This window comes from Dokdonella sp. (assembly GCF_019634815.1).
Taxonomy (GTDB): Bacteria; Pseudomonadota; Gammaproteobacteria; order Xanthomonadales; family Rhodanobacteraceae; genus Dokdonella_A.
This window is the reverse complement of record NZ_JAHCAP010000006.1, coordinates 1-57,671: the sequence shown is the minus strand read 5'-3', so window position 1 is coordinate 57,671 and position 57,671 is coordinate 1. Positions and strand designations below refer to the sequence as shown.

Below are 57,671 nucleotides of genomic sequence, written 5' to 3'. Positions count from 1 at the left end.
TGGTCCCGTCATGTCGCTGGCCGTGCATGAAGACGGCTCGGTACTGGTGGGCGGCCCGTTCACCAAGGCCGGGCCCGGCCTGCGCAACGCCACGCCGCGCCACGGTCTGGCGCGCCTCAACGCGGATGGCAGCGTCGATACCGCGCGGTTTTCCGATCCCCAGATCCTCGGTGGCAGCGGGCTCTACGATTCCGTGATGGCCGTGGCAGAGCGGCCGGACGGCTTGATCGTGGTCGGCGGTGGCTTCGATACCGTGGGCGGACAAGCCCGCAAGGGCCTGGCGATACTCAATCCGAATGGTTCGCTTTCCGACCGCTCGTTGGATCTGCAGCTTGACGGCATGGTCACCTCGCTCGCGGTGCAGGCCGACGGCAAGGTCATTTTCAGCGGCACCTTCACTACAGTTCACGGACAGCCCCGCAAGGGCATCGCTCGCCTCGACGCGACTGGCAGTCTCGACATGAGCTTTGGCGATGTCAACGCGGACGGCCCGGTTTACGCACTGGCGCTGCAGGACGATGGCAAATTGCTCGTCGGCGGCGGCTTTGTCGTGATCGCCGGCCAACCGCGCACCCAGCTTGCGCGACTGGCCCTGCCGGAAGCCGCCCTGCAATCGATCGAGGCGAGCGAAGGCACGCTGACGTGGTGGCGCGACGGCACCGCACCGGATCTGTCGATGCCGCCTTCTGTAGAAATCTCCGGTTATACAAGGGGCTGGATGACCCGCATCCAGGGCGGTTGGCAGCTTGGCAACTTGCCGCTGGTTTACGACCATCGAATCGAGGTGCAATTGACCAGTGGGGTCGCGGGCGGTGCGCACAACGCTTCGGGCAGCTTGGCCGTAGCCAATGCTGAGGTCTGGATTGCCGACCGCATTTTCGACAGCGGCTTCGAGTGACTGACAGCCCCCGCATCGCACGGAGATTTCCATGAAGATTCGACTGACCTGCCACCCTGAGCATCTTGTTGCGTCCACAGCTTCGGCGAACGGGAGCGCACGCGATTCAATGTGCCTCAAGCCCCTGGTCATCGCGCTGGCACTGGTTGCCGGAGCGAACGCGGCCGGAATGGCAGCGGCATCGCCCTCACACGCAATCCCCGTCGCTGGCACCTCGGTATCACGCCCGGATGGCTCGATCCTGTGGGTGGTGGAGAACTGCAACGACGCAGGTCCGGGCAGCCTGCGTTATGCCGCGCAACATGCGAACCATGGCGACGGGATCGATCTGTCTTCATTGTCCTGCAGCACGATTTCGGTGACCTCGGGCGCAATCAACCTGCGCGATGTTGAGCTCATGGGTCCCGGAGCCGATCAGCTCACCATCGAAGGTACGGATAACCAGTTCAAGCGCATCTTCAACCACAACGGCAATGGCGGCACCCTCACGATCCACGACGTCACCATCCGTGGCGCCAAGTACCAGTCCAATGCGGGGCAAGGCGGAGGCTGCCTGCGCTCGGTCGGCGCCAATCTCGACATTCGTGACGCGGTGTTCGACACCTGCATCGCCTTCGCGCCAAGCGGCTCGAATGTCTCCGTGCGTGGCGGCGCGATCGCCGCCTACGGCAACGACGTACATCTGGCCCGGGTCACGCTGTCGAACAATCAGGCGAGCACAGCCGCTGGAGTCGCGCTCGGCGGCGCGCTGTACGTGGGCGGCGACAAGCTCCTGCTCGCAAGAAGCACGATCTCGAACAACGCCGCAACCTCGTCCGATCCCTCGGCCGTCGTTCTGGGTGGCGGAGTCTTCGCGCATGGCGAGGCGATGATTGCGGGCAGCACCATCGACGGCAATGTCTCGGAAGGCCGCGGCGGTGGCGCCGTGATCGAAGGTCACGGCTCGCTCATGTTCTCGACCGTATCGAACAACGCGTCGGTCGGCGGCGGCTCCGGGATCGCGTTTCTTGGTACCCGCGGCTTGAACGACTCGGCTGCCTATATTTTCGCCAGCACGATTTCCGGCAACGAGGCGCAGGCATCGACGATTTCGGACAACGGCGCGCTGTACGTGAACACCGCGTTCACCTCGATCCTCGCCAGCACCATCGCCGGCAACGTCGAGTACAACACACCAGGTGTCGGGTTTGGCGCGGGCATCCTGTTTGGACCCTCCGCATGGACTTCATCTTCCCCGACCATGGTCAGCACGATCGTGCACGGCAACCACATCCGCGATTCCACGCATGGCGCGGATATCGCCGGTCCGCTCGGCTCCCACGTCATCGGCGATCACAATCTGGTTGGACTTTCCTACGTGTACTTGCCTGCCGACACGATTCGGTCCAGCGATCCGCTACTGGGTCCCTTGCAGGACAACGGCGGCCCGACCTGGACGCACATGCCCGCCGCGAACAGCCCCGTGGTCGACCACGGCAACGCGCAGGGACAGGTATTCGACCAGCGCGAATATCCGCGGGTTTCGGGCGTCGCGGCCGACATCGGCGCGGTCGAGGTGCAGCGGGACGTGATCTTCACCGACGGCTTCGACTGAGCCAGGATGCCGGTGACTATGGCCATGCTCGCCAAGTCGACGCGCCATCGCCCGCTGCTCGCGCAGCGGGCAACGGTGGCCACTGCCGTGGTTTGCGCTGCTGCCGATTCCGCGCCATCCTCGCTTCGGGGTGCGGCGCTGCGTGCCGCGACGGGCCGGGGAGAGCAGATGCAAGACGCAGGATCGAGCGCGGCGCAGGACGGCTCGCCACGCTCTACCGATGCGATGTTCAGTGCGGTGTACACACGCCTGAAGGCGATGGCCGGCAACCAGCTCGCGCGTGGGCGGCGGGGCGCGACGCTGGACACCACCATGCTGGTGCATGAGCTGTACCTGCGTCTGCAGGCAAATCGTGAACTGGAGTTCGCCCACGATGCACAGTTCTTCGCCTACGCGGCGCTGGCCATGCGACACCTGCTGCGTGATCGTGCGCGCGACCATATGCGCCTGCGTGCCGGCGGCCAATGGCAAGCGGTAACCCTGACTGAAGGCGACGATGCGCTCACGCTCGAGGCCGCCGACCAGGCTCTCGCGCTCGATGCCGCGCTCGACCGCCTCGCCGAAAGCGACGCGCGGGCAGCGCGCGTGGTCGAGCTGCGCTACTTCGCGGGGCTGACCGGAGACCAGACTGCGCAGGTGCTGGGCATTGCCCGGCGCACGATCGACCGCGACTGGCTTTTTGCACGCGCCTACCTCAAGAGCGAAATCGAATAGCCGGCAACCCGCGCCACCTGCGCCGCAAGCCTCGCGCCAAACAGGAACCACGGACGCACGCCATGACCAACGCAATGACCTTGCGCGAATGGTTCGACCAGGCCCTGCAGCATGCGGTGCCGGAGCGCGACGCATTTGTTGCCACCTGCGCCGACGCGCACATGCGCCAGCAGCTCGAACGCATGCTCGCCGCACATGCCCGTGACGGTGGCCTGCCGGTGCCGAGCGCGCCCGAGCTCGCCAATCGACTCACCGGCAAGGACGTGCTGCACGGCCTTGCAGCGGGCACCCACATCGGTCCGTTCGAGCTGCTGGCAGTGTTGGGCGAAGGTGGCTCGGCCACCGTCTTCCACGCCGTGCGCCAGCTCGAGGGCGTGCGCCAGGACGTCGCGCTCAAATTGCTGCGCCGCGGGCTCTACACCGCGGACGCGCAGCGCCAGTTCCGCCGCGAGCGTCTCGCCCTGGCCCAGCTGCAGCACCCGGGCATCGCGCACCTGATCGAAGGCGGCGTGACCGAGGCGGGCCTGGCCTACATCGCACTGGAACTGGTGGACGGTCAGCCGCTGACCGAGTTCGCACGCGAACGCCGGCTCGGCATCTCGGCCCGACTCGCCTTGTTCCTGCAAGTGTGCCGAGCCGTCGAGGCAGCGCACCGCGCGTTGATCGTGCACCGCGACCTCAAGCCTTCGAACGTGCTGGTCACGGCCGACGGCAGGGTCAAGCTGCTCGACTTCGGCATCGCCAAGCTGCTCGAAGGCGAAGACGAAACACAGACACGCCTACCCGCGTTCACACCCGCCTACGCGGCGCCGGAACAGAAGGTCGGTGGCCCGATCACCACCGCAACCGATGTCTATGCACTGGGCGTGCTGCTGGGCGAGCTGCTGACCGGCGCGCGCCTGCGCGGCGGGCATACGCCCTCGCGCGAAGTCGGCGACGATCTCGAAGCCGGTGTGTTGCCGGCTCCGCCGCACAGCACGCGGCGCCTGTTGCGTGGCGACCTCGACACCATCGTGACCAAGGCGCTGGAGGAGGACCCCGCGCGGCGCTACGCCTCGGCCGGCGCCTTTGCCGACGACATCGAGCGGCTGCTCGACGGTCGTCCGGTGATGGCACATCCACCCTCCCGCTGGTACCGCGCGCGCAAGTTCATGGTCCGTCACAAGGGCGGCGTGGCCACCACCTGCGCGTTCCTGCTCGCGGTGCTGGCCGCGCTCGGCGCGGCGCTGTGGCAGGCGCAAGTTGCCCGCGAACAGGCAAGGATCGCGCGCAACGAATCCATGCGCTCGAACGCCACGCGGACCTTTCTGGTCGACTTGCTGCGTACGGCAAGCGCCGATCTGCCAAAGGACGAGAGACCTACACCCGAAGCCCTTGTTGCGAACGCGGCGCAGCAGGCGCGCGACGATCCCGATCTCGACCCGCTCGTCCGCGCGCAATTGCTGGTGACCTTCAGCGAGATCGCACACAGCAACGGCGACAACGATGGCGCCGAACGCTTCGTCGACGAAGCGATCGAGCGCGAGCGTGCGCTTGGCATCGACGTGACCGCGCCCGAATGGATCGCTGCGCTCGTCGCAAAGGGCAATCTCCTGCACAGCACGAACCGCAGCAAGGAAGCGGACGAACTGATGCGCGATTTGCTGCCGAGCATTGAAGCAGTCGACACGGAAGGAGCCGTTTCGGCACTGATGTTGTACGGCGCCACACGCGCCTACGCCAACGACGCACCGGGTGCGGTCGACACCGCCATGCGTGCGCTGGCCAAGGCCAAGCGCGTGTTTGGCGCGGACTCGACCAATGGCATCGAAACCGCGACCTATCTGGGCCAGATCTGTTCGACCGTGCACCATTATCGCGAGAGTGTCACGATTCTCGACGAAGCCATGGCGCGCTGGCGTAGCCAGGGGCGGCCACTCAACGAACAGTATGCGCGCAGCCTCTTCCACCTTGCCAATGCGCGCCATCGACTGGGCCAGCGCGAAGCTGCCGAATCGGCCTATCGTGAAGGCATCGCCTTGATGCGCCGCGTGCACGCGGCGCCGTTCCATCGCGTTGCGCAGGGATTGCGTGGTTACGCGGAGTTTCTCATCGATGGCGACCGCTTCGACGAGGCGCAGTCGGCGCTCGACGAAGCCCTGTCCATCGACCGCGCCGTGTTTGGCTCACAGGACGTGCGCACGGCCACGATGTTGGATGTGCAGGCTCAGCTGTTCGCGGCCCGTCTGCGTTTCACTGAAGCTGAAGCAGCGGCCCGTGATGCGCATGAGGTGATGCTTCCACTGGCGCGCAACGCCGGATACGAGCTTGAACTCGCGCGCGCCGGCGTGCATCGAGCCAATGCGCTGCTGGCTCTGGGGCGCCCGGCGGAAGCGGCGGCGATGCAGGCCCAATCCATGCCGATACTGGAACAGCAATTGGGAGGAAAAAGCCTCGAGTTGGTCGAGGGAATCTGTGTTGGCGGACGGATCCGCCTTGCCGAAGATGCCGCTGGCGCGCTTGTCCTGGCCGAACGCGCGCTGACCATGCTGGAGCAATTGCGCGTCACCGCCATGTCCGAGGAAACCGCATGCCGAAGCTTGCGCGCCGAAGCCTTGCTCAGCCTTTCACGCAGCGTTGAAGCTCGAGCCGAAGTCGAGCGCGCCCTGCAGCGCGTGCGTCAGCAAGATGCCGGCGCCCACTTCAAGCAGGGCCAACTGCTCTTGTTGCGGGCACGCATCGAGCGCATCGACGGTGACGAGCGCGCCCGCGCGGCGACTCTCGAGGAGATCCGTTCACTGCGGCTCGATCCGGTCTGGCTGGCTGCGGCGGAAAAGGCTGCCATGGATCCACCATCGCGGTAACGGCGTGGAGACAGCACTTGTCGTAGTTGCGCACGAAACGGCGTTACTCGCCTTTGCCCGATCCCGGGCGGCAGACGCCGATGGCGAATTGAGCGCGCATGAGCAAGCGACCGGAACTTGGAATCGCTAGAACCGAGGCAGGTGCCAGACCCGCGCGCAGCGATGCGCCAGTTGCGCCGCGGCCGCTGGCCCTGGCACTCGCGGCCGCGCTTGGCCTCGCCAGCGGGAGCGCTCCGGCGATGCCGGTGGCTCAGGCCCGTGCCGTGCTGAGCGCGGCCACGCCCGCGGCCCCTCTGCCGACGCGACCGCAAGGCGCCATCCTGTGGGTGGTGGAGAACTGCAATGACGCAGGCCCGGGCAGCCTGCGCAATGCCGCGCAGCATGCGAACGATGGCGATGGGATCGACCTCTCCGCGCTCACGTGCAGCACCATTTCGGTGACCTCGGGCGCAATCAACCTGCCTGATGTCATCCTTACCGGTCCCGGCGCCGATGTGCTTTCGATCGATGGCATCAACAACGAGAACCACCGCATTTTCAACCACTCAAGTTCCGGTGGGACTCTCACGATCAAGGACCTCACCATCAGTCGCGGCAAGTACACCTCCAATCAAGGGCTGGGCGGCGGCTGCCTGCGCTCGAGCGGCGGCAACGTCGTGCTTGAGAACACCAAATTCTCGAGCTGCGGGGTCGTCACGCCGCTGGGTGCGAACGGCAACGCGCGCGGTGGCGCGATCGCAGCCTATGGCTCCGGCTATCTGGAAATGCACGAGGTGATGATCACGGGCAGCTTTGCACGCACCGACCACGGCGTTGCCTATGGTGGCGCCGTGTACGCCCAAGGTCATTTGCAAATCCTGGCCAGCACGATCAGCAACAACAACACCTCGGCCAGCGGCGTCGGCGCCACCGTCGCCGGTGGCGGCCTCTTCACCCGCAGCTCGGCCTGGATCGACTCGAGCACAATCGACGGCAATACATCCGCAGGCGCGGGCGGCGGCGGTGTATTCGAGCATGGTGGCCACCTGACGAATTCGACCGTGTCGAACAACGACGCCATCGACGGCGCATCCGCGATTGCCTTTCTTGGCGGCGCGAGCGCAACGACCACGATCGCCAACAGTACGATCTCCGGCAACACCACGGAAAGATCGGCGCAAGGGGCCAGCGGCGCCTTGTTCGTGAACACCTACGAAGCGGCCATCTACGACAGCACGATCACTGCGAACGACGAAACCAACGGCCTCGGCACGCGCTATGGCGCAGGCATCGTGATCGGCTCCGGGATAGGCAACTTCGCCCTGCACAATTCGATCGTGTCGGGAAATTATTTTCACGATGATGTGACGCCATCGCTTGCGGCCGACATCGTCGGACCTTCCTTCCTGGATGTGTCCGCCTCGACCAATCTGATCGGCTGGAGTTCGATCACGATACCGCCTCCAACGATTTGGACAACGGACCCTCTGCTGGGTCCACTGCAGGACAACGGTGGTTGGACGCCCACGCACATGCCCTTGCCCGGCAGTCCGGCGATCGATCACGGCTTCAGCCTGCCGCGAAGATGGGACCAGCGCAGCCAACGGCGCGAGGCGGGCACGGCAGCAGACATCGGCGCGGTGGAAACGGGTACCACCGTGATTTTCAGGGATGACTTCGACATGGGGTCCTGATCCCGATAACCCGGCCTTTCCTCCCTTTTGCGAGGTGCGTCATGTCACTCAATCCATGGATCCTTCGCGTTGCGATCCTCACCGCCATCGGCCTTCCGTTTGCCGACCCCGCCGACGCGCAAACCTGCAATACGCCAATTCCCCTGATTGGCGAACCCATCGTGATAGATACCTGCGTGGGCGATACGAACCTTCCTGTCGTCTGCAACGGCGCTGTTCCCCTGACCGGACCGGCCCTTGTCATGAGCGTGCACCTGCCGTATCCGAACGGCAGGCTGCAAGTGCAGTCGATGGATGCTGGACTCGACGCGGCTGCCTTCCTTCTGCAGGGACCATGCTATTCGGACGCGTTCTGCGTTGCCGCGGAAGAAGCAAGCGGCCCGGGTGGCACCGCGAGCATCGAACTCGACGAGCTTGATTCGGGTGACTACTTCCTGGTGATCGCGCCGTATGACGACGGCAGCCCCGGCCCAGCGTGCGGGCCCGTCGCAGTCAGTTGGATCGGAAATCCCTCCTCTCCGCTCGACGGCCTGTTCCGCAGCAACTTCACACCCACTCTCGACTTGCCTGAACCCTGATGCGACATGCGGTGCGGCTCGTCGAAGCCGCGCCTTGTCGATTGCGAGTGAGAGCGTCCTCGGCAGCATGCCCGGTCCGATGGCGCGCTTCCCCAGTGGCTGGCAATGCAACGGCGTGCGCCTGCCTTGTGTCAATGGCGCGATCTGCGCATCGCATCAAGGACGATCGGCATGCACACCGCGCTGAGCGCGAAACAGGAAGCATGCCGGCTCCGGATTGTCCGGTCCGGCACAAGCAGCCGGATTGATTGGTACGGGCAAGGCTCAGCTTGCAATCAACACGCGGGCCATCAGCGATTTCAGCGCGAGTGGCCGCAGCGGCTTGTGCAGCAAGTGCACGCCGGCTTGTGCGACTGCGCGGCGCACGTCATCACCGTGGTCGGCGCTGACGACGATGCACGGCACGTGAGCGATCGGCGTGGCCAGTTGCGCGCGCAGATCGAGTCCGGTCACGCCATCGTCGAGGTGATAGTCGAGCACGAGCAGGTCGGGTTGCGCGCGCCGGCACGCGACCTGTGCGGAGGCGGGGTCATGCGCGACGAGCACCTCGCAGTTCCAGCCCTCCAGCAGCGCGCGCATCGCTGTTGCCGCGTGTGCGTCGTTGTCGACCACCAGCACGCGGCGGCGCGGCATGTTCGCCTCGACCGCAGTCGCGGTCGGCATCGCGGGAGCCGGCGCGTGTGCGCGCGCTACGTCAATCGCGAAAACGCTGCCGCGGCCAGGCCAGGAACGCAGGGACAGGCGATGGCCGAGCAACTGCGCGATGCGCCGTGCGATCGACAGGCCCAGGCCGAGACCCGCACCGTCGCGGTCGAGCCGACGGAATTCTTCGAACACTGCGTCGCGATCGGCCGGCGCGATGCCTGCGCCCGTGTCCCATACTTCGATGCGCAGCAGCCCGCCTTCGCGCCGACACCCGAGCAGGATGCGCCCATTGCGCGTGTACTTGACCGCATTGGAAAGAAAGTTCTGCAACACCCGGCGCAGCAATTGCGGATCGCTGTGCAGCCAGACCGAGCTGCGCACGCAGCGCAGACGCAAACCCTTGGCCGCGGCGAGGACCGCGAATTCGGCAGCCAGCGCGTCAAGCAATTCGGCAGCGGCGAATGCACGTGACTGCGCCTGCATGCCGCCCGCATCGAGGCGCGAAATGTCGAGCAGGCCGGCCAGCAGGTCTTCGGCCGCATGCAGCGCACTGCCGATATGGCCCACGGTTTCGCGCTCGGGCTGCGCGACCACACGCTGCGCCAGCGCGTGCGTGAACAGTTGCGCCGCGTGCAGGGGCTGGGCCAGGTCATGGCTGACCGCGGCGAGGAAACGGGTCTTTTCCAGATTCGCGCGTTCGGCCGCCGCGCTCGCGCGCGCCAGCTCGCCGGTGCGCTCGGCCACACGCTGCTCGAGGGTCTCGTTCGCGCGCGTAAGCGCCCGCTCGGCATCACGGAATGCGGTGACGTCGGTGAAGGTGGCAACAAAGCCGCCGTTGGGCATCGGGTTGCCGCGGATCTCTACGATGGTGCCGTCGGGAAAGCGGCGCTCCGACAGATGCGCGGTTCCGGCACGCATCTGCGCGAGACGCCGCTCGATCCGCGCTTCGACCTCGCCCTCGCCAATCAATCCGAGGATGATGTTGTGGCGCATCAGCTCGGCGACCGGTCGGCCGATGCTGAGCAAGCCGGGCGGATAGGCGAACAGTTGCTCATAGCGGCGATTCCAGGCCACCACATCGAGCTTGGCATCCACCACGCAAATGCCCTGCGTCATGTTCTCCAGCGCCGCCTCGAGCACGCGCTGGTTGAAGCGCAGGTCGCGACTGGTCTGGTCGACGATGTCGGCCACCGCGTCCAGGCGCCCGACACGTTCGCGCCGCGCGACTTCGATCAGCAAGCGTGCCGAAGCCGCACCGATCACGGTGGCCAGCTCGTGCTCGACCGCGGCAACGTGACGCGCATCCGCGCTCACCTGCGTCGCATCCACCAACGCGGCGACCCGCTCACTCGGCAGGAAGCGCAGCGCCAATGCCGCCAATTCGCTGCCCGCCAGCTCGCCCGGTGACGCACTCGCGCCGTGGCGCGCCCAGCGCGTGCGTGCCAGCGCGAGCGTGACCATGACATTGATCGCCAGACTGGCCGTGAGCGCGCGCGCCAGACCGCTCCAGCGTCCCAGTCCGAACAGTTCGGGCGCGGACAGCGCCGCGGGCAGCCATGCCGACCCGCGCAGGGCAGGAAGGAATGATGGCGCGATGGTGTACAGCCACACCAGCGTGCCCGCGATCAGTCCCGCGCACACCGCGCGCGCACCGATGCGCGGCCAGTACAGCGCGATCAATACCGCGGGCATGAGCCCCGCCAGCGCCGAAAACGACAGCGCACCGATATCGGCCAGCGCGTCACTGCCGACCACCGCACGCGAGTACAGCCAAGCGAGCAGCACGACGGCGAGAATCGCGATGCGGCGCTGGCGCAGCACCGCCGGCCGCAGATCACCGCCCTCGCCGCGCAGCCAGTCGCCGCGCAGGCGCAGGGGCGCGATCCAGTGGTTGCCGATCATGAGGCTGAGCGCGAGCGTGGCAAGGATCACCATGCTCGTGGCCGCCGACAGGCCGCCGAGGAAGGCCAGTACGGCCAGGCCGCGCTGACCTTGCGCCAGCGGCAGCGCAAGCACGTACAGGTCGGAGGACACACCCAAGGGGCCCAGGCGCGCCGCGCCCGCCTGCGCCAGCGGCAGCACCGGCAGCGCGATCAGGCACAGGTAGAGCGGAAACAACCAGCGCGCGGTGCGCACGTGGGCGGCGTCGCGACACTCGACGACTCCAGCATGGAACTGGTGCGGCAGCGTGAATGCCGCCAGTGCGCCGAGCACGATGAGTGCGGGAAACCCGCTGGCATCGCGTGGTGCCGTGCGCACCGCCGCATCGACATCGGGCAGGCTGAGCACCAGCGCGCCCAATGCGAGCATCGCGCCGAGCTTGAACAAGGATTCGAACGCGAGCGCGAGCACGAGGCCACGGTTGTGTGCCGCGGCCGCGGCGCGGCGCGTCCCGAACAACATCGCGAACAGCGCCATCGCCAGCGCGACGTACAGCGCGCTGTCCTGCCACGGTGGTGCGTCGAGGCCATTGCCACTGCCAAACAGCGCAAAGCTCATCGCCACCGCCTTGAGCTGCAGCGCGATGTAGGGAACGATCCCGAGCACGGTCACCGCGGTCACCAGCGCGGCCAGTCCCGCATGCCGCCCCAGTCGCGCGGCGACGAAATCGGCGAGCGAGCTGGCGTGCTGTTCGCGCGCCAGCCGCACCAGTCGCAGCAAGACCCCGATACCCAGTGCGTAGAGCAGGATCAGGCCGATGAAGGTCGGCGGCAACCACCAGCCCGAGCGTTCGGCCTGCGTCACCGTGCCGTAGAACGTCCACGACGTGCAGTGCACGCCCAGCGACAGCGCGTAGACGATGTCCCAGCGGCGCGCGAACAGCCCCGGATGGCGCTCGCCGTAGCGCGCGACCGCAAACAACACGACCAACCAGATCAGGCCGGCGGTGGCGACGAGCACTTCTGAGGAGGACATGACGCGATTCGATTCACGCGATGCGGTGAGGGAAGGATTGAAGCACGAAGCCGGCAGGTGCGGGCGCCGGCTCCCGCGCTTCCCGTAGAGCGGAGCTTGCTCCGCTCCCGCGCGTCAGGTCGGGCCTTCCGGCCCTCCTACCTCGCGCTGTTGCAGGAGCGACGGCAGTCGCGACCTTCTCGTAGAGCGGAGCTTGCTCCGCTGCGTTTTTTACCCCGTTGCCACGCCCCGAGCCGAGCGAGCTCGGCTCTACAAAAGCGCGCACCACCACCGTCGTAGAGCGGAGCTTGCTCCGCTGCCGTGCTTGCGCAACTGCCTTCCACCCCAGCCTCGATCCCCTATCGCATGCCGCCCAGCTGCGCTACCAGCCACGGCGCCAGCGCCGTCACCAGCAACACCAGTGGCCACAGGTTGCCGTCCTTGAATGCATAGGCTTGCGCGAGCTCGGCCAAGGTCCTGCCGCGCAAGAGTCCGAAGCCCCACTCGAACGCCAGCGTGAGCGCGAGCCAGATGCAGCCCAGCATGAGGAGCTCGCGTGTTGCATGCAGGTCCAGCCACGGCAACGCGAACGCGGTCACGACCAGGATGGCCAGGCACAGCAGCACACCGCTGGCGAGCATGCCCGCACGCAGGCCCAGGCGTGGAATCAACACGCCTTCGCGCAGGGCGCCATTGGCGATGGCAAGCGCGAGGATTGCGCACCACACCGCAAGCGCCTTGGCGAACACGCCCATCGCGCTGTCCGCGTCTCAGGCCAGCGGCGCAAAGCGTGCGGTGAAATGCCGCAGCTGGGCCGGTTCGGCGATGATGCGATACCCGCGCAAGGCCTTCGCGTTGCGTGCAACTTCCTCGCACACTTCGATGACGTAATCGATGTGGCTTTGCGTGTAGGTGCGGCGTGGAATCGCCAGACGCACGAGATCAAGCGTCGCCGCCGTTTCGCTGCCGTCGGCCTGGCGACCGAACATCACCGTGCCGATTTCGCAGCCGCGCACGCCGCCGGTTTCATACAGCGCAACGGCGAGCGCCTGACCCGGGTATTGCAGCGGCGCGATGTGCGGCAGCAACGCGCGCGCATCCAGATACACCGCATGACCGCCGATCGGCTGCACCACCGGAATCCCGGCCTTGGCCAGTGCGTCGCCCAGATAGGCGGTCGAGCGGATGCGATAGCGCAGGTAGTCGTGGTCGACCGCTTCGCGCAGGCCTTGGGCGAGCGCTTCGAGGTCACGCCCGGCAAGCCCGCCATAGGTCGGAAAGCCTTCGGTGAGGATCAAGAGATTGCGGCACTGCTCGGCCAGCGCATCGTCGTTGAGCGCGAGCCAGCCGCCGATGTTGCCCATCGGATCCTTCTTCGCGCTCATCGTCATGCCATCGGCGAGGCTCGCCATCTCGCGCACGATGTCGGCGACCTCGCGGTTCTGCTGGCCCGGCTCGCGCTCACGGATGAACCAGGCGTTTTCGGCAAAGCGGCAGGCATCGAGGAACAGCGGCACGCCATGACGCCGGCACACCGCGCTGGTCTGGCGCAGGTTCTCCAAGCTCACCGGCTGGCCGCCGCCGGAATTGTTGGTGATGGTGATGAAGGCAACCGGCACCTGATTGCGATGACTGGCGAGGAAAGCATCCAGCGCGGCGACATCCATGTTGCCCTTGAATGGATGCGGATTGGCCGGGTCACGGCCTTCGGCAATCACCAGATCGACCGCCTGTGCGCCGCTGTATTCGATGTTGGCGCGGGTGGTGTCGAAGTGCGTGTTGTTGGGCACCGCCTTGCCCTTGCCGCCGAGCGCGGTGAACAGGATCTTCTCGGCCGCGCGGCCCTGGTGGGTCGGAATCACGTGCTTGAACGGAAACAGGTTCTGCACTGCCTCGCGGAAGATGTCGTAGGACGGGCTGCCCGCGTAGGACTCGTCGCCATGCTGGATCGCCGCCCACTGGTCGCGGCTCATCGCGCCCGTGCCCGAATCGGTGAGCAGGTCGATCATCACGTCCAGCGCATGCAGGCTGAACAGGTTGTAGCCCGCGGCGACCACCGCCGCGTGGCGTTGCGCAGGCGTGGTCATGCGGAGCGGCGCAACCGACTGGATGCGAAAGGGTTCGATGATGGTGCGAAATGCCATGCGATTCTCCCGTGGACAGGCGATTGTCGGGCCTGCACCAGGGCCCGACAACGATCCAGATCAAGAACGGACCACGAGCAACTTGATTGCCGCCGCGCGTTCGGGGCTCGGTCCGAATGCGCGCAAGCCCGCGGGCATGTCCCACAGGAACATCCCGAGCGCGAGACATCAGGCCTGCGCCAAGGCCACCCACAGCGCCGGCACATCCGCATGCATCTGCATCGCAAACGCCCTTGGCATCGGCAAGGACACCAGCCCGGGACAACCCGCAAAATGCCGTCATCCCGGCCGAAACCTGGTCCTGCTCCAGCGCAAGGCCCTGATGCAAAAGGTGTCCGGCGTTCCCGGGCACGCCCAGAGCGAGCAGCCCAGCCATGCCCTGAAGCGGCCGCCGCGGCGACCAAGGCTTGCTTCGCCCCGAGACCGGCGAACAACTTGCGCCACTGCCCGGGTTCGGTTATAAAACGCGGCTCCCTGTGGCATCCATCGCCCGTTCGGGCGTGCGGGGCCGGTCATGCGGTCCGCCCGCGCCGGATGCCGACCCGGGGAATTCCAGCACCGCATGGCGCAACGTCGCCGCTGGGCCGCCGCCGTCCTGGCCAAGGTCGGCTTGAAGATCAACGAGGTCCGACATGGCCAAGATTTGCCAAGTCACCGGAAAGGCTTTCCAATCCGGCAACAACGTTTCACACGCCAACAACAAGACGCGGCGCCGCTGGCTGCCGAACCTCCACGAACGCCGCTTCTGGGTGCCCGCCGAAAAGCGCTGGGTCACCTTGCGCGTGTCCAGCCACGGGCTGCGCACGATCGACAAGAAGGGCATCGAGGCCGTCCTTGCCGAGCTGCGCAAGCGCGGCGAAAAGATCTGAGGAGCACACGACCATGGCATCCAAGCGCGACAAGATTCGTCTGATCTCCTCGGCCGGCACCGGCCACTTCTACACCACCGACAAGAACAAGAAGAACACGCCCGAGAAGATGGCGGTGAAGAAGTACGACCCGGTCGTGCGCAAGCACGTCGAGTACAAGGAAGGCAAGATCAAGTAAGCAAGAAGGCCCGCGCAAGCGGGCCTTCTTCTTTTTGGCCCACGCGCATTCTTGCTTCCGCGTTCGGCTTGTTGATCAATCGAAGCCGTCGGCAAACAGCAGGTCCGGAGCGACCTCCAGCATGCTTATTTGCGTATCCGATCCCACGGTGATTTGCCAGCCTTGACCGTCCGGGAGAATGCGCACATCACCAGCATTACCTTTGGCCAGTGCATTGCCCAGCGGGTTCGAGATCGGTATGGCATTGCCGGCAGCGTCAAGTTCGTACAGCAGTTGACCGGCGGCAACGATGAGGCTGGTGCCGGCGGCATCACCCTGACGAACGAAGACCGTGTCCGGCGGCGCCTGACGGCGATTGATCTCGGCGAGGGATGCACACTCGCGTACGCTGATTGCAGACTGCTCATCCAGGATGGCCAAGCGGCAGTCCGGGCCCTCGCCCCATTGCCAGAGTGCCTTGATGCGCGCACTCCCGACATTGGTTTGCGCAACCAGCGTGGCCGTAGTCAAGTCGACGAGATCCAGTCGGAAGCGATTGCCTGCGGTGATCAAGGCGTAGGCCTGACCTTGGCCATTTCGAAACGTTACCATGTCTGGCGATGACCATGCCTCGCCGGCTGCCGATTGACGCAGCGTCACGCCCGTCGTGCCATCAAGCACAGCCACTTCGGCGTTCGAAGTGGCCAGTATGACTTCGTCATTGCCGTCGCCGTCAGTGTCGATCGCAGCTACTGCTGAAACGTAGCGCCCCAAAACCGAATTATTCCAGCGGACCTCGAGCGATAGCGGATCGAGCGCCCTTGTGGCGGAATCACCCGCGGCGAGAACAAGCGTGGGAGTCGTGCCGAGGTGCGTTGCCACGGCTAGGTGTGGCTGTGCGTCAGTTCCGGTATCACCTTCGCCGAGAACGTAGTTGAGCACGCGCTGGGGCGCTCCCGTATCGGCGTCGAAGAGGGTCAGAACGTCGCCCTCGCTGTAGGCGGCGACCAGATCGCTGCCGGCCCCTGCCAGGTTTGCACGCGCAAGTGCAGCATACGAGCCGCGGTTCCCCAGCCATTTTTGACAACTGCCATCGTCGAGATGGGTGCCGCGAAAAAATCGACCTGTATCGAACGAGTCCGCTTGGAAAAGCGTGCCGTCTCCGAATGGACAGGCGCTGAGGTCGTCGTTGGCGTACGCCAGATTCATGAGCTGTGGTCGTGCTTGAGCGTTCAGGTCGCCTATCGCGAACATGCCTTCACCGCCCGCCATTTCCCGAATGACCGCACCGCTCAGCGGATCAAGAAAAAGCGTAGTCTCGAAGCCCTGCACCACGATCTGGTCCAGGCTCCCCGTCTGTGAGGTGTAGGTCAGCATGGATTCGACGATCAAACCAACGGGGGGGAACTCCGTGACCGGCGCGTAGGGACTGCCGCTGAAGATCTGCAAGGGATTGCCGGAATCGAGCGTCGCAAAGGCGGTATGCGATGGATCTAGAAAGTGGCCCGCGAGCAGGAATTTGTTGAATCCACCGGCCCAGCTCCATTCCACCGCATGTGTCATGCCGTCAATGACCAGCCCGGGTGTCCCGGACAGGACCAGCTCGAGTGCCGGATCGGCATCAAGCTGAGCCACTGCGATGCTCTTGGCACTGACAGTGCCGATCCACTTCGCCGCACCGGTCGACCAATCCAGAATGGCAGGCAGCGACTGCATGCCCGGGCCCTGAAGGCTCGCAACGATCTCGGGCTGCCCGTCGCCATCGACATCGGCGACTGCATGCAGTTTGGGAATCAGTTGATTTGGCGGTGCAACCAGCAGTCGTTCCACCTGCATGGGCACCCCGCCCATGATTGCGATTCGTGAGTCCGTGCCAGAGGCGGATCGTGCGTGTGCGATTACGTGATCGTGTCCGTCGATGGCTGGTGCCAGTACAAGCCCGTTTTCCTCGAGGTAGAACCCCGCAAGATCTGGTTCGCTACTTGGAATGGACAGAGCGCGTACGCGTGCCTGAGATCCTTCGCCACCCAGGATTGCAAGCACGGCCCGCCCGCGGGTTGTCCCGAGCTCTGGAAGATTTCCGCCGATCAGGGCTTCGTCTCGTCCATCGCCATCGAAATCGCCAACAACGACACCGATAATGCCGGGTCGCGCGGGCATCGGAAAATAGTCCCACGCCGAGGCTTCATCGAATGACAAGAAGGAAGCGAAGACGGCCAACACGAATGGGAACATGGCAGACCGCCTGACACCGAGTCGATGCTGTCGAGCAAGGCACCTGGAAATTGTCGAGATCATGGCGTCGCCTCGAAATTGTCGACGAAGATGGCATCTGGATTGAACTGCAAGCGCATCACCGCTGAACTCGACCCCACCATGAGATCCAGAACCGACCCACCCTGCAGCGCACGCAATTCGCCTTGGTTGCCTTCAGCCAACTGACCGTCGAACTGGAGCGGCAAGCTCCTGACCACGCCGTCCGGATGCAGGGTGTGCAGTTGCCCGGCAGCAGCAAACAGAAACGAAGGTTCGTTCATTGCCAGTGGCCAGAATGCAGTCGGGACGGTTGGCAATGGCCAGTCGTTGAGCACTGCCAGCGTGTCGCAGGCGCGCACGCCCAGGCTTGGGCTGGTCGTGGTCAAGGCAAGCCGACAAGAAGAACCATCGCCCCACTGGCGCACGCCGGTGATGTCCCCGTCGACCACCACGCTGGTAACGAACGCGTGGGCGTTGAGATCCAACAGATAGAGTCCATTGGCAGTGCCGATGGCTGCATGCGGTACGCCGCTGACGACAAAGCCTGCAACGCCGCCCGTCGTTGACTCCGGCAGTGAGATGGAGTGCCACAATTCGGCCCCGTCACGGCCATCAAAGAGGCTTATGCGAGACTCACTGCTCAGCACCAGCGCGTCCGGAACGCCATCACCATTGGCATCGATCATGGCCAGCGATGTCGGGAATCCCTGGCCGAATCCTGAAGTCCGCCATTGGCGCTGCAGGGTCGAGCCGTCCCACGCTTCGATCCGCCAGTCGTTCATTGCGCCACCGCCTTGGGCGAAGATGATCTCGAGGGGCGCATCGCCATCGACTTGTGCCAACGCGACTCGCGGGGTGGTGAACGAGTACATGGCTTCCGCAATTCGCGTTTCGCGCAGCACCTTGCCCTGCGTGGCATCGAGAACGCGTATGGTTGGCCCCAAATGAGAGTCGGAGCCAACGCGGGCAACCATCACCAGCTCGTCAGCACCGGTGCCGGCAACCTCTCCCCGCGCAACTGCCGAGTAAGGCCCGCTTTCATCGGGCTCGTCATGCAATGTGGTGCCGGTCATCGGGTTGGCCACGCATAGATGATCCGGGGCAGAGGTCTTGATGCCCGCCGCATAGACAAGGCGCGGTTGGTTGAAGCCATCAATGCTTCCCACCGCCGCCGCATCGGGCGCACCACAATCGAGCAATGAGCTGCGTACCAGATAGCCGGTCGTCGGCTGGTAGCTCGACACCTTGCCACCGTATGGACTCTCGAGATTTCTCCCGGCAAATCCAATGAGGTCTCCGGTCGGTCCGGCCTGCGGCATGGCGATGACCTGCGTCATGTATGGCGGGGCTTCGAAAGTCCGCACGTATGCGTAGGGTTGGCTGGAGAACACGTCGACACTGTCCACCTGCGTGTTGGCAGCGGCAAAACCAAACCGACCTTGCTGTCCGAACCGGCCTGTCGTGATCTCGCGGCCAAACCCCGGGCCCCAACTCCACTCGAGTGCGCGCGTGCCTGCATCGAGGATCCGCCCCGGCACACTGCCGATGATGAGCTTGAGGGCGCCGCCCGCCCCAAGCGGGGCGACCGCCACGTCGTAGGTACGTTCAGTGCCAACCCATTCGCGCTCGCCGCTGGCAAGATCGAAGATCGCGGGGAGCTTGTAGAACGGATTTTGTGGGTCTTCGACCAAGCCGAGGGCTTTTTGCGTGCCTGTGCCTGTCGGGTCGAATACCGCCCGGATGCGTATCAGACCGGGGGTGGCGATCGATCGCTGCAGGCGCAGTGGAACGCCGGAATAGATGAGGACATGACTCTCATCATCCGGTTCGTCGGTGAGGTATGCGATGAAGCTTTTTCCGTTGGGCATCTGTCCACGCGCAAGCGTGGCCCAGTAGCCGTGGACCGGAAGCACTGTGGCCGACCGCAATTGCTGCGAAATGCCAGTCTCGCCACCCAACACGCCGAGCAGGTACTGGTCTGTGATGCCGTCCCGGGTTCGGGCAAGGCCAGAGAACACGGCCTCGTCCTGCCCGTCCCCGTCAAAATCACCAACCACCAGTCCGGATTTGGCCGGCTCCTGTAGCGGCGGGTAGTAGTTCCAAGGCTGTGCTTTCGCCAGGAGAGGCAGCGTGAATCCGAGCAACAGTGCAAGCGGAAAGAGGCGAGGGCCTTGAGCCATGGGAGTCTTCCTTGCGTCAGTTTTCGACGAACAGCCTGGGAATTCAGCCGAGTGTATCCATTTGTCACCGTGAATTCTTCGCAATGGCGCACGGTTGCGCGCACCTTGGATAAAGGGGACGGAGGTAATTGCTTCAGAGGGAATTACTTCGCGCTTGCCGGCGCGTCGCAGTGGCGCGCCGATGAGTTCTTGCGACGTGACGTCGAGCGTTTGCGAGTGCGGCGGCAGGACGTGGATTGGTGCGTGACGCTGTCGGTTTTCGCAAGCGACGGCGCCTTGTTGGGAGACGTCGAACTTCTGGCCATTCAACGGTCGATCCCTTCGGTCTCGCCAAGTGGCTTCGCCACCGACTCGTCCTGCGGGCCTCGCCACGCGGGGTGAGGGCGAAACACCGGGCTGACTTCAGCGAGTCTGACAAGGTTGCCCGTTGTCGCTTTTCCCCTTCGCCAAGCAATACCGAATTTCCGCGAATCGACGCAGCTCAACCTGCCGCTTCACCCGCGAGTCGATAACCCTTGAGCCGCGCGGCGAAATCGGCGAGCGCGCGGATGCCGGTGGCTTCGGCTTCGCGGCACCAGGCGGTGAGCGCTTCGAGCAAGGCTTCGGCGTTGCGGCCGTTGCGTTCGGTGAGTGCGGCCAGGCGCGCACGGAATTCGCAGACGGTGCGCAGTTGCGGGCAGCGTTCGGTGAACGCGCTCATGCGTTCGCGCGAGGCCGCATCGAGCCAGCGCCCGCCGTTTCCGAGTGCGCGGCGCAGGCGGCGCGGCAGCGCCTTGAGGTTGGCGCCAGCCTTGCCCGCTTCCTCGCGCAGCGTCGGCGCGATCACGCCGCCGAAGTAGTCGCTCATCACGCGGAAGCGGTGCGCGAGCAGGGCCTTGACCGTCTCGGTGTCGGGCAGGCTCACATTGGCACGGATGTCGAGCGTGGGTGCCACACGCAGCACCTTGGCAAGGCCAAGCGTTTGCAGGCCGCGGATTGCCGCCCAGCCGATGTCGAATTCGAAACGGCGCAGCGCGAACTTGGCCGAACTCGGAAACGCGTGATGGTTGTTGTGCAGTTCCTCGCCGCCGATCCACACGCCCCACGGCGAGACATTGGTCGAAGTGTCGGCCGATTCGAAATTGCGATAGCCCCACCAGTGACCGATGCCGTTGACGAAACCCGCGGCCCAGAACGGGATCCACAACATCTGGATCGCCCAGATCACGCCGCCGACCGCGCCGAACAGGGCGAGGTCGATGAGTGCCATGAGTGCCGGACCCAGCGAGGCATGTCTCGAATAGAGCGCGCGCTCGATCCAGTCGTCGGGCGTGCCGCGACCGTACTTTTCCATGTCGTCGCGGTTGTGGCTGGCGATGCGGTAAAGCTCGACGCCCTGCCAGAACACGGTACCGATGCCGTGGATCTGCGGGCTGTGCGGGTCCTCGTTGGTCTCGACCTTGGCGTGATGCTTGCGATGGATCGCCACCCACTCGCGCGTGACCATGCCGGTGCTCAGCCACGACCAGAAGCGGAAAAAGTGCGCCAGCGCTGGATGAAAATCCACGCCGCGATGGGTCTGGCAGCGATGCAGGTAGAGCGTGACGGTGAAGATCGTGAGCTGGGTCACGACCAGCAGGTAGACAATCCATGTCGCCCACGAGGCCTGGGTGTAGCCGCGCGCGGCAAATGACAGCAACCAATCGGACATGGACGGGTACGCAGCGAAAAACGGATGCCGACTATAGCGCGAGCATGGGCGGATCGCTGCCGGGCTTGCCCGCGGGTGCCACGTGCTTTGACAATCGGCATTCGATGACCAGTCCACCCCCCCTGCTCGAACTGCGTGAGGTCAGCCGCCGCGCCGCTGGCCGTGAGCTCGTGCATGGTCTCAACTTGAGCCTCGCGCGCAACCGCACCCTCGGCCTGCTCGGCGTCAACGGTGCGGGCAAGACCACCAGTTTGCGCATGATCGCGGGCGTGCTCGCACCGAGCAGCGGACAGGTGCTGATCGACGCTGCCGATCTGCAGGAAAAGCCGCAGCTCGCGCAGCGCTGCATCGGCTACCTGCCGGAAACGCCGCCGCTGCATGCAGAACTGAATGTGCGCGAGTACCTCGATTTCTGTGCGCGCCTGCATGGCGTTGCCCGCAACGCGGTCAGTGCGGCGGTGGCGCGCGCGATCGAGCGCTGCGATCTGGGCGAAGTCGAACGGCGCCTGCTCGGCAATCTGTCCAAGGGATTTCGTCAGCGCGTCGGCGTGGCGCAGGCGATCGTGCACGAGCCGGGTTTGATCGTGCTCGACGAGCCGGCTTCGGGCCTCGATCCCGTGCAGGCGCTGCGCCTGCGCGAGTTGATCCGCAGCCTCGGCCAGAACCATGCGCTGATCCTCTCGACCCATGTCCTGTCCGACGTGGTCGCCTGCTGCGATGAGGTTGCGATCCTGCATCGTGGCCGCATCCGCCATGTCGGTGCGGTGCGGGCCACCGAACCCGCGCTCGTGCGGATCACGTCGATCGGGGATATCGATGCCGTCCAGTGGTCGCGTGTGCCGCAAGTCGCGGAGGCGCATGCGCTGGCCGCGGGCCAGTGGCAACTGCGTCTGCATGATGACGCGCAGCGCGCGGATTTGCCGGCCGCGCTGCTCGCATCCGGCATCCGCTTCAGCGAACTGTGCGGCGCGACGCCGTCGCTGGAATCGACGTTTCTGGAAATCGCCAGCGGCGATGTCGCGGAGGCCGCATGAGCGGCGCCTTCCTGCTGGCGCGGCATGAATGGCGGCGGCTTGCAGTGCAGCCCTTCGCGTGGACGCTTGCGGCGGTGGTGCTGGCGCTGATGGCCTGGCAGTTCCTGCTCGCGGTGCAGGCGTATCTGGCGATTGCCCCGCGGCTGGGCGGCCTGCGCGATGCACCCGGCGTCACCGATCTCGTTGCGGTGCCCTTGCTGCGCTCGTTCTCGCACGTGCTCGCTTTCGTGGTGCCCCTGGTGACGATGCGCAGCATCGCCGGTGAGCGCCGCGCGGGCACCTTGCCGCTGCTCCTTGCCAGTGGGCAATCCAATTTGCGTCTGGTGCTCGGCAAGTTTTTTGGTGCCTATGGCTTCGTCGTCGTGCTGACGGTGCTGGTTGCGCTGATGCCGATCGCGCTGGTCAGTGGCGCCGCGCTCGATCTGGGCAAGATCGCGGCGAGCGTGCTCGGTTTGTTGCTGTTTGCCGCGACCCTGACGGCAATCGGCATCGCCTGCTCGGCCTGGGCCTCGCAACCCGCGCTCGCTGCAGGCGCGGCGATTGCGGTCACCGGCCTGCTCGCGGTGGTCGATGCGGGTGCGCGCATGCAGGGCATCACCAATGCCGGCATCAACTACCTCGCCTTGCCGACGCACCTGGAACCTTTCCTGCGCGGCATCGTCGCCAGCGTCGACCTCGTCTACTTTCTGCTCGTCGCCGTCGTCGCACTCGCACTCGCCGCGCGTCGCATCGACGCCCTGCGCGGGAGCGCGCAGCCATGATGGAGCGCTTCGGTTCGCTGCTGTACGCCTTGCTGGTCTTGGTGATCGCCGGACTGCTCGGATTCTTGAGCACGCGCTTCGGCTTCGAACGCGACTGGAGCCACGCGCAGTCGGCGAGTCTGTCGCCAGCGAGCCTGAGTCTGCTTGCCCAACTCGACGGGCCGGTCGAAGTGGTGAGCTATGCGCGCACCCAAGGCGGGCTGCGCGAAGTAGTCGCCAATTTCGTCGAGCGCTATCACCGCGCCAAACCGGATCTGAGCTTGCGCTTCGTCGATCCCGACGCCGACCCCGCGGCGATGCGCGCGGCAGGCGTCAGTCTCGATGGCGAACTCGACCTGCGCTATCAAGGGCGCAGCGAACGCCTCAAGGTGCTCGGCGAGTCCGAGTTTTCGAGCGCCCTGCTGCGCCTGTCGCGTGCGCGTCAGCGCATCGTCGCCTTCCTCGAAGGCGAGGGCGAGCGTGCGCCGCTGGGCAAGGCCAATGCCGATCTCGGCCAATTCGTCGCCACGCTCGGCGAACGCGGCATCAACGTGGTCACGCTGCCGCTCGCCAACACCGGCCGCGTGCCCGACAACACCGACCTGCTGGTGATCGCCACACCGCAGATTGCGCTCGCACCGGGCATCGTCGCGGCGCTCGACGCCTACATCGAACGCGGTGGCGCCTTGCTGTGGTTGATCGAGCCGGGCGAGCCTGCGCTCGCCGAGGGCGGTGGTCTCGACCATCTGGCACAGACGCTCGGCATCCGCGTGCTGCCGGGCACGGTCGTCGATGGCAGCGGTCAGGCATTTGGCCTGTCCGATCCAAGCTTCGTCGCGATCAATCAGTATCCCGTGCAGGCAATCAATGCCGGCTTCGTGCTGACCACGCTGTTTCCGCAACCGGCCGCGCTGGCACAGATCACCGGCGCACGCTTCGCGGCCTCGCCGCTGCTGCGCACGAGCGCAAAGTCCTGGAACGAGACTGGCCACATTCCCAAGGCCGGCGAAGCTGCCGGCAACGTGCGTCAGGATGCCGATGCAGGCGAGATTCCCGGCCCGCTCGACATCGGTTTCGCACTCAGTCGCACTTCGCCGCGGCCGGATCGGCGCGAACAGCGCATGGTGGTGATCGGGGATGGCGATTTCCTGTCCAACAGTTTCCTCGGCAATGGTGGCAATCGCGACTACGGCCAACGCATCTTCGATTGGCTGCTGGGTGACGATGCGCAGGTCAGCGTGCCCGATCGCAGTGCGCCCGACCGTGAGCTCAAACTCACGCAAGGCCAATTGACGGCGCTGGCCCTGCTGTTCCTCGTCGGCCTGCCCCTGCTGCTGATCGCGTTCGGCCTCGGCATCACCTGGCGGCGCCGGCGGCATTGATCGATGCGCCGTCGACATCGCACCCTGTTGTGGCTGGCCGGCATTTGCGCGGCGCTGGCCATTGCGGTGTATTTCCAGATTCGCCGCGAGAACGTGGTCGATCGCCTGAGCGCGATTGATCCCGCGCAGGTGCGCAGCCTGCGCGTGGAGTGCCGTGGCTGCACCACGCGGCGCTTCGAGCGTGTCGATGGTCACTGGCAGATGCGCGAACCGAGCCCGGTGCGCGCCGACGATGCCGCGGTCGAACGCCTGCTGGCGATTGCCGGAGCGCCGGTGCGTTTTCGTCATCCGCGCGGCGCGCTCGATGCCGGCAAGATCGGCCTGGATCCGCCGCAGGCCGTGCTCACGCTCGATGCCACGGTCCTGCGTTTCGGTGCCACCGATGCGATCAATGGCGATCGCTACGTCGATGCCGGCGCCACCATCGCGCTGGTACCCGATCGCTTCTCGGCGCTGCTGTTCGAACCGGCCGAGCGCGAGATGGCGGTGCCACCCGCGGCCGCGCAATGATGCATGCCGGTTGCACACACCATTTCCCGACAGCAAGGAGTCCGCGATGAATGAGACCTTCAACGCCAGCAGCCGCAACGGACCGATCCTGCTCAGTGACGCGACCGTCACCACCGCCTTCGAATTGCCCGGTTACCGGATCGTGCGCAACATCGGCATCGTTCGCGGCATCATCGTGCGTTCGCGCTCGATCGTCGGCAATTTCTTCGGCGGCCTGCAATCGATCTTCGGCGGCAACATCACCGTCTTCACCGAGCTGTGCGAGCAGGCGCGCGCCGAAACCTATCGTGACATGCTCATGCACGCACGCCAGCGCAATGCGAATGCGATCATCGGCATGCGTTACGACGCCACCGACGTGATGGCCGGCCTCACCGAAGTGCTCTGCTACGGGACTGCGGTGGTGGTCGAGGTCGACGAGCGCTGAAAACATGAGCCCCCATCCGCCGCGGCATCACGGTGCGCCTGATGCCTGAGCTGCCCGAAGTCGAAACCACGCGCCGGGGTCTCGAACCCCATCTGCTTGGTCATCGCGTACTCGCGGTCGAGGTGCGTCAGCGGCAGTTGCGCTGGCCGGTTGCACGCGCCTTGATCCGCGACCTGCCGGGTCAGCGCATCGAGGCGATCGAGCGGCGCGCGAAGTACCTGCTCGTGCACACGCCGGTCGGCAGCGCGGTGTTGCATCTGGGCATGTCGGGGAGTTTGCGCGTGCTGCCGGCGCGGACGCCGATCGGCGCACATGATCATGTCGATTGGCGACTCGATGCCGGGCGCGTGCTGCGTTACACCGATCCGCGCCGCTTCGGTTGCCAGCTCTGGCAGGCGCCGGGAACGACACATGAATTGCTGCAGGACTTGGGCCCCGAGCCCTTGTCGGATGCGTTTGATGGCGACGCGCTGTGGACTCGCTCACGCGGGCGCAAGGCCGCAGTCAAGACCTTCATCATGGATCAGGCGGTGGTGGTGGGCGTTGGCAACATCTACGCGAGTGAGGCGCTGTTCGCCGCGGGCATCCATCCGCTGCGCGCGGCCGGTGCGGTGTCGCGCGAGCGTTACGCGCATCTGGCGCAGGCGATCAAGGGGATCCTCGCCCGCGCGATCGAACGCGGCGGCACCACCTTGCGCGACTTCATCACACCTGATGGCGCGCCGGGCTATTTCGAGCAGGAACTTGCGGTGTATGGCCATGAAGGCGAGGCGTGCCGCGACTGCGGCACGCCGGTTCGTTGCGCTGTGGTCGGTCAGCGCTCGACCTATTGGTGTTCGCGTTGTCAGCGTTGATGCCAGGCACGGCGTTGACGTGAGAGCAATCCTTGCTCGCCAATTCAGGCACGCTCGTTGGCCGAAGGGGCGCTCTAGCTCGAAGCCATACGCCTGGATGCTTCACGCAAGAGCCAGATCCCGGCTTTCGCCGGGATGACCGCTCGTTCGGCCCGGCCTCAACGATAGGCCGGCGGATCGGGCACGAAGTCGTTGGGGAAGGGCTGCGGCGTGCTGCGTGCGATCGGGCGCACGATGATGCCCTGGGCGACGAGGTTGGCGTAGCTGTCGTAGCGGATCGAAACGACCTCGGCCGGACGAGTGGTTGCGCGTTCGAAGGTCGTCTGTTCGACCCGCGCGTATTCGCGATCGCCATGCCCGGTGCCCAATCGCTCGGCCTTGCGCTGCGCGGGCATCGATTGCGCCATTGCCTCCGGGCTGCGCGCGCGATCGGCAGATGCACCTGCTGCGGATTCGGCTTCCTCGGCGCGGGCGCCTGCCGCCGGGTACCTCGGTGCGGGTGACGGCGGCGCGGCTTCCCGGGCGATCTGATCCTTTCGTTCCCAGTAGCGCTCACGTTCGGTGAACACGGCGACGCCGATCACGCCGACATTGGCGGGGCGGCCGGTACGCGCGGCATAGCTGTTGGGCAGGGCGGTGAAGTTGAACTGGGCGATCTCGTCGAGGCTCTTGCGCCATCCTGCGATGTCGATGCTCTGCCACGGCTGCAGCACGTAGCCACCCTGGTCGGAACTGGCGGTTTCGCCGGTGGTCGCATTCACGCCATCGACGCTGAGCACGGCGAGCACGCGACCGCCGCTGCGGTTGGTGAGGCGCACGCTGTAGCGATGGCCAGGCGTACCGGCCACGTAGACCTGGCCGTTGGCGCGCCAGGTCGGCAAGCTTGCGCCGGTGTCGCGGTCGACGACGTTCATGTCGACGATGCGGCCCGCCTGGGCCGGCAACGCAGCGGTGGTGGCGAAGGCGATCAGGGTGGCGCAGATCAGGTGGCGCATGGCGCATCTCCGGTTGGGTTCGGGGCATGCAACGCGCCGGTACGGGCTGCGGGGTTTGAGCGCTTCGGGCCGGGCGGGATAGGATTGCGCCTGACCTTGATGGAATCGCAGCGCCGACGGCCCGCCGCGCGCGCCGCGGCACCCCGCCACGCGCAAAGCCATCGGCCAGCCCGCGCCGGCATCCCACCCGCTGTCCAAGACACCCCGCCATGCACAAGCGACGCATTCTCACCGGCATCACCACTTCGGGCACGCCGCATCTGGGCAACTACGTCGGTGCGGTGCGCCCGGCGATCGCCGCGAGCCGGCGCGAGGATGCCGAGTCGTTCTATTTCCTTGCCGACTATCACGCACTGATCAAGTGCGGCGATCCGGCGCGCGTGCAGCGCTCCACGCTCGAAATCGCCGCGACCTGGCTGGCCTGCGGCCTCGATCCGGACAAGGTGTTCTTCTATCGCCAATCCGACATTGCGGAGATTCCCGAACTCACCTGGCTGCTCACCTGCGTCACCGCCAAGGGCCTGCTCAACCGCGCGCATGCCTACAAGGCCGCGGTCGACGCGAACATGGCAGCAGGCGAGGATGTCGATGCCGGTATCAACGCCGGCCTGTACATGTACCCGGTGTTGATGGCAGCCGACATCCTCATCTTCAATGCGCACGAGGTGCCGGTCGGGCGTGATCAGATCCAGCACATCGAGATGGCGCGCGACATCGGCCAGCGCTTCAACCATCTCTATGCCGACGAATATTTCACCCTGCCCGAGGCGCGCATCGAGGAAAACGTCGCCACCTTGCCCGGCACCGACGGACGCAAGATGTCCAAGAGCTACAACAACACGATTCCGCTGTTCGAGCCGCCTGCGAAGCTGCGCAGCGCGATCATGGGCATCGTCACCGATTCGCGCGCGCCCGGCGAAGCCAAGGACACCGAAGGCTCGAATCTGTTTGCGCTGTATCAAGCCTTTGCCACGCCCGCGGAAACCGCGGCGATGCGCGTCGCGTTCGCCGAAGGCATCGGTTGGGGCGAGGCCAAGCAGAAACTGTACGAGCGCGTCGAGAGTGAGCTCGCGCCACTGCGCGAGCGCTACGACGCGTTGATGGCGCATCCCGCGCGCATCGAAGAACTGCTGCACGCAGGTGCGGCCAAGGCGCGCGCGCGCAGCGTGCCCCTGCTCGCGAGGTTGCGCCATGCGGTCGGCATCCGCCGCCTCGTCGACGCGGGCACAACCGTCACCACCGGCAAGACAAATGCGGGCGCTGCGCTGCCCCAGCTCAAGAGCTATCGCGAGGCCGACGGCAAGTTCCATTTCAAGCTCAGCGACATCGATGGCACGGTGTTGCTTGCCAGTCGCGGTTTCGGCGCACCCAGGGACGCCGGCCTGCTGAGCGCGGCACTGGTCGAGGCTGGCGGCGACGTTGCGGCTGTGCGCGCGTTGTTGCTCAAGTGTGCGCCGGCCGATGACAGTGCACTGCCGGTCGAGCCGATTGCTGCCGCGCTTGGCTTGCTCAAGGCCGATCGGCTGGCCAAGGCCGCGGCCAAGGCGCGTTGAGCCGCAGCGCGTGCCCTGCCGTGCAGCGCCGGGGCCTTGGCCCGGTGTAAGCTTGCCGCTACGTCACACCCCTGACCAAGTTGCCGCGCCGTGTCTGTCCATCAGTTCGTGCTGGGCCTGCTCGCCCTGTATCTCGCCTGCGTGCTGTTCGTGCATTTCCGCGGTCGCGAGCGGCTGAGTTTCAAGCGCCAGTTGCTTGATCATTCGGGCTTCTTCGCGCCCTACAACGTGCTGCTCTATTTGTTCTCCGCCTTGCCGGCGCGGCCCTATCCCGAGCGCAGCGCATTTGCCTACATGGATCCGGTGCGCGCGCAGTGGCAGACGATTCGCAAGGAGGCGATGCGCCTGTTCGACGAGGGCTACATCCGCGCCGCCGAGAAGAACAATGACGCCAGCTTCGCCTCGTTCTTCAGGACCGGTTGGAAGCGTTTCTATCTCAAGTGGTACGACCTGCCGCCCCAGTCCGCGCGCGTGCTGTGTCCACAGACCGTCGCCCTGGTCGAGTCGGTACCGCAGATCAAGGCGGCGATGTTCGCCTTGCTGCCGGCGGGTGCCAAGCTCAATCCGCACCGCGATCCGTTTGCCGGTTCGCTGCGCTATCACCTGGGCCTGTCCACGCCCAATTCCGAAGCCTGTCACATCTTCGTCGATGGCCAGTCCTATGCCTGGCGGGATGGCGAGGACGTGATCTTCGACGAGACTTATGTGCATTGGGTCGAAAACGACACCGACACCACCCGCGTGATCCTGTTCTGCGATCTCGAGCGTCCCTTGCGCACGCGCCTGATGCGGGCTATCAACAGCTGGATCTCGGGCGTGCTCGGCCGCGCCACCGCGACCCAGAACATGGGCGGCGAGCGGGTTGGCACGGTCAACCGCATGTACGCGGGCGCCGAGCGCATGGGCGAGCTGCGCAAGCGCTTCAAGCGCGCACTGCCGTGGACCTACCAGATCAGCCGCGCGACGCTCGCGCTGGCCTTGCTCGCCTGGCTGCTGTCGCCGTGGTGGCGGCCGCTGCTGTGAGTTGCGTGCACATTGCGGCGGCGACCAGACTGCGGAGCGTTCGATGCTGAGGACCTATCAAGGCAGCTGTCACTGCGGCGCGGTGCGGTTCGAGGCCGACATCGATCTCGAGCAGCCAACCTATCGCTGCAACTGCTCGATTTGCCGGCGTACGCGGTTCTGGCCGGCGATCGTGCGTGATGGTGGTGTACGCGTGCTCGCGGGCGCGAAGGAGCTGACGCGCTATACCTTCAACTCGCACAAGAACGAGCACTATTTCTGCCGCCACTGCGGTGTGCGGCCATTCGGGATCGGTACCCAGACCCCGATTGGCAGGATGTACGGGGTCAATCTCGGCTGCCTCGAAGGCCTCAGCGAGGAAGCGTTGTCGCAACTGGCCATCACGCACGTCGATGGCCTGCACGATCGCTGGCAGGATGCGCCCGAGTTCAACGCTCACCTCTGAGGTCGTGGTTGGATCGGTGTGGCTGCTACAATCGCCGCGCGCGCGTTGCCGAAACGGGACGTCGTCGCGCCAAGCAAGCCCTTCACAGCCGACCTGACGATCCCTGCGCGCTGCCGCTCGAGCCGCAGCGCGCCACCGAACCATGCCGCTGACCCGCTTCCGATTGCCGCCGCGCCGCCTGCGCGAGCTGCGCGAGACCCTGCATCTGGCGGTGCCGCTCGTGCTCGGCCAGCTTTCGGCGGTGGGCATGAACGTGGTCGATGCGGTGCTTGCCGGGCATCTCGACGCGCACACGCTCGGCGCGGTCGCGGTCGGCACCAGCATCTGGTCGATTTCGATCGTGGTGGCGATCGGCGTGATGATGGCGTTGCCGCCCTCGGTGGCGCAGCTGCACGGCGCCGGGCGCAATGGCGAGATCGGGCCACTGTTCCGCCAGGCGCTGTGGCTGGCGCTGATGCTCGGCAGTCTGCTCGCCCTGGGCACTTACTGGGTCGGGCCCTTCATCGTCAGCCACATCGGCATCGATCCGCCGCTGGTCGCCGATGTCGGCCATTTTCTGCATGCGATCGCCTTCGGCGCGCCGGCGCTGGCGGTGTTCTTTGCGCTGCGCGGCCTGGGTGAGGGCATCGGGATGCCGCGGCCGACCCTGTATTTCAGCCTGCTCGGGCTCGTGCTGCTGGTACCGATCGGTTATGCGCTGATGTACGGTGCCTTTGGCCTTCCGCGGCTCGGTGCGTTCGGCAGCGGCATGGCCACGGCGATCGTGTTGTGGCTGCAGGCGAGCCTGTTCGCGCTGTATGTCTGGCGCAGCCGCCACTATCAGGGGCTCGATGCGTTTGCCGGTTTCGAATGGCCCGACGCGCGCGCAATTGCTGGTTTGCTGCGAATCGGCGTGCCGATGGGCGTGACCTTGTTCATGGAGGCAAGCCTGTTCATTGGTGTGGCGCTGGCGATCGGCACACTCGGCACCGACGTGATTGCCGGACACCAGATCGCGATCAATGTCGCCTCGGTCGCGTTCATGCTGCCGTTGGGCATCGCGATGGCGACCACCGTGCGGGTCGGCCATGCGGTCGGTGCCGGCGATGCCGATCGCGTGCGCGACGCGGGCGCGGTGGGTCTGGTGATGACCCTCGCCACGCAGACGCTGACCGCAAGCATCATGTTTCTTGCGCCGGCCTTGATTGCGCGTCTGTACACGCACGACGAGGCGGTGATCGCGGTCGCGGTCAAATTGCTCATGCTCGCCGGCCTGTTCCAGTTTTCCGATGGCATCCAGTGCGTCGCCAATGGCGCGCTGCGCGGGCTCAAGGACACGCGGGTGCCGATGCTGATCACCCTGTTCGCCTACTGGATGGTCGGCCTGCCGGTCGGCTGGTGGCTGGCCTTCGGTCATGGCCAGGGCGCACCCGGCTTGTGGGTGGGCCTGATTGCGGGCCTGAGCGTGGCTGCGGTGCTGCTCACGCGGCGTTTCCGGCGGTTGTCGCGACGCCCCCTGAGTGAGTTCACCCATGACTCCCGTGCCATGCCCAGCCACGGGGGTTTGGGGTAGGCTGGAATCATTCCCGTCCGGCTGTCGCGGGCACCGCCTTGGGCGAGTGCCCACGTCGGCAGGCAATCCGGGGCGGCGTTGAACCGCATGACCCCCGACTTTGGCAGCAGGCGCCGCTCGGCGCTTTTGGAGCTTCACATGGCAGATGCACCCCGTGGTCCGATCCGGCGCTTTTTCGGCGCGATCTGGAATACCGTCAATTTCACCCGCCGTCTGGTCTTCAACCTGATCTTCGTGATCGTGCTGGTGGCGGTGGTGAAGGCCCTTTTCGCCGAACGTGCCGTGATCGAATCGCGCACCGCCCTGGTGCTCGATCCGGCCGGCGCGGTGGTCGAGCAGTTTTCGAGCGACCCCGCGCAGCGTGCACTGGCGGGCCTGGCTGGCAATCAGGAAGCCGAGGTGCAGTTGCGTGATCTGCTCGATGCGATCGACGCTGCCGCCAAGGACTCGCGCATCGAGCGCATGGTGTTCGTGCCCGACCAGATCACCGCACTCGGCCTCGCCAGCGCGCGCGAACTCGGCGCGGCCTTCGATCGCTTCAAGGCCAGCGGCAAGGAAATCGTCGCGGTGAGCGCGGGCATGGAGCAGAACGTCTACCTGCTCGCCGCGCACGCCAACCGCATCCTGCTCGACCCCGAAGGCGCGGTCCTGCTCGAAGGCTTCGCCAACTACCGCAGCTACTACAAGGGCGCGCTGGACAAGCTCGGCGTGCAGGCGCATCTGATCCGCGTGGGCACCTACAAGTCTGCCGGCGAGCCTTATGTGCTCGACCATGCCTCGGATGCAGCCAAGGAAGCCGATGCCTACTGGATGGGTGGCATCTGGCAGGAATACCTCGACGAAGTCGGCAGCCTGCGCAAGATCGATCCGGCCGGGCTCGCCGACGACATCGCCCATTACGACAGCCGCATTGCCGCACAGGATGGCGATCTCGCCAAGCTCGCGCTCGAGCAGAAGCTGGTCGACGAACTTGCCACGCGCGCCCAGGCGCGCGCTCAGCTGCGCGCGCTCGGCGCGGCCGAGGGCGGCGACAGCTTCCGCCAGATCGACTTCCGCCGCTATCTGGGATCCACGCTTGCACAGCGTCTGCCGCGCGGCGGCGATGCGGTGGCGGTGGTGGTGGCACAAGGCGAGATCGTGCCCGGTGAACGGCAACCCGGAATGATCGGCGGCACCTCGACCGCGAACATCATCCGCGGCGCGCGCGAAGACGCCAGCGTCAAGGCGATCGTGCTGCGCGTGAACTCACCCGGCGGCGACGTGTTTGCTTCCGAGCAAGTGCGCCGCGAACTGGCGCTGGCGCGTGAAGCCGGCAAGCCGGTGGTGGTGTCGATGGGCGATGTGGCCGCGAGCGGCGGCTACTGGATTTCGCTCGCCAGCGACGAGATCTGGGCCGAACCGAACACAATCACCGGGTCGATCGGCATCTTCGGCCTGTTCATGACCATTCCCGACGCGCTCGGCAAGCTCGGCATCAACACCGATGGTGTCGGCACCACGCCGCTGGCGGGTGCGTTCGACATCCGCCGCCCGTTGTCGGCGCAGATGGAAGCGGTGCTGTCGAGCGTGATCGGACGCGGCTACCAGCAGTTCATCGGCAATGTCGCCAAGGCCCGCGGCAAGACGCCCGAGCAGGTCGATCAAATCGCCCAGGGTCGGGTGTGGAGTGGCGCGCAGGCGAAGGAGCGTGGTCTGGTCGACAAACTCGGCGGCCTCACCGACGCCATTGCTTCCGCCGCGGCACGGGCCAAGCTCGGCGAAAACTTCCAGGTGCGTTACGTCGAGCCACCGATGAGTCCGTGGCAGCGCATTGCGATGGCGATAGGCGGCAGCGACGCCGCGGTGGGCATCGCGCGCTGGAGCGGGTTCAGCCTGCCGCCGGGCACGCTCAACCGCGGCGAAATGCGTGAGCTGTCGGCGCTCGCCGACATACTGCGTGGCAAACGCTACGCGATGTTCGCCCACTGCCTGTGCGAGCCGCATTGAAGCACCGCAGCAGCGGGCAGCGTCGTCCAGTTTGAACGAGACAGGCCGCTTGCGGCCTGTCGACCACTTGAATCCGCGATTCCACTTCGAGACTGACCATGTCGAGCCACAAACTCAAACCCTTGCCGGGCCTGATCTTCTTCTCGCGCTGGTTGCAACTGCCGCTGTATCTGGGCCTGATCATCGCCCAGGGCGCCTATGTCTACCTGTTCCTGACCGAACTGTGGCACCTGATCGATGACGTCGACACGCTCAATGAGCAGGGCGTGATGCTGATCGTGCTCGGTCTGATCGACGTGGTGATGATCAGCAATCTGCTGGTGATGGTGATCGTCGGCGGGTACGAAACCTTCGTTTCGCGGCTTGGTCTGCAGGGTCATCCCGACCAGCCCGAGTGGCTCAGTCACGTCAACGCCAGCGTACTCAAGGTCAAGCTGGCGATGGCGATCATTGGCATCTCCTCGATCCACCTGCTCAAGACCTTCATCGAGGCCGGCCAACTCGGCTTGCCGCTGTGCGATGCGGCGGCGCTCGGCGCGCGCATTCCCTGCAGCAAGGTCACCACCGCGAGCGTGATGTGGCAGACCATCATCCACTGCGTGTTCATCCTCTCGGCGATCGGCATCGCGCTGACCGACAAGGTGATGACCAACAACAGCGGCAAGCGCGTGCAGGTTGCCCACTGAGCGCGCGCAAGCTGCACCGCGCGTCGCAGCGCTCAGCGCAGCGCTGCGTTGATCTTGTCGAGGACGGCCGCGCCGGGGCAAAGCACGGTGGCGTCGAGTGAGTTGAGCGGTGCCGCCACCGTCTTGAGATGGGTGTGCAGGTCCTGCGCCTCGGGGTCGACATAGAGCAGGCCGGTGACGATCTCGCCAGCGGCCTGGCGTTCGTGCACGTAGGTCATCGCGGCCACGCGATCGGACGGATCGTAGGCCGTCTCGAGCTTGCGCAGGCGCAGGCTGCTACCGTCGTGCTGCTCGACTTCGATGAGTTCGCCGGGCGCGTAATCGACGGTGATTTCCTCGCGCGGCGTGATGAAGTCGAGGCGGTTGATCGCGTCGTTGTGTTCACGCACGTAGTCGTAGCTCTTGGTGCTGCCGGCGTGGTTGTTGAAGGCGACGCAGGGGCTGATGACGTCGATGATCGCCGCGCCCCGATGCGCGATCGCGCCCTTGATCAGCGGCACCAGTTGTTCCTTGTCGCCGGAAAAGCCGCGTGCGACATAGGTCGCGCCCAGTTGCAGCGCGAGGCCGACGAGGTCGATCGGCGCGTCGGTATTGACCACACCCTTCTTCGACACCGAGCCGATGTCGGCGGTGGCCGAGAACTGGCCCTTGGTGAGACCGTACACGCCATTGTTCTCGACGATGTAAACCATGCACACACCGCGCCGGATCGCGTGCACGAACTGGCCGATGCCGATCGAGGCCGAGTCGCCGTCGCCCGAGACGCCCAGATACAGCAGGTCGCGGTTGGCGAGATTGGCGCCGGTGAGCACCGAGGGCATGCGTCCGTGCACGGTATTGAATCCGTGTGAGGGGCCGAGAAAGTAATCGGGCGTCTTGCTGCTGCAGCCGATGCCGCTGAGCTTGGCCACGCGATGCGGCTCGATCGCCAACTCCCAGCAGGCGCGCACGATCGCCGCCGAAATCGAGTCGTGGCCGCAGCCCGCGCACAGCGTGGAGATCTTGCCTTCGTAGTCGCGGCGCGTGTAACCGAGTGAATTGCAGGCGAGCGACGGGTGATGCAGCCTGGGTTTGGGCAGGTAGGTCATGCGTTGGCGGCCTCGGCCGGATGCGTGGGGACCTGCGCGCCGCGCAGCTCGCGCGCGATCGAGCCGGTGATGAAGCGCGCGGTGATCGGCGTGCCGTCGAAATGCAGCACCGGCACGAGTCGTGCCGGATCGATCCCGAATTCGTTGACCAGCATCGAGCGCAATTGCGCGTCGCGGTTTTGCTCGACCACGAACACGCGCTCGTGCGCGGCGATGAATTGGGCGACGGAATCGGGGAACGGGAACGCGCGGATGCGCAGGGTGTCGAGCGGCAGGCCTTCGCGCTCGAGTGCGACGATCGCCTCGTCCATCGCCGGCGCGGTCGAGCCGAAGTGGATCGCGCCGAAGCGCGTTGCGCGTGCCGCATTGCGCTCGATCGGCTGCGGCACCATCGCCTTGGCGGTATCGAACTTGGTGAGCAGGCGCTGCACGTTGTAGATGTAGTCGGCGCCGCGCTCGGAATAGCGCGCATATGGATCGCGCGAGGTGCCGCGGGTGAAGTACGCGCCCTTGCTCGGATGCGTGCCCGGCCAGGTGCGCCACGGAATGCCGTCGCCGTCGACGTCCTTGTAGCGTCCGAAATCCTTGCCCGCCTCCAATTCGGCCGCGCTCATCACCTTGCCGCGATCGTACACACGCGCACCATCCCAGCGCAGCGGCGCGCACAGGCGCTGGTTCATGCCGATGTCGAGATCGGTCATCACGAACACCGGCGTCTGCAGGCGGTCGGCGAGGTCGAGCGCCTGCGCCGAGAACTCGAAACACTCGTGCGGATCCTCGGGAAACAGCAGCACATGCCTGGTGTCGCCATGCGAGGCATAGGCACAGGAAAGCAGGTCGGCCTGCTGGGTGCGCGTGGGCATGCCGGTGGAAGGGCCGCCGCGCTGCACGTTGATGATCGTCAGCGGAATTTCGGCGAAGTAGGCCAGGCCGATGAATTCGGTCATCAGCGATACGCCCGGGCCCGAGGTCGTGGTGAACGCGCGTGCACCATTCCAGCCGGCGCCGACCACCATGCCGATCGAGGCGATCTCGTCCTCGGCTTGCACGATCGCGTAGTTGCGTGCGCCGCTGTCCGCATCGACACGGTACTTGCCGCAGTATTTCTCGAAGGCTTCGGCGACCGACGAGGACGGCGTGATTGGATACCACGCGCAGACGCTGGCGCCGCCATAGACGCAGCCGAGCGCCGCGGCGCTGTTGCCATCGACGAAAATGCGATCGCCGACCGCGTCGGCGCGTTGCACCGCAAGGCCAATCGGCTGGCCGGCGAAATGCTCGCGCGCATAGTCGCGGCCGATGTGCAGCGCGCGTACATTGGGCTCGTAGAGCTTGGGCTTGTTGCGATACTGCTCGCCGATGAGCGCCTCGAACACTTCGGCATCGATGCCCAGCAGCAGCGACAGCGCGCCAACGTAGATGATGTTCTTGAACAACTGGCGCTGGCGCGGGTCGTCGTAGGTGGCGTTGCAGATCTGCGTGATCGGCATCGCCAGCGTGCGCACGTCGTCGCGGAACTTCGACTTTGGCAACGGCCGCGTCGAGTCGTAGAACAGATAACCACCGGCGGCAATCTCGGCGACATCCGCATCGAAGGTCTGCGGATTCATCGCCACCATGAAATCGATGCCGCCGCGCCTACCGAGCCAGCCATCGGCGCTTACGCGCACTTCGTACCAGGTCGGCAAACCCTGGATGTTCGACGGAAAGATGTTGCGCGGGCTGACCGGCACGCCCATGCGAAGGATCGCCTTGGCGAACAATTCGTTGGCCGAGGCCGAACCCGAGCCGTTGACGTTGGCGAACTTGATGACGAAATCGTTGACGGCGGTGATGGCCTTCATGGGCGCGGCTTCCGTGGCATGCTCGTTGACGTGGCGCTCATGCCGCCTCCTGCCTGGCATCGGGTTTGGCATCGCCCGCATGCGACAGTTCGATCAGGTACTTCTGCATGTCCCAGGCGCCAGTCGGGCAGCGCTCGGCGCACAGGCCGCAGTGCAGGCAGACATCCTCGTCCTTGACCATTACGCGCCCGGTCTTGACCGGACCCGACACGTACAGCGCCTGCTCGGTGTTGAGCGCGGGCGCGGTCAACTGCATGCGCAGCTCGCCTTCCTCGGCATTGACGGTGAAGGTGATGCAGTCCATCGGGCAGATGTCGACGCAAGCGTCGCACTCGATGCACAGATGATCTGAAAACACCGTCTGAACGTCGCAGTTGAGGCAGCGTTGCGCTTCCTTCCACGCGGTTTCGGCATCGAAACCCAGCTCGACTTCGAGGCTCATGCTCTTGAGTGTCTTGGCCGGATCGGCCCACGGCACCCTGTAGCGCAGGTCGGGCGAGATGTTGTTGTCGTAGCTCCACTCGTGGATGCCCATCTTCTGCGACATCACCTCGACCGCCGGCAGCGGGCGCGCATGCGTGTCGGCGCCGCCGAGCAGGAGTTCGATCGACAGCGCGGCTTCGTGGCCGTGTGCAACCGCCCAGATGATGTTCTTCGGCCCGAACGCGGCATCGCCGCCGAACAACACGTGAGGCAGGCTCGACTGCATCGTGGTCTGGTCGACCACCGGCATGTCCCATTTCGGATCGAAGCTGATGCCGATGTCGCGCTCGATCCACGGAAACGCGTTCTCCTGGCCGACCGCGATCAGCACCTCGTCGCAGTCGTGGCGCTCGTCGGGCTCGCCGGTCGGCACCAGCTTGCGGCGGCCATCGGCACCATGTTCGACGCGCACCTTCTCGAACGTCATGCCGACCAGGCGGCCGTTCTCGTGCAGGAAGGCCTTGGGTACGCGGCAGTCGAGGATCGGAATGCCCTCGTGCATCGCGTCTTCCTTCTCCCACGGACTCGCCTTCATTTCATCGAAGCCCGAACGCACGATCACCTTGACCTCGTCGCCGCCGAGCCGCTTGGCCGAGCGACAGCAGTCCATCGCGGTGTTGCCGCCGCCGAGCACGATCACGCGCTTGCCGACCTGGCTGATGTGGCCGAAATAGACCGAGGCGAGCCAGTCGATGCCGACATGGATCTGCGCCGCGGCTTCCTGTCGGCCGGGCAGGTCGAGATCGCGCCCACGCGGCGCGCCGCAGCCGATGAAGATCGCGTCGAATTGCTCTGCGAGCAGCGCCTTGAGCGAATCGATGCGGCGGCCGGCCACGAACTCGACACCCAGACCGAGGATGTAGCCGGTCTCTTCGTCGATGACTTCCTCGGGCAGCCGGAAGCGCGGCACCTGGGTACGCATGAAGCCACCGGGTTTCGCGTCGGCTTCGAACACGGTGACGCGATAGCCGAGCGGCGCGAGATCACGCGCGACCGTGAGCGAGGACGGACCCGCACCGACACAGGCCACGCGCTTGCCGTTCCAGCGCGCCGCGGGCTTGGGCAGGCGCGCCTGCACATCATCCTTGAGATCGGCGGCGACACGCTTCAAGCGGCAGATCGCCACCGGCTCGGGTTTGTTGCCCGTGCTTTCCTCGACGCGACTGCGCCGGCATGCAGGCTCGCAGGGTCGATCGCAGGTGCGGCCGAGAATCCCGGGAAACACATTCGCCTGCCAGTTCACCATGTAGGCATCGGAATAGCGGCCCGCGGCGATCAGGCGGATGTATTCGGGCACCGGCGTGTGTGCCGGACACGCCCACTGACAATCGACGACCTTGTGGAAATAGGCCGGGTTGCGGATATCGGTTGGTTGCACGTCTGCCTCGGTTCAACGCGCCGCGCGGGCTTGGCGCGAGCCTAGACCCGTGATTGGCGCACGCAAAGGTGCGCCGCACCATTGAGCGGGCCGGAATGCGCCTTGTCGCGATTGCCGACTCGAACGGACCCGCTGACGCGCCATCGGGCCCGCCCGGGACTCATGCGCGCCAAGCCGCCCCAGGGCCCGGACGCGACGACATCGTCACGCGCGCATCAACCGCCTTTCTCCTGCGCCTCGATCGCGCGATCCTGCGCTTCCTTTTCCTTCTGCAGCTGCTGCTCGACGCCCTTGGCCTTGTCGAGCGCCTTGAGCTGGTCATCGAATACGGTTTTCTGGCGCTGTTCGGGTGCAGGCGCGGCGGCCTTGTCGGCCTCGGCCGGAGGCGGTGTGCCGCCGCAGGCTGTGAGCGTGAGCAGGCTGGCGGCGAGCAGGCAGGTGCGGATCATGGCGCGGCTCCGTTGGCGGGCAATCCGCTAAAGTCTGCGCCGCTGGATCGCGCGCGACAAGCGCAAGGAGGATGCATGACCCATGATTCACGCTGGCGGCTCGATGGCCGCACTGCCCTCGTCACCGGCGCCAGCCGCGGCATCGGCCTGGCCTGCGCGCGCGAACTCGCGACACTGGGCGCCGATGTGCTGCTGGTCGCGCGCGACGAAGCGCAGCTGGAGCAAGTCCGCGCGGAACTCTCCGAGGAGTTTCCGCAGCGAAACATTGCTGCCTGCGACGCCGATCTGGTGTCACCCGAACAGCGTCTGGAAGTATTCGACTGGATCGCCGACCTCGGCGTGGAACTGTCGATCCTCGTCAACAACGTCGGCGCGAACCAGCGCAAGCCCGCGCTCGACTACGAAGCCGATGAGATCCGCGCCCTGATCGAGGCGAACGTGCTGTGTGCGTTCGAGATGTGCCGGCTCGCGCATGCGCAACTCGCCGAGCATGGCCATGCCGCGATCGTCAACGTCGGCTCGGTCTCGGGCCTCACCCATGTGCGCACTGGCGCGCCGTATGGCCTCGCCAAGGCCGCCCTGCACCAGCTCACGCGCAACCTCGCTTGCGAGTGGGCCGAGGACGGCATCCGCGTGAACGCGGTCGCGCCGTGGTACATCCGCACGCGCCGTACCGAAGGCGCGCTCGCTGATCCGGACTATCTCGACGAAGTGCTGCTGCGCACGCCGATGGGCCGTATCGGCGAACCCGAGGAAGTCGCCGGCGCGGTCGCGTTCCTGTGCCTGCCGGCGTCGAGCTACGTGACCGGCGAATGCATCGCGGTGGATGGCGGATTCCTGCGCTACGGCTTCTGAACGCTGCGGAATTGACAGCCGAAAACGGCGAGTTTGCGGGGCGTGGTCGCGCTAGGATGGTCGCATGTCCGAGACGCTCGCCACTTGCCGCATCGATCCGCGTGCCTGCGAACGTGCGCGACGCACGCGCGACGCGCGCTTCGATGGCCTGTTCTTCACGGCCGTCACCTCGACCGGGATCTATTGCCGTCCGGTGTGTCCGGCGCCCGCACCCAAGGCCGCGAACGTGCGCTATTTCGACAGCGCTGCAGCGGCTGCGGCCGCGGGCTTTCGACCCTGCCTGCGTTGCCGGCCCGAAGCCGCGCCAGGCTCGCCCCTGCATCGCGCGCGCAGTGAACTCGTCACGGGTGCGCTGCGCCTGATCGAACTGGGTGCGCTCGATCGTGGTTCGCTCGCCGACCTCGCCCGGCGCGTCGGTGTTGGCGAGCGTCATCTGCGCCGCCTGTTCGCACAGGAACTGGGTGCAAGCCCGCTCGAGGTCGCGGCGACGCGGCGCCTGTTGTTTGCCAAGCAATTGCTGCTGGAAACGCACTTGCCGATCACGCAGGTCGCGCAAGCTGCGGGGTATGCGAGCCTGCGTCGTTTCAATGCCGCCGTTGCAGCAGCCTGGGGCCGGGCCCCGCGCGAATTGCGCCGCAGCGCTGCGCCGACCCGTGCGGACACCGCCGCGATCGTGCTGAGTCTGCCGTGGCGCGCACCGTTCGATTTCGCGCAGATGCTTGCCTTCCATGCGCGCCGCGTGATTCCCGGCGTGGAGGCGGTCACGACGCAGGGCTATCGACGCAGCATCGTCGTCGATGGTGAGCCGGGCTGGTTCGAAGTGCGCATGCTTGGCCGCGAGCCGGCGCTCGCATTGCACCTGCATCACCCGCGCACGCAGGCGCTGGGCACGATCGCTGCGCGTGTGCGCCGCATGTTCGATCTCGATGCCGATCCACGTGAACTGCGGACTGCGTTCGCGGGCGATGGCTTGCTCGGCCCGCTGATCAAGCGCTGGCCCGGACAGCGCTTGCCCGGCGCCTGGGATGGTTTTGAACTTGCGGTACGCGCGGTGCTCGGCCAGCAGGTCAGCGTCGCCGCGGCGCGCACGCTCGCCGCGCGCGTGGCCAGCGCGTATGGCCAGCCCAATTCCGCTGGCGCGCCAGCCGATGTCGCGGTGCTGTTTCCAAACGCAACGCAGCTTGCCCAAGCGCCGCTCGAAGCGCAGGGTCTCACGCGCGCACGCGCGGCGACGATCCGCACGCTGGCGCAGGCGGTGGTCGAGGGGCGCGTTGCGTTCCGGCCCGAACAGACCATCGGCGATTTCGTCGACAGTCTCATCGCATTGCCCGGAATCGGCGCCTGGACCGCGCACTACATCGCGATGCGCGCGCTGTCGCAGCCCGATGCGTTCCCTGCGGCCGATCTCATCCTGCGCCGCGTCGCTGGTGCCGGTCTCACCTTGACCACGCGCGAGCTGGAAACACTCAGCGAACGCTGGCGCCCGTGGCGCGCCTACGCGGTGATGCTGCTGTGGCGCGCGAGTTGAGCGCTGCAACACTGACCCCGATTGACTCTCTCAAATCGCAAACTACCGGAAGCAACACCATGCAATACGACCTGCTCAAGACCCCGATCGGCCAGTTGCTCATCGCCGTCGATGTCGATGGCCTGCACCACATCCGCTTCGATCAAGCCGACCGGGATGCGGTCGTCGAGCCACACTGGCAGCGCGGTGGTGACCTGCTCGATCCGGTGCTCGCGCAACTGCGCGCCTACTTCGATGGCAAGTTGCAGCACTTCAACCTGCCGCTCGCGGCGAGCGGCACGCCATTTCGAAAATCGGTGTGGCGCGCGCTCACGCAGATTGCCTACGGCGAAACGATCAGCTACGGCGAACTCGCGCGCCGCATCGGCAATCCCGCAGCGAGTCGCGCCGTCGGTGCGGCCAACGGCGCCAATCCCTTGCCGATCGTCGTGCCCTGTCATCGCGTGATTGGCGCCAATGACAAACTCGTCGGCTTCGGTGGCGGCCTGCCGGTCAAACAGTGGTTGCTCGAACACGAGCGCAAGCAGCGGCCATTGTGGGCATGAACGATCAGGCATCGCCCGGTGGATCGAAGATCAGTGGCGGCGTCGAGTGTGAGCGGCGGTAGCTGTCGACCACCGAGCCGTAATGCACCACGCGCTTGATCGTGTACCAGGTGATGCGCGTCACATCGCGCACCGGGCGGAAGTGGCTGCCGCGGAATTCGCCGTGGTAGCGCGAGTCGATCGGCACCGAGACCACGCCGATGTTCCTCTCGCGCGTCGCTGCAATCAGCAAGGCCGCTTCGAACACGAAGTCATCGGCCGGAAAATCGACGAGATCGAGCGCGGCGCGCGGGTAATAGCGCTGGCCGCTCTGGGTGTCTGCGATCGGAATCCCGCAACCCCAGGAAATGCCCCAGTCGGCGACCGCGTTCGCGCGTCGGCGCGCGGTCGGCTGATTGTCCTTGTTGCGGATGCGCGCGCCGATCACGATGTGCTCGGGGTAGGCGCGCGCAGCGGCGAGCAGGCGCGGAATGTCGCAGGCCAGATGCTGGCCGTCGCCGTCCATCGCGATGACCGCATCGAAGCCGAGCTCGAGCGCCTTGCGGAACCCATCGCGCAGGCCCTGGCCCTTGCCCAGCGGCGTGGCGTGGCGAATCACGGTGACCGGGAGATCGGCGATGCGTTCGAGCGTCGCATCGGTGGAACCATCGTCGATCACGATCACGTGTGGACAGATCGCGAGCACGGATTCGACCACGCCGCGGATCGCACTCTCCTCGTTGAGCGCGGGGATCACCACGGCGATCTTGTCGGGGTCGGTTGCGCTCATGGCACGACCTCGACTTCGAGCACGCGGCCATCGCCCGCGGCCAGTTGCAGATGCGCCCGCCGCGGCTGCGCAAGCGCGCGCAACAGGTCGATTCCGCTGTGTGTGGCTGCGTCGTCATCGCTGCCTGCATGGTGCAGTCGCAGGCATGCGCCCCGCGCGTCCGCAGCGGGTTCGAGCACGAGCGCGAAGGCAAGGCTCGCATCGGCGCCGAGCAAGTTCGCAAGCGGGCCGTTCGCGGCGGCGTCATAGACCACCAGCAGCACCGGCGTCGCGTCGGCATGCGCGAGCGCGGCGGCTTCGAGCAGGCCTGCAGCGAGCGTGCCGTGCCAGGCCGAGAGCGCGTTCGAGGACGCATGGCAATGCACCGCCTGCGTCCAGTAGCCGACCGGCGCGTTATGCACGGAATTGTGGAAGCGCGTTGGCGACAGCTCGCGTGGCGCCCGTGCGAGCGTGGCGCACATCTCGTCGCTGATCGCGACCTCGCCGAAGCTGGAGGCGAACACGCAAGGCAGGCTCGCGGCATCACGATCCGCAGCGGCGCAAGCCTGCGCCGCGACTTCGCACGCGAGCAGCACGGTCGCGGGTGCGCGGCGACGCTCAGCCTGCGGCAGGACCGCCGCCGCAGGCCGTGCTGCCGGCACGGACTCGCCGCCCTGACCGCGCAGCCACTCGCGCAGTCGTGGCCAATCGGCCTGCGCCGGCGACCAGGCGCCGATGCCGCTCACGCGCACGTCGAGCGTTCTCATGCCGCACCCCGCGCAAACGCGAGCACGCAGTTGTTGCCGCCGAAGCCGAAGGAATGACTCAGCGCGATGCGCAGCGCACGATCCTCGTTGGCGAGTGCAAGCTGCGCCGCGCAGATCGGCTCGGGCGTGCCGGTGTTGAGCGTGCCGGGCACGAGACCGGCTTCGAGTGCGAGCAGGCTGAAGACGGCCTCGACGATGCCCGCGGCGCCGAGCGTGTGGCCAGTCCATCCCTTGGTCGAACTCGCGCGTGTGCCCGGTGGAAACAGATCGGCGAGCACCGCGGCTTCGACCTCGTCGTTCTTCGGCGTCGCGGTGCCGTGCAGGTTGATGTAATCGACTGCGTTGGCTTCGATGGCCGCACGTTCGAGCGCGGCTGCGATCGCGAGCCTTGCGCCCAGACCTTGCGGATGCGGCGTCGACATGTGATGCGCGTCGGAGGACTCGCCGTGGCCGATCAGGCGCGGTGCGCCGGGCGCACCCTCGCGTTCGAGCAGCGCAAATCCGGCAGCCTCGCCGATCGAGATGCCGTTGCGCGCGAGATCGAAGGGCCGGCACGGCTGCGGCGAAACCAGTTCCAGCGCGTTGAAGCCGAACAGCACGCTGCCACACAGCGAATCGACACCGGCGAGGATCGCCGCATCGGCGAGCCCGAGTCGAATCAGGCGTTCGGCTTGGGCGAAAATCTTCGCGCTCGATGAACACGCGGTCGACACCGTCATGCACGGCCCGCGTGCGCCGAACACGCGATCGAGGAACACACCGAGCGAATGCGGTGCATGCAGTTGCGGCTGCGCGAGCGCGGCGGGAAAACGATCCTCTTCGAGCATGGTGTAGGCACTTTCGGTCGCGCCGATGCTCGCGGTCGAAGTCGCCACCAGCAACGCGACGCGCCCGGCGCCGTGACGCTGGATCGCCGCACGCGCCGCATCGACAAAGCCATCACCATGAGCGCCGAGCCAGGCCAGACGGTGGTTGCGGCTGTCGAGCTCGCGCAGTGCAGTCGGCAGTTCGACCGCTTCCACGTCATTGACGCGCCCGATCGCACACGGCAACGGTTCGACACTGAAATCGTTCACGCGCAGACCACTGCGCCGCGCACGCAAGGCGTCGAGCTGGGCCGCGCGACCGTGACCGAGCGCAGTCGTCGCGGTGAAGGCGGTGATGGCGAGCGGAGGGATGCGGATTGGCACGCGCGGCGAGCGGAATCAAGGCGCGCGATTATTGCATGGGCGCCGCGCCGCGTACGTCTTCTGCGCGCAGGCTGGAACGAATCCGCGCCATCTCCTCAGCGATGCAGGAGATCTCGCAAGCGGTATCGCCGTTGGGGGCTCGGCGTCAGCCTTGCACAACGCGCTCGTGAGCCCGCTGTCGGGACTCGTCCCACGATTGCGCAAGCAGACCATCAGCGTTGCGCGAGCCAGGGATCAAGCCTGGTTCGCGCGGCTGCTAGGATGCGCTGTTGTCGATCAATCAGGAATCCGTGATGAATCAGCATGCGGGCAGTGGGTTTGCCTGGAGCGCGTTGCCGGGCAGCGCCGAGGCTTTGCACATCGAGGCTGCAGCCGAATTCCTCATGGGTCTGCAGGATCGCATCTGCAGTGCGCTTGAGCAGGCCGATGGGCAGGCACATTTCCGCGAGGATGCCTGGCAGCGCGGTGATGACGGCGCGGCGCAAGCGCATGCGACGTCGGCTTTGCGCGGCTTCGGTCGCACGCGCGTGTTGCGCGATGGCGCGGTGTTCGAGCAGGCCGGCGTGAATTTCTCGGCGGTGCGTGGCGCGCGCCTGCCGGCTTCGGCGAGCGCGCATCGCCCGGATCTGGCCAACGCGCCGTGGACGGCGATGGGTGTGTCGCTGGTGATCCATCCGCTCAACCCCTACCTGCCGACCACGCACATGAATGTACGTTTCTTTCAGGCGCAGACCGAGTCGAGCGACGCGAATTGGTGGTTTGGCGGCGGCTTCGACCTCACCCCGTTCTATCCGTTCGACGAAGACGTGGTGCATTGGCATCGCGTGGCGCGCGACGCGCTCGCGCCGTTCGGCGATGACGTGTACCCGCGCTTCAAGCAGTGGTGCGATGAATATTTCTTCCTCAAGCATCGCAACGAGACGCGTGGTGTCGGTGGCCTGTTCTTCGACGATCTCAATGCGGGCGGGTTCGAGCGCTGTTTCGGCATCACGCGTGCGGTCGGCGATGGTTTTCTCGACGCGTATCTGCCGATCGTCGAGCGGCGCAAGGCGACGCCGTTCGGTGAACGCGAACGCGAGTTCCAGCTCTACCGGCGAGGTCGCTATGTCGAGTTCAACCTAGTCTACGACCGCGGCACCTTGTTCGGCCTGCAATCGGGTGGCCGCACCGAATCGATCCTCATGAGCCTGCCGCCGCGCGTGCGCTTCGAATACGACTATCAACCCGCGGCAGGCAGTGCCGAGGCGCGTCTTGCCGAGTATCTCAAGCCGCGCGATTGGCTCGGCGAGAACATCCGCTGCGCGTGATCGAGATGCAAAAAAACGGCGCCCTCGCGGGCGCCGTTCCCTCCCTCCCCAGACTTGCGTCGAGCCTCAGCCGCGACGACCTTTCGAGCGGAATTCGGCCAACCGGCCATCGATTTGATCAAGCAGCGGCTCGATCGCTTCGCGTGCCTTTTCGGCCGCATTGAGGCTGGTGAAGTTGACCTGATCCCCACCGCTGCGCCACAGGATGCTGCGGTCGGACACGCGGTAGGCGCGCACGCCAAGCTGGACCGTGTACAAGGTCGAGGACTGGCCGTAGTAGTTCATCTGCTGCGTACCGACCGGGCGCGCATGCACGAACACCACGGCATCGGCCTTGCCGGCCAGTCCGCGCAGGTCGGGCGAATCGCCATGACCGCGACCGCCTTCGATGACGCGGAATCCACGACTCTGCAACAGGTCGACCAGCGCGTCCTCGGCCGGCGAGGAGATCACGTCGTCACCACTGGCGACGACAGCGATGGTCGGCACGCGCGGACGTGGCGGTGCGGCTGGCTTGGTCGGCTGCGTTGCCGTTGCCACCTGCACCGGATCGGTGGCGGCATCGGCGGCAGCCTGCGCGGCCGGCAGGTCACGCAGTGCCTCGACGCCTGCCTGCGAGGCGCGTGCGGCCGGTGCACCCGTGGCATCGGTCGTGGCGCTGTCCGGCTGTGCCTGCGACGCAAGCGCATCCGTGCTGGTCTGCGCCGTCGTGGCCGGAGGTGTCGTTGTCGGCGCGGTGCTCGTGATGGCCGTCGAGCTCACCGCCGTCGAAGGCGCCGTGTCCGTCGCCGGTGCCGAGCTGGCAGCGAGGTTGGCAGTCGGTGCTGCCGGTTGGCCGAACAGGCTGGCGAACAGGGGCACCTGGCCGCGCATCGCATACGCACCGCCACCCACAGCGAGCAACGCGATCGCGGCGATCGCCCACGGCAGCACCGGGTTGCGTTGCGCCTGGCCGTGCACGAGCGTCTTGCGGTCGAGTACGGAAGCGTGCGCGGCACCACCCGAAACCGGTGGCGGCGAAGGCTGGCCGCTGGTGGTGACGTGGGTGTTGGCCTGTGCGCCCAATGACGGCATCGGCGTACGCGGGGTCTGCGGCAGCGCGGCCTGAGCCGAAGCCGGCGTCTTCTGGCCGATCATCGTCGCGGCCGCGGCCGACAGCTTGGTCTGCACCGTGATCGGGCCGCCCTTGGCGACCAGCGGATGCTTGCCCAGTTCGTCGACCAACTCGTGGCAGTTCTGGTAGCGGTCGGCCGGATCCTTGGCGATCATCTTGGCGAGGATCGCCGCGATCTGCGGATCGACATCCTGGTTGAGGCCGCGCACGTCGGGGATTTCGGCCTTGACGACTTCGAGCATCAGGCCGAGCGGCGATTCGTCGTTGAACGGCATCTTGCCCGCGAGCATCTCGAACAACACGATGCCGAGCGAAAAGATGTCCGAGCGCTGGTCGACCGGCTTGCCCAGGCAAACCTCGGGCGAGAGATAGCCCGGCGTGCCGACGAATTCACCGGTGGTGGTGAGCTTCTTGGACAGATCCTGATTCGACAGCGCGATGCCGAAGTCGGCAATCTTGACCGAGCCGCGTTTGGTAATCATGAGATTGCCGGGCTTGATGTCACGATGGACGACGCCGCGGTCGTGCGCGGTCGCCAGGCCCAGCGCGGTCTGCTGGATCACCTTGGCCGCCTGTTCCACGCTCAGGCGATGGTCGCGCTTGAGCATCGAGCCCAGCGACTCGCCTTCGACGAACTCCATGACGAAGTAGGTCTGGCCTTCGTCTTCGCCGATGAAGTAGATCTGGATGATGTGCGGATCGTTGAGCGCGGCCATGCTGCGGGCTTCGCGCAGGAAGCGCTCCTTGATCGCAGCGTCATGCGCAAGCGATTCCGCCAGCACCTTGATCGCGACGTAACGGTTGAGCGACGCCTCGTAGCCCTTGTAGACCACGCCCATGCCGCCGCGGCCCAGTTCGGCAACGATGTCGTAATGGCCCAATCGCGTTTTCATGGCACTCCTCGGGACGATGCCCTGTTTGTGGATGGCCGGAGCGCGACATCGCGTTCCTGGCCCGGCGGTGGCTGGCTGTTGTCGGACCGGTGACTCGCCTTTTGGCACCCGGCCGGCAGACTCCTGTCACCGTCGCGGCAAATCCTACACTTGTCCGGATTGGCCGTACGCGGAACCCTTCGGTGTGCTTCCCGGCGTATCCGTCACGGTCGGTCCGTGATCCAGTCGACATTTTCACCGGGCGGGGGAAACCAAGGCAGGCGCGGATACACTGCGCAGGCGCGCCCGTCTGGCGACGGCGACTTGCGTTGCCGCTGTTTCGCCTGTTTGGGCGTGGATTGAATGCTGCAACGCAACGATACAGTCGGGGGACCCATGAGCAAGGCAGCGCAGCGTCCGCTTTGGCTCTGGACCTTGCTGGTGACGTTTTGGCTGCTGGGCAGCCTGCGCGCCTTCGTGCTGTGGTCGCAGCATCCGCTGCAGGCCTATGCAAACAGTTACGACCAGACCCGCTACATGAGCTGTTTCATGCTCGAACCGGCGCTCGACGCGGGGGCGTCAAGGCAACGCAACAGCCCGCAGGCGCCATTTGCAAACTTCCGTTTCGGCAGTGACGTCGAGCCAGTGTGTTACTGGTCGAGTGAGTTGGTGTTCACGGCAGCGACTACCGCGATCTGGAAAATCGCCGAACTGATCGGCGCTTCACCACACCACGACGTGCGCTGGATCGGCGTGCTGCGTTGGCTGGTCGTGCTGCTGATTTCCATCGTTCTGGCGCGCGCCTGGATCGCGCGCGGCCAGCCTCTGGCCGCGCTGGCCAACACGGCCTTGCTGCCGCTGTTGTTCGCCGATCCCGGCAACACGCTGTACCTCAACACCTTCTATGCCGAATTCACGGCTTTGACGCTGGCCTGGCTGGTGGTCGCGCTCGCCCTGCTGTGGCGTGATGCGCCCGTTCGCCGTTGGCGTTTCGTGCTGCTCATGCTGGCCGCATTCGCGCTCGCGGCAAGCAAGATCCAGCACTTGTTCTTGCCGTTGGCGCTGGCAATGGCCGTGCTCCTGCTCGATGCGTGGCGCGGCCGACGCCTGGCCTGGCGCGGCATGGCGCTGCTGCTTGGCGCGATCTGCGGGATGTGGCTGCAGGTGGTGCAACTGCACCGCAGTGATCCATTGATCGAGACGATCGATCAGTACAACCGTACCGACGTGGTGTTCACCGCACTGTTGCCGTTCGCCGACGACAAGGCGGCTCTGCTTGCCGACCTGGGCATCGATCCTGCCTGCGCGCGCTACAGCGGTTTTCGCGCATGGCAGTTTCCCGACTTGCCCGATCGGGTTTGTCTGGGCCTCGCCGATTTCACGCGCAGTGCGCAGCTGCGTGTGCTTGTCAGCGAGCCGCGACTGACCTCGCGCATGCTCGGTCACGGTGTGCTCGCGCTCGACCCTTGGATCGCTGGCAACGTGGGTCAGGTCGAGGGTGGAAATTTTTCGCAGATCCCGCATCTCGTCAGCGTCGGCCGCCTGTTGCAAGCCGTGCCGACCATGCAGATCCTCCTGCTCGCGCTGCCCTTGTTGGCGTGGATTGCGCTCGCTTGGCGCGCACGCGCACGCCGCGGAAGTCTCGCGCTGGACTTCTGCAGCCTGGTCGTATTGACGATGCTGGCGACCTTTGCCGTGACGATCCTCGGCGACGGACTCGCCGATGTAGCCAAGCAAGGACATCTGGTGATCAACGCCGCACTGGCGTGGTTGGTCTGCACCGCTGTCATCCTGATCGGGAAGTTCGGGCGCGCGCTGCGAGCGTGAACGTAGGCGTGGTGCGCACTGCACGTGCACCCATCCACGCGCTGCATGACGGCGGTTCGTCCCTGCCCGGGATCGTTCAGGAGGTGCTTGCCCGTGCGCGACTGGCGATCTCCGCGAACGCTTGTTCATGGCGAAGAATTCGCGCCGAATCACACGTCGTGCAAGACCACGGCGCACCTGCGCCGGTGAGCATCACCATGCGGGCGCCCTTGCACTTCTTGCATTTCATCCATGAATCGACCTCGCTGACAGGCGTGAACAGATCGCAGGCGACGTGTGGCAGGCTGCCGGCGAGCTTGGCGAATTCCGCCATCGGGAATCGATTGCTCAGCAGCAGATGTTTCAGTCGCGGCAGTCGGCTGATGGGAGCGAGTGAATCATCCTCGATGCTCACCGTCTGCAGGCGCAGCCACTCGAGTTGCTCGAGCGCCTGCAGCGGAACCAGATTCGATATCGCAATGGGTTTGATGCTGTTGCCGTCCCCGGTGAGCGAAAGTCCGCGCAACCCGCCCAGCCCGGCAAGGAAGGAAAGATCATGCAGGGCCCGGATGTTCTCCAGTTCCAGCCATTCCAATCGGGGCAGGTCGCCCAGTACATCCAGTGGTTGCAGCGATGGCGAGCTGCCAAGGTGCAGATACTTGAGCTGCCTTGCCTGCCCAAGTGCCTCGCTGGATCTGACGCCGCTCCATTTGATGTACAGGCCTTCCAGGTTCGGCATCGCGCAGGCAGCGTCAAACAGCTCCTGCGTTACCCTGGTTTGAAACCACAGGAACTTGACCGCACCGAGGCTCGGAAGATGTTCACACCATGCCTTGACCAGTTTCTTCTGAGCGGCCGCACCCAGTTCCGTCTGTGTGCATGACAGGGCCAGGCGATCCGCACCGTTGTAATCGGCAATTTCCCGGATCGATCGAGGCGGGAAATCCCGTTGCGGCCGGTGATGCCAGAAGCTGTGCCAGGGCTCGACGGTTTCAGCCGCCTCGCGCACCGCGTCGATCAAGGGCTGCAGCACGGTGCTGATGGTTTTCTTCATGCGTTTTGGTCCCCAAACGCCCGTCGGATCCGGCGACGGGGCATCCGTGTTCGGCCAGCCGCAAGGCAGCTAGCCAACGCCGTGGTGCCGGCCGCGGAATGGAGCGTACCAATTGCGCAGACGGACCATGTCGGCCGCCATGTCGGCGCTGGTGTGGAACAGCGGACCGAGCACGATCGAGCGGCTCGGATAGTCGAAAGCCACCGGGAAAATCGGTACGTCGGCCTCATGTGCGATATGCCAGAAGCCGCTGCGCCATTGAGTGACGCGCTTGCGCGTACCTTCGGGCGCCATGCCGAGCCAGAGCTGCCTGGCCGCGGCAAAGCGGGCAACCATTTGCTCGACCACGCCATGCGCCGCAGCGCGTTCGACCGGAATCCCGCCGAGTTTGCGCAGCAACCAACCGAGCGGACCACGGAACAACTCGGCCTTGCCCATGAAGGCGACATCGGCACCCAGCGCAACCTTGAAGATCAAACCCCAGTAGCCATCCCACCAACTGCTGTGCGGCGCGGCGATCAGCACCAATCTGGGCACGTCGGGAAAGTCGCCCCGCAACTGCCAGCCGCGGCATCGCAACCACCAGCTGCACAGGCGTCGCCCGGCATGCTGCGGCAGTTGCGGCATCGATGCCGGCAGCGCCACCGGCGATGTTTGGCTCACTCGCCACTCCAGCCTGCACGGCCACGGTTGCGCTTGATCGTCGCGCGTGACTTCTTGGCCTCGATGCGGCGTTCCTTCGAGGCGCGCGTCGGCCGTGTGGCGACGCGGTGCTTGGGCACGTTCAGTGCGGCACGCACCAGGGCGGCGAGCCGCTCCCGCGCGTCGGTGCGGTTCTTGGCTTGATCACGGAAGCGCTGTGCCTGAATCACCAGCACGCCGTCGATGGTGACACGGCGGTCGCGCCGCGCCAGCAGGCGCGCGCGCAGCGCCTCATCGAGCGCACTCGAACGCGCGATGTCAAAGCGCAATTCGACCGCGCTCGACACCTTGTTGACATTCTGGCCACCGGCTCCGGTCGCGCGCACGAACTTCTCGACCAACTCGTCCTCGGGAATGCGGATGCCATCGATGTCGAGCATGCCGGGCCTCGCTCAGTTTGCCTGCGCTTCCTGCAGCGCCCGCTGGCCACCATTGATGATGCCCTTGGCGCCGCGCGCGACCATCTCGATCTGCTGCGGGCTCAGGCTTGCTGCGTTGGCCAGCGTACCCTGCGCACGAGTGACGTAGCCCTCGCAATAGTTGGCGAAGCGCTGCAAGGCCACCGGCGCATTGGCGGTGGTGGCCTTGGCCTTTGCGGTCTTGCATATCTCGTCGGCATCCTTCAACAGCGCATGGGTCGTGCCGATGTCGGTCATCGGGCCAGTGACCTGCGCAGTCGTGCGCGGCGAGTTGTTGAGTACCGCGCGCGGGGGCATCGGCGCCTGCGCAGCTTGTGCCGCCGCCCGCGCCGCGGCGGGGTCGTGGCCTTCGACCATCGCCATGACGCGACGCACGACGGCGGGCGCGACGAGGTCATCGAAGCTGAACTTGGCGGGATTGCGCGCGGAATCGGCGAGCCAACCCTCGAGGTGCTTGCGGCAGGTGTTCCTACCCTCGCTCTCGGCGGCGAGACTGGCCGGCACACCGAGCACCAGTTCGGCATCGCCCGACCAGGCTCGCAGGCATTGGACGGTGGGCACGCTGATGGGCGCGACCGTGCTGCTGCGCGGGCGTACTTCTTGCAGCAGGGTGTGCAGCTGCTCGTTGGTTGGCGAGCGCGTATGCGTGCAGGCGCTCAGGCCGGCCAGGCTGGCAGCAAGGATGAGAAAGGTGCTTGGTTTCATGCGAACCCTCGATTTGAAGTACGCACCCGTGCGGATGCGAATGCGCGCTGCGGGTGTGGTCTGCGCAATGACTCAGCGCAGCGCCAGCATCCAGCAGATGGAAATGGCGGACAAGGCAACGATCACGCACAGCGCCGCGAGCAGGCGCTGGTTCTGCCGTGAGCGTGCCGCGAGCTGCTTGAGATCATCCGAAACGACTCTTAGTTCCATTGCGCCGCGGGTTGCCTGGCTCAGCCAGGCGTGCACCAGCTGGGGCATATCGGGCGCCGCGGCGAGCCATTCGGGCGCCCGCCGGCGCAGTGCCTTGAGCAGGGCGCGCGGTCCGCGACGCTTGCGCCAGATCGATTCCAGCACCGGTTGCGCCGTGGCCCAGATGTCGATCTTCGGATGCAGCAGGCGACCCACGCCCTCGATGTTGAGCAAGGTCTTCTGCATGAGGATCAATTGCGGCTGCAGCGTGAGCTGATGCTGGCGTGCGACCTGAAACAGCTTGATCACCACTTCGGCGAGCGAGATCTCGCTCAACGGGCGGGTGAAATACGGCTCGCACACCGCGCGCACGGTAGCCTCGAGCTCGTCGAGTCGCGCATCGGCGGGCATCCACCCGGCGCGTACGTGCAACTCGGCGACACGCGCGTAGTCTCGGTGAAACAGCGCCAGGAAGTTCTCGGCCAGCCAATACTGGTCGCGCTCGGGCAGCGTACCCATGATGCCGAAGTCGAGGGCGATGAATCGCGGTTCGCGTGGTCGCGTCGCGTCGACCCAGATGTTGCCGGCGTGTGCATCGGCGTGGAAGAAATTGTCGCGAAACACCTGGGTGTAGAACAGCCGCACGCCTTTCTCGGCCAGCGCGACGCGGTCGATGCCGGCCGCATCGAGCGCGGCGAGGTCGTCGACTGGAATGCCGTACACGCGTTCGAGCGTGAGCACGCGCGCGCTGGTGTGCGACCAGATCACCTCGGGCACATAGAGGTCGGGCGAATCAGCGAAATTACGCCGCAGCAGGGCGGCATTGGCACCCTCGCGTTGCAGATCGAGTTCGTTGCGCAAGGTCGACGCGATCTCGTCGACCACCTCGAGTGGCCGGATCTTGTCGGCATTGGGATGGGTGCGTACGACCACGCCGGCCAGCGCACGCAGCAAGTCGATGTCGTCGGCGATGCGCGCGTCGATGTCGGGCCGCAGCACCTTGACCACCACCTCGCGTCCGTCGGCGAGCGCGGCGGCATGCACCTGCGCGATCGAGGCCGATGCAAGCGGCGCGTCGTCGAAGCGGACGAAGCGCTGCGCGATCGGTGCGCCGAGCGCGGCCTCGATCTGGCTGCGTGCCAGAGCCGACGGGAACGGTGCGACGCGGTCCTGCAATTGCGTGAGTGCGCTGGCGACATCATCGGGGAGCAAGTCGCGGCGTGTGGAGAGGATCTGCCCGAACTTGACGAAGATCGGGCCGAGCTCGGTCAATGCCTGTACCAGACGCTCGCCGCGCGACAGCGTGCGCTGCGCCGCCGGCGCGCCGGCACCCAGCACACGCAGCAGCGCGAAGGCGCGCGGTCGCCGGGCGGGCGGCAGCAGGTCGTCGATGCGATGGCGGGCGAGTACGCGGGCAATGCGCAGCAGGCGCGGCACTTGGCGCAGTGCGGTCATGCGGGTGGGCTTCCGTGCGCGCGCAGCAGGCGTTCGATGCGCGCGCCCAGGCGGTCGCCGCGCTCGCGCACTTCATCGACCTCGTCGAGAAAGTTCTCCAGCTCCGCGCGGGGCACGAGGTCGCGGCCTTCCTCGCTGAGGAATTCGGCGCCATCGCGCAGCAGGGAATCGGCGGCACCACGCATCGTGCGCAGGGCCGCGCGCAAGCCGCGCGCAATCTGGAAACCGAGCACGTCGCCGAACACGTCGGTGAAGGCGGCATCGAAATCGGGTGCGAAGCGCGAGGCGATCTGTTCGAGTCGGCGCGCGAGGTCGGCATCGCCGGCAATCTGCACCGCTCCCGCAGGAGCCGCTGCACCGCGACGCAGGGCCATGGCCAGGAGGCTGCCCGGCGTCGCGTTCACGCGCAATGCGGACTCGCCGGCGAAGCCCGGTCCCACGCGCAATTGATCACGCTCGACTGCGATACGCAGCGCGGGCAGGCCCGTGCCCGGTTCGAGCGTGACCGCGCGACCATCGAGCGTGCGCAGGCGCTCGCGCGTCTCCGGATCGAGATCGACGAGCCGGTTGAGCGCGGATTCGAGCAGGCGGCCCAGAGCCACGAACATGGGCCGGGCGATCGGTGGCGAGGCATTGGCAGACATGGGCGGCGATTCTACCTGCGCATGCGCTCGTGCGCGGCCTTCAGACGCTGCTCAGGCGTGATTGCCCAAGGTGGCGTTTCCAGTTTCCGCGATGGAATCGAGTGAATGCCGTCAATCCTTGCTGCCTTGCTTGTCCTTTTGCTCGGCCTGTATGCGGACCGCACGCATGCGGCGCCCCAGGAGATCACCGGTCAGGTCGCGTCAGGGGCGTGGTATCGGATCGCGGTGCCCGAAGGCTGGCAGGCCGGCGACGCGATCGTGCTCTACCAGCACGGCTTTGATCTGAACCCACCCGAGGGCCCACCGGATCTGGGCCCGCTCAAGGATTTGGCTCTGAGCGAAGGTTATGCGGTCGCTGCCTCGAGCTTTCGCACGCGCGGCTGGGCCCTGTTCCATGCGATCGACGACAACCGCGACCTGCTCGAGGTGTTTGCACAGCGATTCGGCGCGCCCGGCCACATGCTGCCGTTCGGCGGTTCGATGGGCGGCCTGATCGCACTGCGGTTGGCCGAGGCCGAAGGCTTTCCGCCGGTGCCGGGCGTGTTCACGATGTGCCCGGCCGCAGCCGGCGCGCGTTTGTGGGACACCGCGATCGACTTGCGCCTGGCCTACGCGACGGTATGCCAGGATGCCGGCGAACTCGCGCATGGCCAGGCGCCGCTGTGGTGGACCTTCGATCTCGATGCGATTCCCGACAACCTCGGTGATTTGTCCAACCTCGCGGGCGTGATCGACAACGCCGTGGTGATCCAGACCCTGGCACAAGTCAACCGCTGCACCGGTATCAACCTGCCGCCGTCGGTGCGCAATCAGGCGATGCAGCGACGGCTTGGCCAGCTGATGGATTTCATCCACGTCAGCGACGAGAAGTTCTTCCTCACCAATCTCGGCTATTCGACCTTCGTGCTCGCCGATCTGGTGCGTGCGCCCGACAAGCTTGCCGGGCGCAATCCGTTCATGACCGCGGGCGTGGATTACCGCGACGACGCGCAAATCGACGCCGGCATCGAGCGCATGCTCGCCGATCCAGGTGCGTGGCAGGCGCTGCATGCCGCTTCGGATTTCGGCGGTCGCATCGGCAACGCCAAGGTGATTTCCCTGCACACGAGTCGGGATCAACTGGTGATTCCCGGCAACCAGGACTACATCAGCGCGGTGGTGCCGGAGGCGCAGCGCACGCTGGCGATCGTCGCCGAGGATGCGCCGACGCATTGCGGCTTCAATCTCGCCGAAGGCGTGGCGGGTTGGGAAGCCTTGCGCGCCTGGATGGGCGGCGCGCCGCAGCCGCGCGTCAGCGATCTGCAGACTCTGTGCACCTCGCTGCTCGCGCAGGCGCCCGATGCCGGCCCCTGTCGCTTCGATCCGGATGCACAGGTGCTGCCCTTCGATGCGACCGTGCGACCGCGTGCAGTCGCGCCACTGCGGCCTTTCGGTCATTCACGGCATCTGCAAGCGCCGCCCTCATCCGGCGCTTCGCGTCATCTTTTCCCGGCGGGAGAAGGCAAAAGCCGGCCGCGCCTCAGCGCGGATCAGGATCCTTGATCGGATAGGTTTGCGTGGCGGCGCCATCGGCATCGCGCTGTTCGATGCGGGTGGACGTGTTCGAGCGTCCACAGTGGTAGGCGGCAAAGCTCTGTTCGCCATCGCGCGGTTCGGCCAGTGGTTTGATGGTGTCGGCGCCGATGCTCGCGGCTTCGTTGCGCGCCATCACCTCGAGTTCGTCACGCACCTTGAGCGTGTTGCGGTTGACCGGGCCGACATGATCGAGCACCGAGACCGTAACGCGGCCCTTGTCGATGCAGCCGGTGACATCGCCGCTCCAGGCGGTGCGGACCTTCTGGCCGCCGGCATCGAGACGGATGCCCCAACTGCAGGCACCCAGCGCCAGCGTTGTGATCCCGAGCACGAGCATGCGCGACATGGTGGTCTCCGGTGAGGTCCGCGCATGTTCGCAGGCTGCGCCTGAACCGGCCATGTGCCTGCGCGTGATGAGGCTTGCCTGCGGGCGCAAGCCCGACCCACAGGGCTTGCGCTGCCGTCGGGCTGAAGCCCGACCCACGGGGCTTGCGTTCTCGTCGGGCGCAGGTCCGATCCACGAGCAACAAGCTTCCTCGCGTCGTGGGCAGGCCAAGATCGGGCCGAACCGATGTGGGTCGGGATTCATCCCGACTCGTGGGGCGCGCGGAAATGCAGGTTGTCGGGCTGA

Annotated in this window: 46 protein-coding genes and 2 pseudogenes (1 of these 48 running past the window's edge); 26 read left to right on the top strand and 22 right to left on the bottom strand. The window is 66.0% G+C overall.

The window, feature by feature from the left end; translation table 11 throughout:
• The 6 genes from KF759_RS04915 to KF759_RS04890 form a co-directional block, all read left to right on the top strand.
• Window positions 1-898, top strand: the 3' portion of a protein-coding gene (locus KF759_RS04915) for a delta-60 repeat domain-containing protein (RefSeq protein ID WP_291223294.1). The gene continues 1,631 nt to the left of window position 1, outside the view; the window shows 898 of its 2,529 coding nt (coding positions 1,632-2,529); its start codon lies off the left edge, out of view; the stop codon is at window positions 896-898.
• Window positions 899-1,007: 109 nt separating this feature from the next.
• Entirely contained in the window at window positions 1,008-2,492 is a 1,485-nt protein-coding gene (locus KF759_RS04910; protein WP_291223293.1) for a choice-of-anchor Q domain-containing protein, read from the top strand.
• Between the two features lie 168 nt (window positions 2,493-2,660).
• Window positions 2,661-3,206: an ECF-type sigma factor gene (locus KF759_RS04905; protein WP_291223292.1), complete on the top strand. Its 546-nt coding sequence runs from the start codon at window positions 2,661-2,663 to the stop codon at window positions 3,204-3,206.
• A gap of 62 nt (window positions 3,207-3,268) precedes the next feature.
• Complete coding sequence (locus tag KF759_RS04900) at window positions 3,269-6,049, top strand: serine/threonine-protein kinase (RefSeq protein WP_291223291.1); 2,781 nt, start codon at window positions 3,269-3,271, stop codon at window positions 6,047-6,049.
• 98 nt (window positions 6,050-6,147) lie between these two features.
• Window positions 6,148-7,722: a right-handed parallel beta-helix repeat-containing protein gene (locus tag KF759_RS04895; RefSeq protein ID WP_291223290.1), complete on the top strand. Its 1,575-nt coding sequence runs from the start codon at window positions 6,148-6,150 to the stop codon at window positions 7,720-7,722.
• A gap of 41 nt (window positions 7,723-7,763) precedes the next feature.
• Window positions 7,764-8,300, top strand: a complete 537-nt coding sequence (locus KF759_RS04890) for a hypothetical protein (RefSeq protein WP_291223289.1) — start codon at window positions 7,764-7,766, stop codon at window positions 8,298-8,300.
• A gap of 264 nt (window positions 8,301-8,564) precedes the next feature.
• Here KF759_RS04890 and KF759_RS04885 read toward each other — a convergent pair whose 3' ends face one another.
• The 3 genes from KF759_RS04885 to KF759_RS04875 form a co-directional block, all read right to left on the bottom strand.
• Window positions 8,565-11,861: a NahK/ErcS family hybrid sensor histidine kinase/response regulator gene (locus tag KF759_RS04885; RefSeq protein ID WP_291223288.1), complete on the bottom strand. Its 3,297-nt coding sequence runs from the start codon at window positions 11,859-11,861 to the stop codon at window positions 8,565-8,567.
• Window positions 11,862-12,199: 338 nt separating this feature from the next.
• Complete coding sequence (locus KF759_RS04880; RefSeq protein WP_291223287.1) at window positions 12,200-12,595, bottom strand: hypothetical protein; 396 nt, start codon at window positions 12,593-12,595, stop codon at window positions 12,200-12,202.
• A 15-nt stretch (window positions 12,596-12,610) separates the two neighbouring features.
• Window positions 12,611-13,984, bottom strand: a complete 1,374-nt coding sequence (locus KF759_RS04875; protein WP_291223286.1) for a tryptophanase — start codon at window positions 13,982-13,984, stop codon at window positions 12,611-12,613.
• A gap of 632 nt (window positions 13,985-14,616) precedes the next feature.
• Here KF759_RS04875 and rpmB point away from each other — a divergent pair.
• Both rpmB and rpmG read left to right on the top strand, forming a co-directional pair.
• Window positions 14,617-14,853 carry a 50S ribosomal protein L28 gene (rpmB, locus tag KF759_RS04870; RefSeq protein WP_291223285.1) on the top strand — a complete coding sequence of 79 codons (237 nt, stop codon included), beginning with the start codon at window positions 14,617-14,619 and terminating at the stop codon, window positions 14,851-14,853.
• 13 nt (window positions 14,854-14,866) lie between these two features.
• Window positions 14,867-15,031, top strand: a complete 165-nt coding sequence (rpmG, locus tag KF759_RS04865) for a 50S ribosomal protein L33 (protein WP_131995653.1) — start codon at window positions 14,867-14,869, stop codon at window positions 15,029-15,031.
• 75 nt (window positions 15,032-15,106) lie between these two features.
• Here the strand turns inward: rpmG and KF759_RS04860 are convergent, their stop codons facing one another.
• From KF759_RS04860 to KF759_RS04850, 3 genes are all read right to left on the bottom strand, one after another.
• On the bottom strand, window positions 15,107-17,245 hold the full coding sequence (locus KF759_RS04860) for a hypothetical protein (protein ID WP_291223284.1): 2,139 nt from the start codon (window positions 17,243-17,245) through the stop codon (window positions 15,107-15,109).
• Window positions 17,246-17,304: 59 nt separating this feature from the next.
• On the bottom strand, window positions 17,305-19,755 hold the full coding sequence (locus tag KF759_RS04855) for a hypothetical protein (protein WP_291223283.1): 2,451 nt from the start codon (window positions 19,753-19,755) through the stop codon (window positions 17,305-17,307).
• A gap of 172 nt (window positions 19,756-19,927) precedes the next feature.
• Entirely contained in the window at window positions 19,928-21,136 is a 1,209-nt protein-coding gene (locus KF759_RS04850) for a fatty acid desaturase (RefSeq protein WP_291223282.1), read from the bottom strand.
• A gap of 104 nt (window positions 21,137-21,240) precedes the next feature.
• On the opposite strand from KF759_RS04850, the gene KF759_RS04845 reads away from it, so the two are divergent.
• Genes KF759_RS04845 through mutM form a run of 6 tightly spaced genes read left to right on the top strand, consistent with a single transcriptional unit; the run spans window position 21,241 to window position 26,083 of the window.
• Window positions 21,241-22,170, top strand: a complete 930-nt coding sequence (locus tag KF759_RS04845) for an ABC transporter ATP-binding protein (RefSeq protein ID WP_291223281.1) — start codon at window positions 21,241-21,243, stop codon at window positions 22,168-22,170.
• Window positions 22,167-22,931, top strand: coding sequence for an ABC transporter permease (locus tag KF759_RS04840; protein ID WP_291223280.1), 765 nt, complete (start codon window positions 22,167-22,169; stop codon window positions 22,929-22,931). Before KF759_RS04845 ends, KF759_RS04840 begins: the two co-directional genes overlap by 4 nt.
• Complete coding sequence (locus tag KF759_RS04835) at window positions 22,928-24,292, top strand: DUF4350 domain-containing protein (RefSeq protein WP_291223279.1); 1,365 nt, start codon at window positions 22,928-22,930, stop codon at window positions 24,290-24,292. Before KF759_RS04840 ends, KF759_RS04835 begins: the two co-directional genes overlap by 4 nt.
• 3 nt (window positions 24,293-24,295) lie before the next feature.
• Window positions 24,296-24,802, top strand: a complete 507-nt coding sequence (locus KF759_RS04830) for a hypothetical protein (RefSeq protein WP_291223278.1) — start codon at window positions 24,296-24,298, stop codon at window positions 24,800-24,802.
• Window positions 24,803-24,848: 46 nt separating this feature from the next.
• Window positions 24,849-25,229, top strand: a complete 381-nt coding sequence (locus KF759_RS04825; RefSeq protein ID WP_291223277.1) for a YbjQ family protein — start codon at window positions 24,849-24,851, stop codon at window positions 25,227-25,229.
• 41 nt (window positions 25,230-25,270) lie between these two features.
• Complete coding sequence (mutM, locus tag KF759_RS04820; protein ID WP_291223276.1) at window positions 25,271-26,083, top strand: bifunctional DNA-formamidopyrimidine glycosylase/DNA-(apurinic or apyrimidinic site) lyase; 813 nt, start codon at window positions 25,271-25,273, stop codon at window positions 26,081-26,083.
• Between the two features lie 158 nt (window positions 26,084-26,241).
• On the opposite strand, the gene KF759_RS04815 is transcribed toward mutM, so the two are convergent.
• Window positions 26,242-27,078 (bottom strand): hypothetical protein, encoded by an 837-nt coding sequence (locus KF759_RS04815; protein WP_291223275.1) that lies wholly within the window; start codon window positions 27,076-27,078, stop codon window positions 26,242-26,244.
• A gap of 209 nt (window positions 27,079-27,287) precedes the next feature.
• On the opposite strand from KF759_RS04815, the pseudogene KF759_RS04810 reads away from it, so the two are divergent.
• The 6 genes and pseudogenes from KF759_RS04810 to KF759_RS04785 form a co-directional block, all read left to right on the top strand.
• Window positions 27,288-28,508, top strand: a pseudogene (locus KF759_RS04810) (tryptophan--tRNA ligase); the annotation flags it as partial.
• A gap of 213 nt (window positions 28,509-28,721) precedes the next feature.
• Window positions 28,722-29,654: an aspartyl/asparaginyl beta-hydroxylase domain-containing protein gene (locus KF759_RS04805; RefSeq protein WP_291223273.1), complete on the top strand. Its 933-nt coding sequence runs from the start codon at window positions 28,722-28,724 to the stop codon at window positions 29,652-29,654.
• 43 nt (window positions 29,655-29,697) lie between these two features.
• Window positions 29,698-30,099 (top strand): GFA family protein, encoded by a 402-nt coding sequence (locus KF759_RS04800; protein ID WP_291223272.1) that lies wholly within the window; start codon window positions 29,698-29,700, stop codon window positions 30,097-30,099.
• A 142-nt stretch (window positions 30,100-30,241) separates the two neighbouring features.
• Window positions 30,242-31,651 carry an MATE family efflux transporter gene (locus KF759_RS04795; protein WP_291223271.1) on the top strand — a complete coding sequence of 470 codons (1,410 nt, stop codon included), beginning with the start codon at window positions 30,242-30,244 and terminating at the stop codon, window positions 31,649-31,651.
• Window positions 31,652-31,789: 138 nt separating this feature from the next.
• Window positions 31,790-33,637 (top strand): signal peptide peptidase SppA, encoded by a 1,848-nt coding sequence (sppA, locus tag KF759_RS04790; protein ID WP_291223270.1) that lies wholly within the window; start codon window positions 31,790-31,792, stop codon window positions 33,635-33,637.
• A gap of 98 nt (window positions 33,638-33,735) precedes the next feature.
• Window positions 33,736-34,323 carry a TIGR00645 family protein gene (locus KF759_RS04785; protein WP_291223269.1) on the top strand — a complete coding sequence of 196 codons (588 nt, stop codon included), beginning with the start codon at window positions 33,736-33,738 and terminating at the stop codon, window positions 34,321-34,323.
• A 32-nt stretch (window positions 34,324-34,355) separates the two neighbouring features.
• Here KF759_RS04785 and KF759_RS04780 read toward each other — a convergent pair whose 3' ends face one another.
• The 4 genes from KF759_RS04780 to KF759_RS04765 all read right to left on the bottom strand — a co-directional run bounded on the left by KF759_RS04780 (window position 34,356) and on the right by KF759_RS04765 (window position 39,565).
• Window positions 34,356-35,411 (bottom strand): 2-oxoacid:ferredoxin oxidoreductase subunit beta, encoded by a 1,056-nt coding sequence (locus KF759_RS04780; protein WP_291223268.1) that lies wholly within the window; start codon window positions 35,409-35,411, stop codon window positions 34,356-34,358.
• Window positions 35,408-37,255 (bottom strand): 2-oxoacid:acceptor oxidoreductase subunit alpha, encoded by a 1,848-nt coding sequence (locus KF759_RS04775; RefSeq protein ID WP_291223267.1) that lies wholly within the window; start codon window positions 37,253-37,255, stop codon window positions 35,408-35,410. Before KF759_RS04775 ends, KF759_RS04780 begins: the two co-directional genes overlap by 4 nt.
• A 37-nt stretch (window positions 37,256-37,292) precedes the next feature.
• Complete coding sequence (locus KF759_RS04770; RefSeq protein ID WP_291223266.1) at window positions 37,293-39,116, bottom strand: FAD-dependent oxidoreductase; 1,824 nt, start codon at window positions 39,114-39,116, stop codon at window positions 37,293-37,295.
• 215 nt (window positions 39,117-39,331) lie between these two features.
• Complete coding sequence (locus KF759_RS04765) at window positions 39,332-39,565, bottom strand: hypothetical protein (RefSeq protein ID WP_291223265.1); 234 nt, start codon at window positions 39,563-39,565, stop codon at window positions 39,332-39,334.
• A gap of 75 nt (window positions 39,566-39,640) precedes the next feature.
• On the opposite strand from KF759_RS04765, the gene KF759_RS04760 reads away from it, so the two are divergent.
• The 3 genes from KF759_RS04760 to KF759_RS04750 all read left to right on the top strand — a co-directional run bounded on the left by KF759_RS04760 (window position 39,641) and on the right by KF759_RS04750 (window position 42,493).
• Window positions 39,641-40,420, top strand: a complete 780-nt coding sequence (locus tag KF759_RS04760) for an SDR family oxidoreductase (RefSeq protein WP_291223264.1) — start codon at window positions 39,641-39,643, stop codon at window positions 40,418-40,420.
• A gap of 64 nt (window positions 40,421-40,484) precedes the next feature.
• Window positions 40,485-41,948, top strand: a complete 1,464-nt coding sequence (locus KF759_RS04755) for a DNA-3-methyladenine glycosylase 2 (protein ID WP_291223263.1) — start codon at window positions 40,485-40,487, stop codon at window positions 41,946-41,948.
• 59 nt (window positions 41,949-42,007) lie between these two features.
• On the top strand, window positions 42,008-42,493 hold the full coding sequence (locus KF759_RS04750) for a methylated-DNA--[protein]-cysteine S-methyltransferase (RefSeq protein WP_291223262.1): 486 nt from the start codon (window positions 42,008-42,010) through the stop codon (window positions 42,491-42,493).
• A 4-nt stretch (window positions 42,494-42,497) separates the two neighbouring features.
• Here KF759_RS04750 and KF759_RS04745 read toward each other — a convergent pair whose 3' ends face one another.
• The 3 genes from KF759_RS04745 to KF759_RS04735 are packed head-to-tail and all read right to left on the bottom strand — an operon-like array spanning window position 42,498 to window position 45,198.
• Window positions 42,498-43,262, bottom strand: coding sequence for a glycosyltransferase family 2 protein (locus KF759_RS04745; RefSeq protein WP_291223261.1), 765 nt, complete (start codon window positions 43,260-43,262; stop codon window positions 42,498-42,500).
• The gene (locus tag KF759_RS04740; protein ID WP_291223260.1) at window positions 43,259-44,008 is read right to left on the bottom strand and encodes a beta-ketoacyl synthase chain length factor; all 750 of its coding nucleotides are present in this window, start codon (window positions 44,006-44,008) and stop codon (window positions 43,259-43,261) included. Before KF759_RS04740 ends, KF759_RS04745 begins: the two co-directional genes overlap by 4 nt.
• Window positions 44,005-45,198, bottom strand: a complete 1,194-nt coding sequence (locus KF759_RS04735; protein WP_291223259.1) for a beta-ketoacyl-ACP synthase — start codon at window positions 45,196-45,198, stop codon at window positions 44,005-44,007. Before KF759_RS04735 ends, KF759_RS04740 begins: the two co-directional genes overlap by 4 nt.
• A gap of 293 nt (window positions 45,199-45,491) precedes the next feature.
• Here KF759_RS04735 and hemF point away from each other — a divergent pair, with 293 nt between their 5' ends.
• Complete coding sequence (gene hemF, locus KF759_RS04730) at window positions 45,492-46,505, top strand: oxygen-dependent coproporphyrinogen oxidase (protein WP_291223258.1); 1,014 nt, start codon at window positions 45,492-45,494, stop codon at window positions 46,503-46,505.
• Between the two features lie 66 nt (window positions 46,506-46,571).
• Here the strand turns inward: hemF and KF759_RS04725 are convergent, their stop codons facing one another.
• Window positions 46,572-48,512: a serine/threonine-protein kinase gene (locus tag KF759_RS04725; protein WP_291223257.1), complete on the bottom strand. Its 1,941-nt coding sequence runs from the start codon at window positions 48,510-48,512 to the stop codon at window positions 46,572-46,574.
• Window positions 48,513-48,887: 375 nt separating this feature from the next.
• On the opposite strand from KF759_RS04725, the gene KF759_RS04720 reads away from it, so the two are divergent.
• On the top strand, window positions 48,888-50,318 hold the full coding sequence (locus KF759_RS04720; protein WP_291223256.1) for a hypothetical protein: 1,431 nt from the start codon (window positions 48,888-48,890) through the stop codon (window positions 50,316-50,318).
• A 76-nt stretch (window positions 50,319-50,394) separates the two neighbouring features.
• Here KF759_RS04720 and KF759_RS04715 read toward each other — a convergent pair whose 3' ends face one another.
• From KF759_RS04715 to KF759_RS04690, 6 genes and pseudogenes are all read right to left on the bottom strand, one after another.
• Window positions 50,395-51,351, bottom strand: coding sequence for a hypothetical protein (locus KF759_RS04715; RefSeq protein WP_291223255.1), 957 nt, complete (start codon window positions 51,349-51,351; stop codon window positions 50,395-50,397).
• Between the two features lie 69 nt (window positions 51,352-51,420).
• Window positions 51,421-51,978, bottom strand: coding sequence for a 1-acyl-sn-glycerol-3-phosphate acyltransferase (locus KF759_RS04710; protein ID WP_291223351.1), 558 nt, complete (start codon window positions 51,976-51,978; stop codon window positions 51,421-51,423).
• 32 nt (window positions 51,979-52,010) lie between these two features.
• Complete coding sequence (arfB, locus tag KF759_RS04705; RefSeq protein ID WP_291223254.1) at window positions 52,011-52,433, bottom strand: alternative ribosome rescue aminoacyl-tRNA hydrolase ArfB; 423 nt, start codon at window positions 52,431-52,433, stop codon at window positions 52,011-52,013.
• A gap of 12 nt (window positions 52,434-52,445) precedes the next feature.
• Window positions 52,446-53,177 carry a hypothetical protein gene (locus KF759_RS04700; RefSeq protein ID WP_291223253.1) on the bottom strand — a complete coding sequence of 244 codons (732 nt, stop codon included), beginning with the start codon at window positions 53,175-53,177 and terminating at the stop codon, window positions 52,446-52,448.
• A 99-nt stretch (window positions 53,178-53,276) separates the two neighbouring features.
• Window positions 53,277-54,821: pseudogene (gene ubiB / locus KF759_RS04695) on the bottom strand (ubiquinone biosynthesis regulatory protein kinase UbiB); the annotation flags it as partial.
• Window positions 54,818-55,465: an SCP2 sterol-binding domain-containing protein gene (locus tag KF759_RS04690; RefSeq protein WP_291223251.1), complete on the bottom strand. Its 648-nt coding sequence runs from the start codon at window positions 55,463-55,465 to the stop codon at window positions 54,818-54,820. The pseudogene ubiB and the gene KF759_RS04690, both read right to left, overlap by 4 nt.
• Window positions 55,466-55,570: 105 nt before the next feature.
• Between KF759_RS04690 and KF759_RS04685 the strand changes: the two genes are divergently transcribed.
• The gene (locus KF759_RS04685) at window positions 55,571-57,007 is read left to right on the top strand and encodes a hypothetical protein (RefSeq protein WP_291223250.1); all 1,437 of its coding nucleotides are present in this window, start codon (window positions 55,571-55,573) and stop codon (window positions 57,005-57,007) included.
• Here KF759_RS04685 and KF759_RS04680 read toward each other — a convergent pair.
• Window positions 56,985-57,386 (bottom strand): DUF4156 domain-containing protein, encoded by a 402-nt coding sequence (locus KF759_RS04680; RefSeq protein WP_291223249.1) that lies wholly within the window; start codon window positions 57,384-57,386, stop codon window positions 56,985-56,987. The genes KF759_RS04685 and KF759_RS04680 overlap by 23 nt on opposite strands.
• Between the last annotated feature and the right edge of the window lie 285 nt (window positions 57,387-57,671).

Excerpts from the sequence above, each read along its gene's own strand:
- KF759_RS04775 (WP_291223267.1), bottom strand. The coding sequence starts at position 37,255 with ATGAAGGCCATCACCGCCGTCAACGATTTCGTCATCAAGTTCGCCAAC.
- KF759_RS04740 (WP_291223260.1), bottom strand. The coding sequence starts at position 44,008 with ATGAGAACGCTCGACGTGCGCGTGAGCGGCATCGGCGCCTGGTCGCCG.
- KF759_RS04690 (WP_291223251.1), bottom strand. The coding sequence starts at position 55,465 with ATGTCTGCCAATGCCTCGCCACCGATCGCCCGGCCCATGTTCGTGGCT.
- KF759_RS04885 (WP_291223288.1), bottom strand. The coding sequence starts at position 11,861 with ATGTCCTCCTCAGAAGTGCTCGTCGCCACCGCCGGCCTGATCTGGTTG.
- KF759_RS04750 (WP_291223262.1), top strand. The coding sequence starts at position 42,008 with ATGCAATACGACCTGCTCAAGACCCCGATCGGCCAGTTGCTCATCGCC.
- KF759_RS04815 (WP_291223275.1), bottom strand. The coding sequence starts at position 27,078 with ATGCGCCACCTGATCTGCGCCACCCTGATCGCCTTCGCCACCACCGCT.
- hemF (WP_291223258.1), top strand. The coding sequence starts at position 45,492 with ATGAATCAGCATGCGGGCAGTGGGTTTGCCTGGAGCGCGTTGCCGGGC.
- KF759_RS04860 (WP_291223284.1), bottom strand. The coding sequence starts at position 17,245 with ATGTTCCCATTCGTGTTGGCCGTCTTCGCTTCCTTCTTGTCATTCGAT.
- KF759_RS04830 (WP_291223278.1), top strand. The coding sequence starts at position 24,296 with ATGCGCCGTCGACATCGCACCCTGTTGTGGCTGGCCGGCATTTGCGCG.
- KF759_RS04910 (WP_291223293.1), top strand. The coding sequence starts at position 1,008 with ATGTGCCTCAAGCCCCTGGTCATCGCGCTGGCACTGGTTGCCGGAGCG.
- KF759_RS04680 (WP_291223249.1), bottom strand. The coding sequence starts at position 57,386 with ATGTCGCGCATGCTCGTGCTCGGGATCACAACGCTGGCGCTGGGTGCC.
- mutM (WP_291223276.1), top strand. The coding sequence starts at position 25,271 with ATGCCTGAGCTGCCCGAAGTCGAAACCACGCGCCGGGGTCTCGAACCC.
- KF759_RS04835 (WP_291223279.1), top strand. The coding sequence starts at position 22,928 with ATGATGGAGCGCTTCGGTTCGCTGCTGTACGCCTTGCTGGTCTTGGTG.
- KF759_RS04880 (WP_291223287.1), bottom strand. The coding sequence starts at position 12,595 with ATGGGCGTGTTCGCCAAGGCGCTTGCGGTGTGGTGCGCAATCCTCGCG.
- rpmB (WP_291223285.1), top strand. The coding sequence starts at position 14,617 with ATGGCCAAGATTTGCCAAGTCACCGGAAAGGCTTTCCAATCCGGCAAC.
- KF759_RS04720 (WP_291223256.1), top strand. The coding sequence starts at position 48,888 with ATGAGCAAGGCAGCGCAGCGTCCGCTTTGGCTCTGGACCTTGCTGGTG.
- KF759_RS04875 (WP_291223286.1), bottom strand. The coding sequence starts at position 13,984 with ATGGCATTTCGCACCATCATCGAACCCTTTCGCATCCAGTCGGTTGCG.
- KF759_RS04725 (WP_291223257.1), bottom strand. The coding sequence starts at position 48,512 with ATGAAAACGCGATTGGGCCATTACGACATCGTTGCCGAACTGGGCCGC.
- arfB (WP_291223254.1), bottom strand. The coding sequence starts at position 52,433 with ATGCTCGACATCGATGGCATCCGCATTCCCGAGGACGAGTTGGTCGAG.
- KF759_RS04710 (WP_291223351.1), bottom strand. The coding sequence starts at position 51,978 with ATGCCGCAACTGCCGCAGCATGCCGGGCGACGCCTGTGCAGCTGGTGG.
- KF759_RS04800 (WP_291223272.1), top strand. The coding sequence starts at position 29,698 with ATGCTGAGGACCTATCAAGGCAGCTGTCACTGCGGCGCGGTGCGGTTC.
- KF759_RS04795 (WP_291223271.1), top strand. The coding sequence starts at position 30,242 with ATGCCGCTGACCCGCTTCCGATTGCCGCCGCGCCGCCTGCGCGAGCTG.
- KF759_RS04850 (WP_291223282.1), bottom strand. The coding sequence starts at position 21,136 with ATGTCCGATTGGTTGCTGTCATTTGCCGCGCGCGGCTACACCCAGGCC.
- KF759_RS04825 (WP_291223277.1), top strand. The coding sequence starts at position 24,849 with ATGAATGAGACCTTCAACGCCAGCAGCCGCAACGGACCGATCCTGCTC.
- sppA (WP_291223270.1), top strand. The coding sequence starts at position 31,790 with ATGGCAGATGCACCCCGTGGTCCGATCCGGCGCTTTTTCGGCGCGATC.
- KF759_RS04900 (WP_291223291.1), top strand. The coding sequence starts at position 3,269 with ATGACCAACGCAATGACCTTGCGCGAATGGTTCGACCAGGCCCTGCAG.
- KF759_RS04890 (WP_291223289.1), top strand. The coding sequence starts at position 7,764 with ATGTCACTCAATCCATGGATCCTTCGCGTTGCGATCCTCACCGCCATC.
- KF759_RS04700 (WP_291223253.1), bottom strand. The coding sequence starts at position 53,177 with ATGAAACCAAGCACCTTTCTCATCCTTGCTGCCAGCCTGGCCGGCCTG.
- KF759_RS04755 (WP_291223263.1), top strand. The coding sequence starts at position 40,485 with ATGTCCGAGACGCTCGCCACTTGCCGCATCGATCCGCGTGCCTGCGAA.
- KF759_RS04745 (WP_291223261.1), bottom strand. The coding sequence starts at position 43,262 with ATGAGCGCAACCGACCCCGACAAGATCGCCGTGGTGATCCCCGCGCTC.
- KF759_RS04685 (WP_291223250.1), top strand. The coding sequence starts at position 55,571 with ATGCCGTCAATCCTTGCTGCCTTGCTTGTCCTTTTGCTCGGCCTGTAT.
- KF759_RS04845 (WP_291223281.1), top strand. The coding sequence starts at position 21,241 with ATGACCAGTCCACCCCCCCTGCTCGAACTGCGTGAGGTCAGCCGCCGC.
- KF759_RS04715 (WP_291223255.1), bottom strand. The coding sequence starts at position 51,351 with ATGAAGAAAACCATCAGCACCGTGCTGCAGCCCTTGATCGACGCGGTG.
- rpmG (WP_131995653.1), top strand. The coding sequence starts at position 14,867 with ATGGCATCCAAGCGCGACAAGATTCGTCTGATCTCCTCGGCCGGCACC.
- KF759_RS04765 (WP_291223265.1), bottom strand. The coding sequence starts at position 39,565 with ATGATCCGCACCTGCCTGCTCGCCGCCAGCCTGCTCACGCTCACAGCC.
- KF759_RS04895 (WP_291223290.1), top strand. The coding sequence starts at position 6,148 with ATGAGCAAGCGACCGGAACTTGGAATCGCTAGAACCGAGGCAGGTGCC.
- KF759_RS04785 (WP_291223269.1), top strand. The coding sequence starts at position 33,736 with ATGTCGAGCCACAAACTCAAACCCTTGCCGGGCCTGATCTTCTTCTCG.
- KF759_RS04840 (WP_291223280.1), top strand. The coding sequence starts at position 22,167 with ATGAGCGGCGCCTTCCTGCTGGCGCGGCATGAATGGCGGCGGCTTGCA.
- KF759_RS04760 (WP_291223264.1), top strand. The coding sequence starts at position 39,641 with ATGACCCATGATTCACGCTGGCGGCTCGATGGCCGCACTGCCCTCGTC.
- KF759_RS04905 (WP_291223292.1), top strand. The coding sequence starts at position 2,661 with ATGCAAGACGCAGGATCGAGCGCGGCGCAGGACGGCTCGCCACGCTCT.
- KF759_RS04780 (WP_291223268.1), bottom strand. The coding sequence starts at position 35,411 with ATGACCTACCTGCCCAAACCCAGGCTGCATCACCCGTCGCTCGCCTGC.